Origin of the sequence: Polyangium fumosum (assembly GCF_005144585.1) — a bacterium.
Lineage (GTDB): Bacteria > Myxococcota_A > Polyangia > Polyangiales > Polyangiaceae > Polyangium > Polyangium fumosum.
The window spans coordinates 57,310-114,980 of sequence record NZ_SSMQ01000020.1 but is presented as its reverse complement, the minus strand read 5'-3'; the positions used below and the strand labels follow the sequence as shown (position 1 = coordinate 114,980).

At 70.0% G+C, this 57,671-nt stretch carries 45 protein-coding genes (2 of these 45 only partly in view); 25 read left to right on the top strand and 20 right to left on the bottom strand.

Annotated features, from left to right (window positions below):
• Positions 1–3,463 carry the 3' portion of a serine/threonine-protein kinase gene (locus E8A74_RS20500; RefSeq protein WP_136930724.1) on the top strand. 71 nt of this gene lie to the left of the window's left edge, so only the last 3,463 of its 3,534 coding nucleotides appear in the window; its start codon lies off the left edge, out of view; its stop codon occupies positions 3,461–3,463.
• 379 nt (positions 3,464–3,842) lie between these two features.
• Here E8A74_RS20500 and ftsH read toward each other — a convergent pair whose 3' ends face one another.
• Positions 3,843–5,651 carry an ATP-dependent zinc metalloprotease FtsH gene (gene ftsH, locus E8A74_RS20495; protein ID WP_136930723.1) on the bottom strand — a complete coding sequence of 603 codons (1,809 nt, stop codon included), beginning with the start codon at positions 5,649–5,651 and terminating at the stop codon, positions 3,843–3,845.
• 206 nt (positions 5,652–5,857) lie between these two features.
• Entirely contained in the window at positions 5,858–7,033 is a 1,176-nt protein-coding gene (locus tag E8A74_RS20490) for a hypothetical protein (RefSeq protein ID WP_136930722.1), read from the bottom strand.
• Between the two features lie 87 nt (positions 7,034–7,120).
• On the opposite strand from E8A74_RS20490, the gene E8A74_RS20485 reads away from it, so the two are divergent.
• Positions 7,121–11,545, top strand: coding sequence for a serine/threonine-protein kinase (locus E8A74_RS20485; protein WP_170229248.1), 4,425 nt, complete (start codon positions 7,121–7,123; stop codon positions 11,543–11,545).
• Entirely contained in the window at positions 11,542–12,816 is a 1,275-nt protein-coding gene (locus E8A74_RS20480; protein WP_136930720.1) for a patatin-like phospholipase family protein, read from the top strand. Before E8A74_RS20485 ends, E8A74_RS20480 begins: the two co-directional genes overlap by 4 nt.
• Positions 12,817–13,123: 307 nt before the next feature.
• On the opposite strand, the gene E8A74_RS20475 is transcribed toward E8A74_RS20480, so the two are convergent.
• Positions 13,124–13,915: a hypothetical protein gene (locus E8A74_RS20475; RefSeq protein WP_136930719.1), complete on the bottom strand. Its 792-nt coding sequence runs from the start codon at positions 13,913–13,915 to the stop codon at positions 13,124–13,126.
• Positions 13,916–14,090: 175 nt separating this feature from the next.
• Between E8A74_RS20475 and E8A74_RS20470 the strand changes: the two genes are divergently transcribed.
• Entirely contained in the window at positions 14,091–15,566 is a 1,476-nt protein-coding gene (locus E8A74_RS20470; protein WP_136930718.1) for a metallophosphoesterase family protein, read from the top strand.
• On the opposite strand, the gene E8A74_RS20465 is transcribed toward E8A74_RS20470, so the two are convergent.
• On the bottom strand, positions 15,563–16,918 hold the full coding sequence (locus E8A74_RS20465) for an MFS transporter (protein WP_211365408.1): 1,356 nt from the start codon (positions 16,916–16,918) through the stop codon (positions 15,563–15,565). The two genes, E8A74_RS20470 and E8A74_RS20465, sit on opposite strands and share 4 nt — an antisense overlap.
• Before the next feature lie 186 nt (positions 16,919–17,104).
• Here E8A74_RS20465 and E8A74_RS20460 point away from each other — a divergent pair, with 186 nt between their 5' ends.
• The 3 genes from E8A74_RS20460 (at position 17,105) to E8A74_RS20450 (ending at position 20,712) form a co-directional block, all read left to right on the top strand.
• Positions 17,105–18,409 (top strand): hypothetical protein, encoded by a 1,305-nt coding sequence (locus E8A74_RS20460; RefSeq protein ID WP_211365407.1) that lies wholly within the window; start codon positions 17,105–17,107, stop codon positions 18,407–18,409.
• An 87-nt stretch (positions 18,410–18,496) separates the two neighbouring features.
• Positions 18,497–19,570 carry a hypothetical protein gene (locus E8A74_RS20455; RefSeq protein ID WP_136930716.1) on the top strand — a complete coding sequence of 358 codons (1,074 nt, stop codon included), beginning with the start codon at positions 18,497–18,499 and terminating at the stop codon, positions 19,568–19,570.
• A 128-nt stretch (positions 19,571–19,698) separates the two neighbouring features.
• On the top strand, positions 19,699–20,712 hold the full coding sequence (locus E8A74_RS20450) for a diacylglycerol/lipid kinase family protein (RefSeq protein WP_136930715.1): 1,014 nt from the start codon (positions 19,699–19,701) through the stop codon (positions 20,710–20,712).
• 3 nt (positions 20,713–20,715) lie between these two features.
• On the opposite strand, the gene E8A74_RS20445 is transcribed toward E8A74_RS20450, so the two are convergent.
• Both E8A74_RS20445 and E8A74_RS20440 read right to left on the bottom strand, forming a co-directional pair.
• A complete protein-coding gene (locus E8A74_RS20445) occupies positions 20,716–21,189 on the bottom strand; it encodes a hypothetical protein (RefSeq protein WP_136930714.1) in 474 nt (157 codons plus the stop codon).
• A 166-nt stretch (positions 21,190–21,355) separates the two neighbouring features.
• Positions 21,356–22,462, bottom strand: coding sequence for a hypothetical protein (locus E8A74_RS20440; protein WP_136930713.1), 1,107 nt, complete (start codon positions 22,460–22,462; stop codon positions 21,356–21,358).
• 153 nt (positions 22,463–22,615) lie between these two features.
• On the opposite strand from E8A74_RS20440, the gene E8A74_RS20435 reads away from it, so the two are divergent.
• Positions 22,616–23,080, top strand: a complete 465-nt coding sequence (locus tag E8A74_RS20435; protein WP_136930712.1) for a YbhB/YbcL family Raf kinase inhibitor-like protein — start codon at positions 22,616–22,618, stop codon at positions 23,078–23,080.
• A 17-nt stretch (positions 23,081–23,097) separates the two neighbouring features.
• On the opposite strand, the gene E8A74_RS20430 is transcribed toward E8A74_RS20435, so the two are convergent.
• The gene (locus E8A74_RS20430) at positions 23,098–23,469 is read right to left on the bottom strand and encodes a response regulator (protein ID WP_136930711.1); all 372 of its coding nucleotides are present in this window, start codon (positions 23,467–23,469) and stop codon (positions 23,098–23,100) included.
• Positions 23,470–23,625: 156 nt separating this feature from the next.
• Between E8A74_RS20430 and E8A74_RS20425 the strand changes: the two genes are divergently transcribed.
• The 3 genes from E8A74_RS20425 to rpmB all read left to right on the top strand — a co-directional run bounded on the left by E8A74_RS20425 (position 23,626) and on the right by rpmB (position 26,895).
• A complete protein-coding gene (locus tag E8A74_RS20425; protein ID WP_136930710.1) occupies positions 23,626–23,943 on the top strand; it encodes a PH domain-containing protein in 318 nt (105 codons plus the stop codon).
• Between the two features lie 14 nt (positions 23,944–23,957).
• On the top strand, positions 23,958–26,543 hold the full coding sequence (hrpB, locus tag E8A74_RS20420) for an ATP-dependent helicase HrpB (protein WP_136930709.1): 2,586 nt from the start codon (positions 23,958–23,960) through the stop codon (positions 26,541–26,543).
• A gap of 127 nt (positions 26,544–26,670) precedes the next feature.
• Positions 26,671–26,895 carry a 50S ribosomal protein L28 gene (gene rpmB, locus E8A74_RS20415; RefSeq protein ID WP_136930708.1) on the top strand — a complete coding sequence of 75 codons (225 nt, stop codon included), beginning with the start codon at positions 26,671–26,673 and terminating at the stop codon, positions 26,893–26,895.
• 309 nt (positions 26,896–27,204) lie between these two features.
• Here the strand turns inward: rpmB and E8A74_RS20410 are convergent, their stop codons facing one another.
• Genes E8A74_RS20410 through rpsP form a run of 9 tightly spaced genes read right to left on the bottom strand, consistent with a single transcriptional unit; the run spans position 27,205 to position 33,492 of the window.
• Positions 27,205–28,254, bottom strand: a complete 1,050-nt coding sequence (locus E8A74_RS20410; RefSeq protein ID WP_136930707.1) for a hypothetical protein — start codon at positions 28,252–28,254, stop codon at positions 27,205–27,207.
• Complete coding sequence (locus E8A74_RS20405) at positions 28,251–28,982, bottom strand: DUF72 domain-containing protein (protein ID WP_136930706.1); 732 nt, start codon at positions 28,980–28,982, stop codon at positions 28,251–28,253. Before E8A74_RS20405 ends, E8A74_RS20410 begins: the two co-directional genes overlap by 4 nt.
• Positions 28,983–28,994: 12 nt before the next feature.
• Entirely contained in the window at positions 28,995–29,891 is an 897-nt protein-coding gene (locus tag E8A74_RS20400; RefSeq protein ID WP_232379672.1) for a lysophospholipid acyltransferase family protein, read from the bottom strand.
• Between the two features lie 17 nt (positions 29,892–29,908).
• Complete coding sequence (queG, locus tag E8A74_RS20395) at positions 29,909–31,066, bottom strand: tRNA epoxyqueuosine(34) reductase QueG (RefSeq protein WP_136930705.1); 1,158 nt, start codon at positions 31,064–31,066, stop codon at positions 29,909–29,911.
• A gap of 40 nt (positions 31,067–31,106) precedes the next feature.
• Complete coding sequence (locus tag E8A74_RS20390; protein WP_136930704.1) at positions 31,107–31,673, bottom strand: RNA methyltransferase; 567 nt, start codon at positions 31,671–31,673, stop codon at positions 31,107–31,109.
• Positions 31,670–32,413, bottom strand: a complete 744-nt coding sequence (gene trmD / locus E8A74_RS20385) for a tRNA (guanosine(37)-N1)-methyltransferase TrmD (RefSeq protein ID WP_136930703.1) — start codon at positions 32,411–32,413, stop codon at positions 31,670–31,672. Before trmD ends, E8A74_RS20390 begins: the two co-directional genes overlap by 4 nt.
• Positions 32,414–32,425: 12 nt before the next feature.
• Positions 32,426–32,974 carry a ribosome maturation factor RimM gene (gene rimM, locus E8A74_RS20380; RefSeq protein ID WP_232379671.1) on the bottom strand — a complete coding sequence of 183 codons (549 nt, stop codon included), beginning with the start codon at positions 32,972–32,974 and terminating at the stop codon, positions 32,426–32,428.
• A complete protein-coding gene (locus E8A74_RS20375; protein ID WP_136930783.1) occupies positions 32,971–33,204 on the bottom strand; it encodes a KH domain-containing protein in 234 nt (77 codons plus the stop codon). Before E8A74_RS20375 ends, rimM begins: the two co-directional genes overlap by 4 nt.
• 33 nt (positions 33,205–33,237) lie before the next feature.
• A complete protein-coding gene (gene rpsP / locus E8A74_RS20370; RefSeq protein ID WP_136930702.1) occupies positions 33,238–33,492 on the bottom strand; it encodes a 30S ribosomal protein S16 in 255 nt (84 codons plus the stop codon).
• Positions 33,493–34,270: 778 nt separating this feature from the next.
• Here rpsP and E8A74_RS20360 point away from each other — a divergent pair.
• The 9 genes from E8A74_RS20360 to E8A74_RS20320 all read left to right on the top strand — a co-directional run bounded on the left by E8A74_RS20360 (position 34,271) and on the right by E8A74_RS20320 (position 45,688).
• Complete coding sequence (locus E8A74_RS20360; RefSeq protein ID WP_232379669.1) at positions 34,271–35,680, top strand: DUF4350 domain-containing protein; 1,410 nt, start codon at positions 34,271–34,273, stop codon at positions 35,678–35,680.
• Positions 35,677–36,648 (top strand): AAA family ATPase, encoded by a 972-nt coding sequence (locus E8A74_RS20355; protein ID WP_136930699.1) that lies wholly within the window; start codon positions 35,677–35,679, stop codon positions 36,646–36,648. Before E8A74_RS20360 ends, E8A74_RS20355 begins: the two co-directional genes overlap by 4 nt.
• A gap of 2 nt (positions 36,649–36,650) precedes the next feature.
• Positions 36,651–38,303 (top strand): DUF58 domain-containing protein, encoded by a 1,653-nt coding sequence (locus tag E8A74_RS20350; RefSeq protein ID WP_136930698.1) that lies wholly within the window; start codon positions 36,651–36,653, stop codon positions 38,301–38,303.
• A gap of 67 nt (positions 38,304–38,370) precedes the next feature.
• Positions 38,371–39,195: a 16S rRNA (adenine(1518)-N(6)/adenine(1519)-N(6))-dimethyltransferase RsmA gene (rsmA, locus tag E8A74_RS20345; RefSeq protein WP_136930697.1), complete on the top strand. Its 825-nt coding sequence runs from the start codon at positions 38,371–38,373 to the stop codon at positions 39,193–39,195.
• Between the two features lie 104 nt (positions 39,196–39,299).
• Positions 39,300–40,724 (top strand): F0F1 ATP synthase subunit beta, encoded by a 1,425-nt coding sequence (gene atpD, locus E8A74_RS20340; RefSeq protein WP_136930696.1) that lies wholly within the window; start codon positions 39,300–39,302, stop codon positions 40,722–40,724.
• Between the two features lie 2 nt (positions 40,725–40,726).
• Complete coding sequence (atpC, locus tag E8A74_RS20335) at positions 40,727–41,281, top strand: ATP synthase F1 subunit epsilon (protein ID WP_136930695.1); 555 nt, start codon at positions 40,727–40,729, stop codon at positions 41,279–41,281.
• Between the two features lie 106 nt (positions 41,282–41,387).
• Positions 41,388–43,313, top strand: coding sequence for a DNA primase (gene dnaG / locus E8A74_RS20330; protein WP_136930694.1), 1,926 nt, complete (start codon positions 41,388–41,390; stop codon positions 43,311–43,313).
• 108 nt (positions 43,314–43,421) lie between these two features.
• Positions 43,422–45,308 (top strand): RNA polymerase sigma factor RpoD, encoded by a 1,887-nt coding sequence (gene rpoD / locus E8A74_RS20325; RefSeq protein ID WP_136930693.1) that lies wholly within the window; start codon positions 43,422–43,424, stop codon positions 45,306–45,308.
• A gap of 38 nt (positions 45,309–45,346) precedes the next feature.
• Entirely contained in the window at positions 45,347–45,688 is a 342-nt protein-coding gene (locus E8A74_RS20320) for a hypothetical protein (RefSeq protein ID WP_136930692.1), read from the top strand.
• Positions 45,689–45,736: 48 nt separating this feature from the next.
• On the opposite strand, the gene E8A74_RS20315 is transcribed toward E8A74_RS20320, so the two are convergent.
• On the bottom strand, positions 45,737–46,540 hold the full coding sequence (locus tag E8A74_RS20315; protein WP_136930691.1) for a rhomboid family intramembrane serine protease: 804 nt from the start codon (positions 46,538–46,540) through the stop codon (positions 45,737–45,739).
• Positions 46,541–46,649: 109 nt separating this feature from the next.
• On the bottom strand, positions 46,650–49,334 hold the full coding sequence (gene bamA / locus E8A74_RS20310; protein ID WP_232379668.1) for an outer membrane protein assembly factor BamA: 2,685 nt from the start codon (positions 49,332–49,334) through the stop codon (positions 46,650–46,652).
• A gap of 350 nt (positions 49,335–49,684) precedes the next feature.
• Between bamA and E8A74_RS20305 the strand changes: the two genes are divergently transcribed.
• From E8A74_RS20305 to E8A74_RS20295, 3 genes are all read left to right on the top strand, one after another.
• The gene (locus E8A74_RS20305; protein WP_136930690.1) at positions 49,685–52,111 is read left to right on the top strand and encodes a DNA gyrase/topoisomerase IV subunit A; all 2,427 of its coding nucleotides are present in this window, start codon (positions 49,685–49,687) and stop codon (positions 52,109–52,111) included.
• Positions 52,112–52,114: 3 nt separating this feature from the next.
• Positions 52,115–54,049 carry a DNA gyrase/topoisomerase IV subunit B gene (locus E8A74_RS20300; protein ID WP_136930689.1) on the top strand — a complete coding sequence of 645 codons (1,935 nt, stop codon included), beginning with the start codon at positions 52,115–52,117 and terminating at the stop codon, positions 54,047–54,049.
• 519 nt (positions 54,050–54,568) lie between these two features.
• On the top strand, positions 54,569–55,012 hold the full coding sequence (locus E8A74_RS20295; protein WP_170229247.1) for a helix-turn-helix domain-containing protein: 444 nt from the start codon (positions 54,569–54,571) through the stop codon (positions 55,010–55,012).
• A 457-nt stretch (positions 55,013–55,469) separates the two neighbouring features.
• On the opposite strand, the gene E8A74_RS20290 is transcribed toward E8A74_RS20295, so the two are convergent.
• Positions 55,470–55,916: a hypothetical protein gene (locus E8A74_RS20290; RefSeq protein WP_136930687.1), complete on the bottom strand. Its 447-nt coding sequence runs from the start codon at positions 55,914–55,916 to the stop codon at positions 55,470–55,472.
• A gap of 58 nt (positions 55,917–55,974) precedes the next feature.
• On the bottom strand, positions 55,975–56,820 hold the full coding sequence (locus E8A74_RS20285) for a carbon-nitrogen hydrolase family protein (RefSeq protein WP_136930686.1): 846 nt from the start codon (positions 56,818–56,820) through the stop codon (positions 55,975–55,977).
• Between the two features lie 121 nt (positions 56,821–56,941).
• On the opposite strand from E8A74_RS20285, the gene E8A74_RS20280 reads away from it, so the two are divergent.
• Positions 56,942–57,418 carry an NUDIX hydrolase gene (locus tag E8A74_RS20280; protein ID WP_136930685.1) on the top strand — a complete coding sequence of 159 codons (477 nt, stop codon included), beginning with the start codon at positions 56,942–56,944 and terminating at the stop codon, positions 57,416–57,418.
• 31 nt (positions 57,419–57,449) lie between these two features.
• Positions 57,450–57,671, top strand: the beginning of a protein-coding gene (gene ligA, locus E8A74_RS20275) for an NAD-dependent DNA ligase LigA (protein ID WP_136930684.1). It continues 1,743 nt past the right edge of the window; 222 of the gene's 1,965 nt are visible here — the first part of the coding sequence; the start codon lies at positions 57,450–57,452; its stop codon lies off the right edge, out of view.

Here is a 57,671-nt window from a genome sequence, read left to right as displayed (position 1 = left end):
AGGCGGCATGGGGGTCGTCTACCTCTGCCGTGATCTCGTGGCCGACGACCGCGTGGCCGTGAAGGTCCTAAGCCGACCGGGCGCGCGGCCACGCGCCGAGGAAGCGTGGTGGTTCCACGAGGAGGCCCGCGCGCTCGCGGCGCTCTCGCACCCGTGCATCGTGCGCGCGCGCGACTTCGGCGCGCTCGCCGACGGGACGCCTTTCCTCGTGATGGATGCCGTGCCAGGGCGCTCGTTGCACGAGTGGCTCTACCTCGCGCAAGAGGAAGGCGGCCTGCCGTGGCCGCTCATCTGGAAGATCACCGACGACGTGCTCGCGGCGCTCGCGCACGCGCACGCGCGCGGCGTCATCCACGGAGATCTCAAGCCCTCGAACATCCTCGTCGACATCCCGCACGACGACACCGAGCCGCCGACGGTGCACGTGCTCGATCTCGGGCTCGCGTGGCTCATGCAGGATCGCGTCGATCACAGGCTCGACAACTCGCCCGTCTCGAAGCCGACGATCCGCTGGGGCGCGGGCACGCCGGGGTGGATGGCGCCGGAGCAGATCCGGTACGCCGCGCCGCACGTGGGTCCGTCGACGGACCTCTACTCGCTCGGCTGTGTCCTCTTCACGATGATCGCGAACCGCGAGCCCTACGAGGGCACGGACGAGGAGCTGCTCGCGAAGCACAAGAGCGCGCCGCTGCCGGAGGTGCCGCTCCGCCCCGGGCTCCCGTCGGACATCGTGCCGCTCGTGCGGCGCCTGATGAACAAGCGTCCGTGGCAGCGCTTCGAATTCGCGGCCGACGCGCGCGCGCTCCTCTGGCGGATGCGGCCGCGCAGCGGAGACCCGACGGCGACGCCGAGGCCCTCGGCCGCGCCGCCGATGTCCATGCCGCTGCGCGACTCGCCGCTCGTCGTCGAGAGCACCTACCTCGACTCGCAGGTGACGACGACGGGCCTGCTCGGACTCCGGCCGAGCCCTTTCGTCGCGCGCGCGGCCGAGCGCTCGCGGCTGCTCGACATCGCGACGCAGATCGCCACGTCGGAGACCCCGGAGCACCGCTTCTTGTTGCTCTCGGGCGAAGCCGGCGTGGGCAAGTCGCGCCTCGCGGAGTGGCTCTGCGAGGAGGTGCACGAGCGAGGCCTCGTGGTGCCGCTGCGCGCGCGGTACCGGAAGATCGCCGCGCCGCTCGACGGCGTGGTCGGCGCGATCGTGCAGCACTACCGGCTGGAGCGTGAAGGGCGCGACGTCGTCGAGAAGGTCCTCCTGAACCAGTGGGAGGTCGCGCCCGAGGACGACGAAGGCAAGATGTGGGTCGCCGCGACGGCCGAGTGGATCCGGCCCTCGGCGCAGGGCGACGCGATCGGCCCGACGGGCAAGCGCTTCGCGCTCTCGTCGGAGACGCGCTGGCGCGTGATGCAGTACGCGCTGCAGAAGATCGCGAAGAGCCGTCCGCTCCTCTTGATGCTCGACGATCTGCATCACGGCTCGCCGACGACGTTCGAGGGCATGGCGCGGCTGCACCGCGAGACGCCGGGCCTGCGGCTGCTCATCGTAGGCACGGTGCGCGACGAGGCGATCATGACGGATCCCGTCGCGCGCGAGTGGGTCGAGTGGCTCCTGCGCGAGCTCGGCGGCGATCGCCTGACGCTCGAGCCGCTCGACCCGACGCAGACGCACGCGCTCCTGCGCGAGACGTTGCCGCTCGACGAGGCCGCCGTGGTCGAGGCCGCGCAACGCAGCAAAGGCAACCCGCTCTTCGCGCTGCAGATCGTCCACGCATGGGCGACGGGCGGGCACATCGAGCTGCGCGACGGGCGCTACGTGGTCCCCGAGGCGAAGCTCGCGATGCGCGCGGGCACGACGGCCGAGCTCTGGGAGGATCGTCTGCGCGCGATCCCCGAGGATCTCCGGCGCGGCGCACGCGCAGCGGCGGCGCTTGGTGGAGACATCCGCGAGGACGTGCTGCGGCTCGAGCTCGGGGCGCTCGGCGTGGACGCGGAGCGCGCGGTGGCTGCGATGAAGCGCGCGCAGATCCTGCTCGCGTCCGGTGAAGAGCGCCTGCGGTGGCCCCATGCGCTCCTGCAAGAGCACCTGCTCGGGCAGCTCTTCGTGCAGCCGGATGCAGCCGCGGTCCTGCGCGCCGCCGCGAACGCGCTCGGCCATCACCCCGACGCGAGCAGCCGCCGCATCGTGCGCCACCGCGTGACGAACCTCGTCCGCGCCGGCGACGTGAACGTGGCCGCGGAGCTCCTGCACCACTCGATCGCCGACTCGTGGGGGCGCACGCGCGACGTGCAGGCGACGCTGCGCGATCTATCGCTGCTCGACGGTCGCCTCGAAGGGCTCTTGCTCGCGCGGCATCGCAGGTGGCGCGCCGAAGCGCTGCGGCACGCGGGCAGGCTCGAAGACTGCCGGCGCGAAGCCGAAGAAGCGCGCAGGCTCTTTCACGTGGCGGGCGATCCCGAGAGCGAGGCCGCGTGCCTCCGGCTCCTCGGTCACGCCGCGAGTGATCTCGCCGCGCCCGCCGAAGGTCGCAAGCTCGTGGCGAGCGCGCTCGAGATGTTCCAGTCGCTCGGCGACACGCACGGGCAAGCGCTCTGCGAGGTGATCCTCGGAGAGATCGACTTCCTGCTCGGCGCGCACCTCGACGCGGCCCGCATCCTCGAGAGCGCAGGGCCAAAGTTCCAGGCCGTCGGCGATCGCCTCGGCCACGCGCAATGCCTCGTGCTGCACAGCTTCGTCGAGCAAGCCGGCGGCTCACCCGAGAAGGCTCGCGCGCTCCTCCGCACGGCGCGCGCCGAGTTCGACGCGATCGGCTATCGCCTCGGCATGGCCCAGTGCGACGTGACGCTCGCGCACTCGGATCACCGCGAAGGTCGGCTCGAAGAAGCGCGGCGCGTGGCGCTCCTGTCGCGCCGGAGCTTCCGCGATCTCGGCAACCCGCGCGGCGAGGGCGCGTGCGAGCGTCTGCTCGCGATGACCGCGTTCGACGCAGGCCAGCTCGACATGGCGGACGCGCACGCGCGCGCCGCGACGGCGCTCTTCGACCGGCTCTCCGATCCGTGGGGACGGGTCGAGATCAAGATCATCGTCGCGCAGATCGCGCTCGAGCGTGGGCAGGCGGAGGTCGCGCGCGCGGCGCTCGCCGAGTGCGAAGCCACGGGGCTCGCCGAGGCCGAGCCGAAGCAGCACCTCGCGCTCACCCGCGCGTGGCTCGCGTACCACGAGGGCCGGTTCCAGGACGCCGCGAACGAGCTCGATCTCGCGCGGAAGACGTTCCAGGATCCGAGGCGCACCGGGGATCACACACCCGAGCTCCTGCGCAGGTTCAGCCGCATGGGCTGGCCCGCGCCCGCGAGCGAGACGATCGCGGCATGGACGCGCGCGCTCTCCACGCGAAGCCCGCTCTCGACGCCGCCGCCCGCGGAGCCAAGCGCCGCCGCGCCGGCTTCCGTGAAGCCCAGTCGCTAGCGCGGGGCGTTGCCCCGCACCCCAGCAGGGGGCTGTCCGCCCCCTGCACCCCGGACCAGCGAGGCGCTGGACCCAAGCTCGATGAACTGCGCGATGCGCAGTTCATCGAACAGGCCCGGTCAAGACCAGCCGCGGCGTTGCCAACCAAGACAGCCGCGCTGCGGGTTCTGCTGGCACCCCGGCTTCTTCGTCGGCCCGTTTGAAAAACTGCGCGGAGCGCAGTTTTTCAATCACCGGTCCAGGCCGTGCCTGGTCCGGGGTCGAGGGGGCGGACAGCCCCCCGCGGGGTCCGGGGCAGCGCCCCGGCGGCGTGGCGGCTTTGCGATGAGACCCCCCCATGCTCAAGGCACGGCCTGGACCGAGGCGGCGTGCCCCCCTCTCAGGCGGAAGCCACGAACTCCGCGGGCGCGGACTCCTCGTGATCGGCGCGCTTCTCGAAGCACGCGAGGATCGCGGCGCCGACGAGCGTGTCCTCTTCGAGAAGACGCTCGGAGAGGAGGAGGACGCCGTCGCGCGTCTCGCGCACGATGCGGCAGGCGCGCTCGAGCTGGTGCTCGACGAGCTTGCGCGCCACCTCGTCGACCCGCGCGTGCAGGTGCTCGCTGTGCGTCACGTGGCCTGGATGATCCGTCACGCTGATCGGCCCGAGCTCACTCATGCCGAGCTCGGCGACCATCTTCCGCGCGAGCGACGCTGCGCGCTGGATGTCGTCCGCCGCCCCCGCGGTCATCGTCCCGAGCACGACCATCTCCGCCGCGCGCCCGCCCATGAGCATGCAGATCTGATCCTCGAGGTACTCCTTCGTGTAGAGCAGCCGATCCCGCTCGGGCAGCGCCTGCGTCACGCCGAGCGCTCGGCCGCGCGGGAGGATCGAGACCTTGTGCACCGGATCGGCGTTCTTCGCCGCGAGCGCCACCGTCACGTGGCCGGCCTCGTGCACCGCCGTCGCGCGCCGCTCCTCTGCGTCCATCACGAGGCTCTTGCGCTCCTCGCCCATGAGCACGCGATCACGCGCCTTGTCGATGTGCTCGAGGTCGACCTTGTCCGCGCCGCTCCGCGCCGCGAGGATCGCCGCCTCGTTCAAGAGGTTCGCGAGCTCCGCGCCGGAGAAGCCCGGCGTCACCTTCGCCACGTGCGCGAGGTCGATGTCCTCCTTCAGCGCGATCGGCCGCGCGTGCACCTCGAGGATCTCCCGGCGGCCGCGCAGATCCGGCAGCGGCACCACGACCTGACGGTCGAAGCGGCCGGGGCGCAGGAGCGCGGGATCGAGCACGTCGACGCGGTTCGTCGAGGCCATCACGACGATGCCCGTCGTGTGATCGAAGCCGTCCATCTCGACGAGGAGCTGGTTCAAGGTCTGATCGTGATCGGCGGAGGCCGAGTCGCCCCCGCGACCCCGCGAGCGGCCTACGGCGTCGATCTCGTCGATGAACACGATGCACGGCGAGACGCGGCGCGCCTCGGCGAAGAGGTTGCGCACGCGGGACGCGCCCACGCCGACGAACATCTCCTGAAAGCTTGATCCCGACGCGGTGAGGAAAGGCACGCCGGCTTCGGTCGCGACGGCCCGCGCGAGCAGCGTCTTGCCCGTGCCGGGCTCCCCCGTGAGCAGCACGCCGCGCGGCGCGCGTCCGCCGAGACGCCCGAAGCGCTCGGGGTTCTTGAGGAACTCCACCGTCTCGGCGAGCGCCTCCTTGACCTCGTCCATGCCCGCGACGTCCGTGAAGCGGACCTTGCCGACGCCGGACGCTTGGCCCTCCGAGAAGTGCGCGCGGCTCTTGCGGCGGTGCATCCCGAGGCCGACGGCGCCGAGCGCGAGCATCACTGCGATCGGCGCGAGTGCCGTCGCCGCGCGCGCGCCCGTCGAGCCCTCGCGCGAGCCGTACTCGACGGTGATGCCTGCGGCTGCGAACTTGTCGACGAGCGCGTGCCGCGCCTCCTCGTCGCCGACGATGCCCACGCGAAGCGAGCCGTCTGCGCCCCGGATCGAGAAGCGTTCACCTTCCACCTGCACCTCGGTGATCGCCTGCGATCCCGTGATCTGCGTGAGCTCGGTGTAAGAGATCGTCCCCTCGCGCGGTCCTCGCAGCGAGTAGACGAGGGCACCGATCGTCACCGCGATGATCAGAACGACCACCGGACCGACCACACGCCCCAGCCGCTTTTCGAATCTCGAGAGCCATCCCATCGCGTCGCACCTCGTCCGCCCGGCACATCCGGCGCGCAGTCGACCAAAACGGTCGCAGCGGCCGATGGTTTGCAGCCAGGGCGAAGCACGATAGCTGCGAGGAGGTTGTCCGCCAGCGTGGACGATGCTGTTTTCTTTTCTGATTTCCGTGATTTACAGACTCGGCGAGCGACCCGCTCCGGGAGCTCTCCGGGTTTGCTCGAAAGTCAGAACGCGAGCCCCGCGCGAAGACGGAATCCAGTGATGGTCGCGCTGTTCGAGCCGCCGATGGGGCCGCCGAGCGGGACGATGAAACCGAGCCCCGCGCGCACGGCGAGCGACTTGCCGACGGGGATCGTGCTGTTCACGTCGGGCTCGATCACGAACTGCGCGCCGGAGTAATCGCTCGTGCCCTTGGTGACGGGCTGCTGCGAGACGGCGAGCCACGCGCGCAAGCCTGGCGAGATCATGCCGTCGAGGAAGTCGTAGAAGAACGACGCGCCGGTCACCCAGTTGTACGCGGGCGCGTGCAGCGTGCCGGTGGCCTCGCTCTCGGGCGTGCCGCCGCCCGTCTTGATCAAGAGCTCGAACTTCGTGCTCGCCGCGACGTGCAGGAGGCGCGTGTCGTACGCGAAGCCGACGCTCGGCGACGCGCCGAGGCGGTTCGGCGTGTAGGGCGCTTGCTCCTCCCAGCCACGCGCGCCTGCGACGGCCTGGTTCAAGAGCGCCTGCGGCCTCGCGCCCGCGGCGTCCTGCTCGGGGAACATGTCGCCCTGCGCGGTCGGCACGGTGATCGCGAGGCTCACGGGGAGCGTCATGCGTCGCTTCAACTTGAAGCGCGCGTGCACGCTCGCCTCGATGTTGCCGAGCGCGAACGAGTCCACCGGGTTCTCGATTGGGCCGTCGATGCTGCCCGTCGCGAAGGGCACACGCGCGCCGATCGCCCACGTCTCGTTCAGGCGCCAGAAGAAGTAGGGAACGAACGACGCGACCGTGACGTCGGTGGGATCCGTGTCGCTGAGGACATCACGGATCTCGCCGAAGCCGATCACCAGGTCCACGCCGACCTCGCGCGGCGGGAGCGCGCGGTAGTCCTCGACCTTCGCCTCTTCGGCCTTCTCGTCCTCTTCCCGCTTCTTCGCGCCCGTCTTGCCCGAAGGCGCGAACTTGCCTTCTTCGTCCGCTCCGCCGACGCCCCAGTCGCCCTCCTGCGCGGGCGGGAGCGGCGGAGGCTCGGCCGGCGGCGGGGGCTTCGAATCGGGATCGAGCTCCATGTCGGTCCCGGTCTTCGGCGGCGCCTGCCCGAAGGCGAGCGCGGGCACGGCGACGAGCGCGAGGGTGAAGGCGGAGAGGTGAACAGCGAGCTTCCGCTTGCTGCAGGAGAAAGGCGTGGGGCGTAGCATGCTCGATGTCACGGGAGTGGGCTGCGACGCTACCATGCAGCCGAGGCGCCCGTCTCCCTCCCTCCCGGCGCGCGCGCGACGATGGCCATGCACCCCGACCAGCTCGCCGACTTCGAGATCCTGCGCCGCCTCGGCGCAGGCGGCATGGCCGAGGTGTTCCTCGCCAAAAAACGCGGCGCCGAGGGCACGTACAAGCTGCTCGTCGTCAAACGTGTCCTGCCCGCGCACGGCTCTTCGCGACGGTTCCGCTCGATGTTCGTCGAGGAAGCACACCTCGCGACGCGCCTGAACCACCCGAACATCGTCCAGGTCTACGAGTTCAGCGACCACGGCGACGACGGCCTCTTGCTCTCGATGGAGTACGTCGAGGGCTTCGACCTCGGCAAGATCATGTCGACGGCGCGGCGCACCGGCGCGCGGATCCCGCCGTTCGTCGCGGCGTACATCGTCTCCGAGGCGGCCAAGGGCCTGCACTACGCCCACGAGCGCAAGGACGAGGGCGGCGTACCGCTCGCCATCGTCCATCGCGACATCTCGCCGCAGAACATCCTGGTCTCGTACGAAGGCGCGGTGAAGATCGCCGACTTCGGCATCGCGAGCGCGAACCTCTTCCGCGAAGAGGCCGGCGTGCTGAAGGGCAAGTTCGGGTACATGTCGCCCGAGCAGGCGCGCGGCGAGCGCGTCGATCGAAGGGGCGACATCTACGCGCTCGGCGTCGTGCTCTACGAGATGCTCACGCTGCGATCGCCGTACGGCAAGCTCGACGACGACGCGCTGCTCGAAGCCGTGAAGACGGGCGCGTTCCAGCCTCCGTCGACCCACGTCGGCGAGGTGCCGCCCGAGCTCGAATCCATCGTCCTCAAGGCGATGCGAGGCCCGCGGGAGCACCGCTTCCAGACCGCGCGCGACATGAGCGCGGCGATCATGCGCACCCTGCTCGCGAAGCAGGAGCTCGTCGACTCCGCGTCGATCGAGGCGATGCTCCTCGAGCTCTTCGGCCGCGAGCTCGAGCTGCCCCTCGCGAGCCCGCGCGAGGCGCCCGAGGCCGCGACGCTCGCCGCCGTGCCGCTCGCGCGGACGCCCTCCGAAGGCACGAACGGCGAGAAGCACACGCGCGTCGCCCGCGAGGTCCGGCACGTCGCGGTCGTCACGCTGCGCATCGACGGCACGGTCGATCTCGAGAACGCGCACGGCAAACAGGCGGCGCGGCGGATGGGCGCCTCGATCCGCCAGACGCTCGACGACATCGCGTTCAAGCGCGGCGCGGTGTGGTCGTGGGAGTCGCCCTGGTCGGCGCGCGCCGTCGTCGGCCTCATGGCGAACCCCTCACGCGCCGCGGCCGACGCCGCGACGCTCGCGATCGACGTGCACGAAGCGCTCGACGGCGCGAGCGAAGACCTGCCCGCGCCGCTGCGCGCGTCCATCGGCATCGTGCGGGGCATCGCCTCGGGCGAGCGTGATCCCCAAGGCCACCTCGTGCGGCACACGCTGCAAGAGCCCGCGGACTTGCTCGCGGATCGCGTGGGCGCGGCGACGCCGTTCGGCACGACGTGGGTCGCGGGCGGCGTCTACCGCCTCGTGCGGCGTGAGTTCCGCTGGGGCGAGGCGCCGAGCCTCACGCTCGGCGACACGGGGGGCCTCCGTGTCCCCGCGCAGATGCGCCTCTACGCGCTCGATCGTCTGCTCACGCGGGAAGAGCGCACGGCGGAGCTCGCGCTCGGCCAGAGTGATCTCGTCGGCCGCGACGCCGAAAAGGCGGACCTCTACGCCGCGTATCACCGCGCCGTCTCGCCGCCGCTCGGCGGCGTCCCGGGCTCGCCGCCCTCCTCGGAGGCGTTCGGCGCGCAGGAGTCGCCGAGTGGTCCGAGGACACAAACGTTCGACGCGGCGCCCATGTCGCGCAGGGCGTTCGGCGAGCTCGTGGCGCGTGTGGTCGTCGGCGAGATGGGCATCGGCAAGACCGCGCTCGTCTCGACGTTCCTCTCGGAGCTGCCGGGTGGGGTGCTCGTGGTGCAGGTCGAGTGCTCGCCCGTGAAGATGGAGCTGCCGCTCGCCACCGTCGCCGACGTCGTGCGCGACGTGACGGGCATGGGCCTCGACAACTCGCTCGACGAGGCGCAAGGCGCGCTGCGCGAGGTCTTCGGCCCCTTCGCGCGCACCCCGAGCGCGCCGCGCGAGATCCAGCGCCTCGCCGAGCTCGTGACCGGCAAGCACGGCGATCACCAGGAAGAGGACGCGAGCAACTACCGCCACGACCTCGTCGTGCAGGGCATACGCCACCTGCTCGCCGGGCTCGGGCGCAGGCAGCCGATCGTCGTCGTCGTCGACGGCTTGCAGTGGGCGGACCGCGCGAGCCTCGAGCTTCTGAAGGAGCTGCTCCGCAGGCCCGAGCCGCTCCCGATCCTCGTCGTGCTCGTGACCCGCGCCGACGAGCGCGTGCTTCCGTACGTCGAGGGCCTCGTGCGGATCGAGCTGCGTGGGCTCGAACCGAAAGAGCAGGTGCGCCTCGTCGAGGCGCGGCTCGGCGTCCGCGAAGGCGTCGCGGCCGTGTGCAGCGAGCTCGTCCCGCGCGTCGCGGGCAACCCCTTCTTCCTGCTGGAGATGGTCGACGCGCTGCTCGAACGCGGCACGCTGGAGATCGTCGAGCGCGGCGAGGGCGTCCACGAGCTCGTGCGGCACGAGCGCCCCGGCGAGCGCAACGAGGCCCTCCCCTCCACGCTCGAACAGCTCATCGGGGATCGCCTGCGCGAGCTCCCGCTCGCCGAGCACGACGTCGTCGACTGGCTCGCCGCCGCCGGAGGGCCGCTGACGGAGACCGACATCCTCGCGCTCGCGCGCTTGCCCGACGACGAGGCGATCACGCGCCTCTGCGCGCGCGGGCTCTGCGATCGGCGCGCGGGCTCGGTCGACTTCCGCCACCCGCTCGCGCGCGACGTCGCCTACCTCGCGCTCGACACGGCCAAGCGCTCGCGCATGCACCTCTCGCTCGGCGAGCACCTGTCGCGCACGCCGCTCGCGCGGGGCCTCTCGGCGGCGATCGTCGCCCGCCACCTCGCGCGCGGCGAGGCGGCCGTGCCCGCCGCGGAGATGTACCTCGAAGCCGCGGGCGCCGCGCGCGCGACCCACCAGGAGCAGCTCGCGCTCCGCTACTACCTCCGCGCGCTCTCGCTCCTCCCGCCCGAGGACGCGCGCCGCATGAACGCGCACGCCGCGCTCGAAGCGATCTACCGGCACCTCGGCCGCCGGAGCGAGCGCCGCAAGCACCTCGAAGCGCTGCGCAAGCTCGCGCGGCAGAGCGGCAAGGCCCGCGGCGTCGCGCTCGCCCTCGTCCGCACCGCGCGCCTCGACTGCGACGATGGCCACCTCGCGCGCGGCTTGCCCGTCGCCCAGCGCGCGACCGAGATCGCGCGCCTCGCGCGCCAGCCCGCGCTCGAGGTCGAGGCGTACACGATCCTCGCCGAGATCCTCGGCGACCTCGGCGACGTGCAAGGCGCCATCGACGCCTGCGAGCGCGCGCTCGAGGTCACGCACACCGCCAAGCTCCAGCCGCGCCTGCGCGCCGAGGTCCTCCGCTCGAAGGGCGTCCTGCTCCGCCGCATCGGCCGCGTCGAGGAGGCCGCCGAGGCGCACGCCGAGGCCATCGCGGTCTTCCGCGCCGTCGGCGCGCGCCGCAGCGAGGCGCGCGCGAAGAACGCGCTCGCCTACGCCATGTTCGTCATGGAGCGCTTCGAGGACGCGATCGCGCTCGGCCTCTCCTCCATCGGCATCGACCTCGCCATCGGCGGCCGCTTCCAGATCGCCAAGACGCTCAGCAACGTGGGCCAGGCCTACGCGCGCCTCGGCGACACCGAGCGCGGCCTGAGTTACCTCAAGCGCGCCCGCGAGGCGCACGAGCGGTACGCCGATCAAGACTCGCGCGCCGACACGCTCCTCTGCTCCGCGGAGATCCTCCTCGAGCTCGGCATGAACGCCGAGGCCTCCACCATGTGCGGCGACGCGGGCGCGCTCGTCGCCGTCACCGGCAGCGCGTACGACACCGTGCACGAGCGCATCGTCCGCGCCTTGCTCGCCCGCGCCGAAGGCCGCCCGCACGAGGCCGTCGTCCATGCGCAGGCCGCGCGCAAGCTCGCCGAGCCGCAAGGTCTTTTGAGCTACCACATTCACGCGACGGCCATCGAAGCCGCCGCGCGCGTCGACGCGGGCGAACATCACACCGGCGTCCTGCTCGCTCGCACGGCGCTCGGCGCGATCGAGGCCACGAGCTTCTCCGAGTACGGCATCGAGGTCCGCGCGCTCTGCATCGAAGCGCTGCGCAAAGGCGCCTCCAGCGGCGCTCGTGACGCGCTGCTCCGCGCCGCGACGCACGTACGCAAGGTCGCCGGCTACGTTCGTGAAGGTCGTCTCCGCGCGCTCTTCTTGCGAAGACCCGTCGTCGAGCGCATTCTGTCCGAGGCAGACGGTTCGGACGTCTCTCCTCGTTCGGATCCGCTGCGGCGCGGCGAAATGGCATGAGTTTGAAGACCACGAAGCGAGCGGGCGCGGGCCGTCGAAAGGTCGCGTTGATCTTGTCGGGCGGCGGCGCGCGTGGCGCGTACGAGGTCGGCGTCCTGTCGTACGTGCTCGACAACTTCGCGCGCGTGCGTGGCGCGGTCCCGCGCATCGACATCCTCTGCGGCACCTCGGTCGGCGCCATCAACGCGTGTTTCCTCGCCGCGCACCTCAGCGATGCGACGACCGGCATCCGCCGCCTCGCGAACCTCTGGACCGAGCTCGATCTGCCGGACGTGCTCGGCTTCAGCCTCCGCCAGGCCGTGAGCCTGCCGCGTGTCCTGTTCGGCGGCGGCAAGGCGGCGGCCGGCGTCTTCGACGTCACGCCGATGGCCAAGCTCGTCGAGCGCGAGATCCCGTGGCGGGCCATCGCGCGCACGCTCCGCCGCGGCCACCTCGGCGCGCTCAGCGTCTCGGCCACCGAGGTCGCGTCGGGCCGCACGGTCATCTTCATGCAGACCGGCCCCGACGGCGCGCTGCCCACGACGGCGCCGCCGCGCACGCTCATCCGCGGCGCGCACATCGGCCCGCTGCACGCGCTCGCCTCTGCGTCGATCCCCATCTTGTTCCCGCCCGTCCGCATCGGCCGTGAGCTCTTCATGGATGGCGGCGTCCGGCAGAACACGCCGATCGCGCCCGCGCTCCGGCTCGGCGCGACGCACGTCTTCGCGATCGGCCTCTCGCGCGAGCTCACGGGCCCGAGCACCATGCCCGAAGACGAGAAGCCGCCGGGCGCGGCCTTCCTGCTCGGCAAGATCCTGAACGCGTTCCTCCTCGACCACATCCAGACGGACCTCGAGGTGATGACGCGCCTGAACCACATCATCGAGGACGCGGAGAAGACCTTCGGCGGCGACTTCCTGCAGACGGTCAACACGAGCGCCGAGCGACGCGGAGCCATGCCGTACAACCGCATCAACTCGCTCGTGGTCCGCCCGAGCGAGGACATCGGCAAGCTCGCGGCCGAGTACGTGCGCCGCGGCAACATCCACGGCGGCCCGGCGTTCGCGCGGCGCATGCTCACGCTCGTCGACGTCGGCGAAGCGACCGAAGCGGACCTCGCGAGTTACCTGCTCTTCGACGGCGCCTTCGCGCGCAGGCTCATCGATCTCGGCCGCGCCGACGCCGAGGCGCGCAGGCACGACATCGCCGACTTCTTCGGCAGCGCGGACGAGGACGACGAGCCGCGCCACGCCGAAAACACGAGCTGGACGATCCCGCCGCCGGTGGACTGAGTCCCGAGGGGGTCGCCTCGCGTCGACACACGCCGGTCCTCGTGACGCGTGTGGGTCGCCTCGTCGTCGACACACGCCGGTCCTCGTGACGCGTGCGGGTCACCTCGTCGTCGACACACGCCGGTCCTCGTCGACCGAGGGGGGCGTCGCGCGTCGACACACGCCGGTCCTCGTGACGCGTGCGGGTCGCCTCGTCGTCGACACACGCCGGTCCTCGTCGACCGAGGGGGGCGCCTCGTCGTCGACACACGCCGGTCCTCGTCGACCGAAGGGGTCGCCGCGTGTCGACCCCCGCGCGGCATCGTATCTAGCCCTCGATCGCCGCGACCTTCCTCCCCGCGCGGCTCGCGGCGTACGTGGCGGCGCGCATCATCTGGAACAGCCCGACGGGCATGATCCCGCGACCTGCGTGGAACGGCGTGAACGACAGCGCCTCCTGATCCACGAGCGATCGCTCCTCCAGATCGATCAGCGCCACCGCTTCCCATCGCGACATGCGCAGGATCTGCTCCGGCGAACGCAGCCGCGCGCCGAGCGCCCCCGCTTGCGTGACCTCGAGCCGCAGCACCGCGTTCTTCGCGGCCACGGCTCGCTCGATCCGCTCGCGCCGGCTCCCTCGGGTCTCCCGCTGTCGCCCCGGCACGAGCCTGAATTTTACGCGCCCGAGACCGAGCACGTAGAACGGCAGGATCGCGTGGTACTCGTTCGCCAGGAAATCGTGCACGTTCGTGGTGAGCGGCGCGAACGGCAGCGACCAGACGTGCTGAAACGTCGCGAAGAGCAGGTCCTGATCCCGCGCGGAGGCCTCCACCGACGTCGCCGTCGGCGCGCGCCCGCAGAAGCGCACCGCGATCCCGAGCGCGTCCGGCAGCTCCTTCTCGTGACGCCACCACGCGGAGGACAGCCGCACGAGCGCGGGCCCCGCGAGCCTCTGCGCGAGCTCCCCCACGGCGCCCTCACGCGCGAGCGCACGCACGTCTGCCCGGAACAAGACGCCGTCCGGATGGAAGAGCCGCGCTCGCCGGAGCAAGCTCCCCTCCCCCGCGATCGGGGACAAAAGCCCGCCCATCGCCCGCCCCAACGCCTCGGTTGCCCGCATCGCTCCCCTCCGCCTCGGTAGAACCTGGGCGTCCGCGCCACCCCTCGGCAAGAGCTTGCGGCTCCAAAATCCCGTCGGGACGCCACCGACGCGCCCCATCCGTTCCCAATAATTTCGAGCCGTTAGGAGATCCCCTGGCAGGCGTGCGCCTCGCCGTCGTGCCATCCTTAACGTAATGCATCACACGGTCGTAATTTCCGACATCCACCTCTGCGAAGTGGAGCCGGGGACGGGCCCGTGGATGCGTCATCGGCAGCGCGCCTTCCTGCCGGACGGCGAGCTCGCGGGCATGTTGGGCGCGCTCCTCGACGCTGTCCGCGGGCAGCGGATGACGCTCACGCTGAACGGCGACGTCTTCGACTTCGACGCCCCGCGCGTGATCGACGGACGCAGCGCTTGCCACGATCTCCCGCGCGACGCCGACCATGGCGTGCCGGCGATCGCGGCGATCCTGGATGATCACCCGATCGTCCTCGAAGCGCTCGGACGCGTGCTCGACGAGGGGCACGAGATCGTGATCGTGTCGGGCAACCACGACGTCCTGCTCACGCTGCCCGAGGTCCGCGCGCACCTCACGGCCCGCCTCTGCGACGCCGCGTGCGCCCTCGTGGCGCGGGATCGCAGCCCGAGCGCGCGCGCCGCGATCGCTCGGCGGATCCACTTCCGCGCGTGGATGCACGTCACGCCCGATCGTGTGCTCGTCGAGCACGGCCACCTCTACGATCCCTACTGCAGCTACCGCTACCCGATGGCCCCGTTCGACGACGGCGGGCGCGAGATCGTGGCGACGATGGGCTCGATGGGGACGCGGCTGCTCGTCTCGCGCCTCGGCTACTTCAACCCGCACGACGACAGCTCCGTCATGATGACGAAGCTCGGCTATTTCCTGCACTGGACGCGCTACTACCTCTTCTCGCGCCGCTGGCTCGCGCTGATCTGGGCGCTCGGCGCCGCGCGGATCCTCGGTCGCCTCTGGCGCGCGCGCCGGCCCTTCTGCCGCGCGCGGTACCGCGGCAACGTGATCGCCTGCGCCCGCGAGACGGGCGAACGTGTCGCGGCCGTCATGCGTCACGCCCGCCTCTTCGAGCCTCCCGCCGAGTCGCGCCTCCTCCGCGTGGTGCGCGAGCTCTGGGTGGATCACGTGTTCGTGATCCTCGTCGGCGCGGCGCTCGGCGCCCTGTTCATCGGCGTCGTCGGCCTGCCGCTCGGGCTCCTCGGCGTGATCGTGCCGTTCCTGCTCTTCGTGCTCTACGATCGCCTCGCCCCCAAGCCTCCGCTCGCCGAGACGTGGCTCCGCGTCGGCCGCGTGATGCGGAGCGTCGCGCAGATCCACGACGCGCGCGCGGTCGTCTTCGGCCACACGCACACCCCCGAAGGCTCGTGGGAGGGCGACGTGTTCATCGGCAACAGCGGCTCGTGGTCCGCCGCCACCTCGGGCCCCGACGGCACCCCGTGCATCGGTGAACACCCCTTCGTCTGGCTCACGAGCGACGACCACGGCGCGCTCACGGGCGGGCTCTACGCCTGGAAGCGCGGGGCGATCGTCCCCCGCGTCGTCCGTGCTCCGCAGGCCGAAGCGCCGCCGCGCAGCGAGGTCGTCCTGTACTGCGAGACGCCCGAGATCCGGAGCGACGACGCCCGCGCCGTCTAACCCGCAGGCGCCTCGTCCGCGCGGTTCGTGGGGACGAACATCGACAGGATCACGCCCGGGATCGAGGCCGCGAACGCGAGCAGGAAGAACGTCGTGAACCCGACGCTCTTCGCGAGGTGCCCGCTCATCGAGCCTGCGAGCGTCGTGGCCAGCGACATGAGCGCGCTGCCGATCGCGAAGTGCGACGCGCGGTAGGCGCCCTGGCAGCGCCGCATGATGAAGACCATGAACGCGGCCGATCCCGCGTACGCCACGAACTGCTCGACGAGCACCACGGCCGTGATCGCCGCGATCCCCGGTCGCGCCCAGGCGAGCCACGCGTAGAGCGGGATCGCCGCGCTCTGGAGGATCGAGATCGGCTTGAGCGTCCGCTCGAGCCCGAGCCGCGAGACCACCATCCCTCCGAGGATCGAGCCCGCGATCGAGGAGACCGTGCCCCACGTGCCGCTCACGAACCCGCGCTCCGCGAGGCTCAGGCCGAGATCCTTCAAGAAGGGCGTGTGCATCGCGAACATGAGCGCGTCGCCCGCGCGGAACGTCAGGATGAACGCGAGCACGAGACCGACGTTCGGTTGACGCAGGAACGTGACGAACGCTTGCAGGTACGAAGCGTCGGCCTTCCGGACCCCACGCGCCTCGACCGCGGCCTGCGCGGGCGCCGCGGGACGCGGCAAGAAGAGCGCATGCCCCACGCCGAGGAGGAGCATCATCGCGGCCGCCGCGAAGAACGCGTAGCGCCACCCGCCTGCGATCCCCGCGAGCACCACGAGCCCGCCCTTCGCGACCAGCATCGCGACCCGGAACGCGGCCACGCGCAGCCCCGAGAACCCCGCTTGCCGTTTCTCCGGCAGCGCGTCGAGATAGAAGCCGTCCACCGCGATGTCCTGCGTCGCGGCGAGCACCGACACGGCGATGAGCCCCCACGCCACCACGGGCAGATCCCCGCGATCGGCGGGCATCGCGAGCGCGAGCACCGCGAGCCCGAGCGCGATCTGGGTCGCGACGACCCAGCCCCGCTTCTTGCCGTACATGTCGACGAGCGGGCTCCAGAGGAACTTCGCGTTCCACGCGAAGCCGTAGAGCGCCGTGTACCCGATCGCTTGCAGGCTCGCGCCGAACGCCGTGAAGAGCTCCGCGCTGACCTGATGCACGATCGAGTACGGCAGCCCCTCGCCGAAGTACGTCGTTGCGACCCAGGGCGCCGCCCGCAACGGGCTCTCCGCGGCCTTGTCCTCGGCCTCGCGCCGCGGCTCCGCCGGCGCCGCTTCCTTTGCAGGCGCGTAGACCTCTTCGAGAGAAGGCCCCGGAGAGGCCACCTCCGCGCGGGCGGGCGCTCGTTCGACGACGGACACGTTGCCGAGTCCCCTACACCAGAACGCCCCGGCGGGCCCACCTTCTGGCCGACGCACCGCGGAAATGCCGGGGGGCACGTCCAGACGGTAGCGGTTTTCGGTCATCTCGTTTAGACGTGGAGACGACATGTCGAGGCTCTGCCGGCGCCGCTCTGGGGCCACGGTTTCCGGGATGGGGGAAGCGCGGTGAACGTCTACACCCGACGCGAGGAGATGCGCTGGACGATCATCGCGCTGACCGCGCTCGTGCTCTCGTTCGGAGGCGCGGTCGTGCGGCTCGTCACGGCGGAAGGACGGCTGATCCCCGACCCCGCGGCGATCGCCGCCGCGAAGGCCGCGGAGACGAAGGCGCAGCAGGCGAAGGCCTGCCAGACCGCCGCCGATCGGCTGAACACGGAGATCCCCGTGTTCAAGGCCTCCGCGAAGGCCGCGCGCCTCGCCGCGACGGCCACGCCGAGCGCCACGCCGCCGCCGGTGAAAGGCAAGAAGCCGCCGCCGAAGGAGAAAGAGCCCGACGTCGATCTCGCCTGGCCCTCGGCGCTCCCGTCCTACAAGCAGGTCAAGCTGCTCGCGCCGTGTCGGCCGCTCGTCGAGGGCGTGACCGGCGCCAAGCCCGAGGCGGCGCGGGGCTGGGAGGCCGTCACGAGCGCGGCCGCCGTGGCCCCCGGCGAGGACTACAAGTCGCAGGTCGAGGCGGCGCGCAAGCTGCTCGCGGCGCTCGGCGAAGCGCCGGTCGACAAGGTGCTCGAAACGACGAAGGAGACCGAGGCGACGCTCAAGAAGGCCGCCGACGCCGAGCAGGAGAAGGCGAAGACCGCGCAGGTGCGCGAGGCTCTGCCGAAGGGCCTGCTCTCGCGCGAGCTCGCGGTCGGCCTCGGCGTGCTCATCGGCGTGCTCACCCTCCTCGCGAGTTTCCTCAGCGTGCGCGCGGCGGCCTCGCGGCGCCTCCAGACGCTCCTGCCGCTGCGCGAGGCCGCGAAGACGGGCAACTCCGGCATGCAAGCCGCGGCGCTGCTCACGCTCGCTTCGCAGCACAACGGCGGCGAGCCGGGGCTCGTCATCGGCGCCGGCGTGGGGGGCCTCGTCGCGGCGTTCGTGTTCCCGCTCGACGCCGACATCTTCGTCGCGGGCGTCATGGTCGGCCTCCTGCTCGGCCTCGGCTTCCAGTGGACCGTGCGCATGTTCGAGGGCCTCTCGAACTGGCGCAGGCGCGCCACCGAGCTCGCGGACATCGAGAAGCCCGCGGTCCCGATCGTGCTCGTCCTCTCCACGGTGCACCTCGGCCGCGAGCCCGAGTTCTGGGCCTTCTTCAGCAAGCTCTCCGCGCAGGAGCAGGCCGCCACGGTCGCGCAGCTCGCCTCCCAGGCCGAGGAGCAGATCCTCGCCGCCGCCGACGCCGGCGCGGCCCAGCCCTACCCGCAGCAGGCCATGGGCCAGGGGTATCCCCCCGGCGGCGGTTATCCCCCGGGCGGCGGTTACCCCGGCCGCTGAAAGCGCCCAACTTTCTTCACGAGCTCGGCCGTCCGCGGCAATAAACTCGCCTCTCCGTCGTATTCATGCGAGGAGGCCAAGACCCGGATGCGCTTCTTTTCCCTTTCCTCGAAGAGCCTCTCCCGCATCGGCGCGCTCGTCTCGCTCCTCGGAGCGACCTCTCTCCTCGCGTCCCTGCCCGCATCGGCCGAGGACGCCGCGCCCAAGCCCGAGGCCCAGGAAGCTGCAAAAGAGGCGGACAACAAGCCCGCGGTCCTCGTCGCGCCCAAGGCCGAGGCGACCGCGGCGGCGGCGCCCAAGGGTGAAGGCAAGCAGGCGAGCGCGCCTGCGAAGAAGCGCCGGGGCGGCATCCACCCCTGCATGACCCCCGACCCGGGCTTCGGGATCTACGACCGCTGGTCGAACGAGCCCACGATCGGCCAGATGATCGCCCCGAAGAAGGGCGGCATCACGAAGAGCGGCGGCTTCGACCTCGTCGTCCACTTCCACGGCCACGAGCCGATCCGCAAGGAGTTCGTCAAGACCGCCAAGGGCGCGGTCCTCGTGGGGATCGACCTCGGCATCGGTTCGGGCGCGTACGCGCAAGGGTTCGCGGCGCCGAACACGTTCACGCAGCTCCTCGCGAGCGTCGAGGCGGCGATGGCGAAGAAGACGGGCAACCCCAAGGCGCACGTCCGCAAGCTCGCGCTCTCGTCGTGGAGCGCGGGGTATGGCGCGATCGAGCAGATCCTCCGCCAGCCGTCGGGCAAGCGTATCGACGCGGTCATCCTGCTCGACTCCTTGCACACGGGGTACATCGACGAGCGCTCGAAGGCGCTGAAGACGGGGCAGATCGACGTCTTCGTGGACTACGCCAAGCGCGCCGCGAAGAAGCAGGCGTTCATGTTCCTGAGCCACTCGTCGATCATCCCGCCCGGCTACGCGTCGACGACGGAGGTCGCGAGTTACGTCATCGGTGAACTCAAGGGCAAGCCGAAGAAGGCCAAGCGCGCGGACGTGCTCGGGCTCGACCTCATCCGCCGTTACGACAAGGGTGATTTCCACGTCCGTGGTTACACCGGCGACGACAAGCCCGATCACTGCGCGCACATCGGACTCATGGCCGATATCGTGCGTGTCCATCTCGAAGCCCGCTGGAAAACGCCACGCGGGAAGTCGTGATCGAACGCTTCGAGCGACACGCGTAATCGAATCGCCACCTCCGCGAAGGCCATTTCGCAGGCGTTTTGAAGCATTTCGCTGTCGCGAAGTTCTTGACGTTTCGACGCAATCCCGTAACGGATGAAGACATGGGTGGCATTGGCGTCGTTCTGAATCCGCGCTCCCGACAGAACCGCCGCGACCCGGCCGCGGCCTCGCGGCTGGCGCGGACCCTCGGCGATCGAGGCGTCGTCCGCACCGCGCAGACGAGGGAGGACCTCGCGCGAATCGCCGAGGATTTCCGAAAACTCAAGATCGACGTGCTCGGCATCTCCGGCGGAGACGGCACGAATCACGTCACGCTGACCGGGTTCCTCGAGGTCTACAGCGACGAGCCGCTGCCGCCGATCGCGTTCCTGCGCGGCGGGACGATGAACACGGTCGCGAACGCCGTCGGCGTGCCGCGCGGCAAGCCCGACGGCCTGCTCACGGCGCTGATCGCCCGCTACAACGAGCTTGGAAAGGCCTCGCTCCGGGTGGTCGAGCGGAACACGATGCGAATCGACGACCATTACGGGTTCATTTTCGGCACGGGCGCGATCCACGGATACATGGCCGAGTACTACCGGCACCCCGAGCCGAACCCCGTCCACGCCGCGTCGACGCTTTACGAGGCCAGCAAGAACGTCATGCTCGGGCACCGGACGCCGGTGGCCGAGCGCTGGGAAGGCTCCGTGGAGCTCTCCGGCGGCGTGCGTTTGCCCATGCGGGACTACCTCTGCATCGCGGCGGGCACGGTTGATCAGATTGGCCTCGGATTCCGGCCTTTCTATCGCTCGGGGCACGTCCCGGGCCGCTTCCACATCCTCGGCATCCACACGAGCGCGCTCGGGTTCGTCAAAAAGCTCCCGGACATCTGGCAGGCGCGCCCGATGGGCGAGGAGCACACGTACGACCACCTCGCCGAGCACGCGATCCTGGAGGCTCGCTCGGGCGTGGTGAGGTACGTGCTCGACGGGGATCTCCACGAGCATCGCGGGCCGCTCGAGATGCGCGTGGGGCCTCGCGTGCAGATCGTCGTGGAGCACAAAGCGGGCATCCGGCCGCCGGGCGGGAGCACGTTCATGTTCCCCCCGCCCTGGATTCAGCCGGGCAACTCTTGAGGCTCACGCCTCGGGCATGTCGGCGGCGTCGAGCCGCACCGTGACGAACGTCCCGTAGCTCATCACGGTCAGCGACTCCTGGTCGACGATCATCACGCGCACGCACCGGGCGGGCGCGGCCGTGCGGAGGTCTTCGTACGGGTCGAACGGAGCGTCCTCCGCGGGCGGGAGCGCCGAGCGCAGGAAGGCGTGGACCTTGTCGCGGTGCCCGATGAGCACGCACGTGCCGATGGGCTCTTCGTCCTGGAAGAACAGCTCGTGCGCGGAGACGTCCACGACGAGCACGGCCACGTCCACGACGTCGAGCCCGCTCGTCACGCAGATCTGCTCGATGCGCGAGCAGACGGCGCTCTCCACGCTGCGGAACAGGGCGATCCGGCGCCTCTGGCCGTCCGTCAGCGAGGCATCGGCGAGGAAATTCGACAGGCTCGCCGGGATCTCCGATTGCGCGGTCTCCTTGTTCTTGGCGTCCCCCATGTTGATACCGCGAGGACCCCGCCGTCGGACGGGCTCGCCGCGCCTCCCCACAGGGGTTTTATGCACGAGTGTCGCCAACGCCCTTCCTCGCGAAGAAGGAACGTGCCGCACGGAATCATCGCGGAGCGGACGGGATCGCTCGGTGTTCGTGCGCCCGTCCTGCGCGTCAGGGTGCGGCCCCGAGCGCGGCTTTCGTCTCCGTTTGGATCACGAGCTGCTGCCCCGCCGGCTGATTCGGTGATTTCAACAGCGACTGCATCACGAGCGCGATCTGCCCCCGCTCGGGCATGAAGCGCGTGTCGCCGACCTCGATCTCGCCCTTGCCACGCGACTCGTAGCGCTCGAGCGACACGGGCACGTCCTTCGGCAAGCCCGGCAGGCCGAGCGTCGCGTTCGCGGCGTATTGCCGGACCTCGAGCGAGAGCGTCGCCCGTTTGCCGTCGAGCTTCTCCACCTTCGCCACGCGGTACCGCAGCACATCCACGCCCGACGAGCGCGCCCGATCCGTCACCATCCAGTACGCGCCGACGCCGACCGGCTTGTCGGGCAGAGGCACCGTCGAGGCGAGCACCGCGTCGACCAGCGAGCCCGTCACGAGCTCGATCCCCGGCGTCGAGTCCTTCGGGTACTCGATCGCCAGATCCGTGGCGATCCCGGAGGGCTGAAGCCGATACCGGATCACGCTGTCTTTCAGGTTCTTCAGCTCGGCCGGCACGTCGCCGCGGATCGCCTTCACCGCCGCGATCTTCACGACCACGGGTTGCCCCGCCGGGGCCGGCTCGGCCGCTTTGTCGGTCTTTTTCTTGTCGTCCTTCGCCTTGTCGGCCTTGAAGACGAGCTCGACGATGAGCGGCGGCAGGCCTTGTTGCGCCGCGCGCACCTGCAGGAGGAGCGTCGTCTTGCGCTCGTCTCCGCCCGCGAACGCGTACGAGAGCGGCACCTTTGGATCACTGCCGTCCCCGAAGAGCTCGAGCTTCGGCGTCGCGGTGGGCGAGAAGGCGGCGTCGGCCGCGGCGGGCTCGAAGATGCCAGACTCGGGCGGCCCCCCCGCGGCGTCCTTCGGGCCGGCGGACTGTGCAGGCGGCGGTGCCTGGGCCGCAGCGGCGAGGGCTTCGCCGAGCTTGCCGCCGACGACCGGCCCGGTCTGGGCGTCCGCGCCCGCGTCGGCGATGGGCGCCGCGGGCTTCTTCTCTTCCTGACATCCGATCGTGGAGATCACGAGCCCGAGCGCGATCATGCTCGCGCCTCGGGCCACGTTCGCGCGTAGAGCCATGGCGCACGATGTATCTCGTTTTCGCGAGGGTGTCAGGTCCGACCGGGCCGAACCACGCGCGACGTGCCGCGGGGTATGGGAACAGGGCGCCACGAGCCGCAGAGATCCCGAGCGCCACGCCTGCAACGAACCACGGGCGCCGGAGGAGGGAGCATGCTGACGATCACGTCCACCGCGTTCGCGCCGAACGGCCCGATCCCGAAGGATCACACCTGCGAGGGCGACGATCGATCCCCGCCGCTCGCCTTTGCGTCGGTCCCGCCGGGCACGCAGAGCTTGGCGCTCATCGTGGACGATCCGGACGCGCCGGATCCACGCGCGCCGAAGCGGACGTGGGTGCACTGGGTCGTCTACAACCTCCCGCCCGCGACGACGGCCCTCTCCGCGGGCGCCGAGCTTCCTCCGGGCGCGCTCGCGGGGAAAAACGACTGGGGCCGCGACGTGTACGGCGGCCCGTGTCCGCCGATCGGGCGGCACCGGTATTTCCACAAGCTCTATGCGCTCGACATGATCCTGCCGGATCTCGGGACGCCGACGAAGGCCGAACTCGAGCGCGCCATGGAAGGGCACGTGCTCGAAGAGGCGCACCTCGTGGGCACGTACGAAAAGGCCGCTTGATCAGGGGCTCTACCGTGTCACTTGATGGTGGCCGCGATGGCCTGGATGTCCTTCAGGAGCTCGAGCGGCCGGAAGGGCTTGGCGTAGAACGCGGTCGCGCCGGCTTCCTTCACGCGCGCGCGTGACTCGGGATCGTCCATCGCGCTGATCACGAAGATCGGCAGATCCTTCGTCGACGGGTCACGGCGCAGGCGCGTACAGACCTCGAAGCCGTCGAGCGTGCCCGGGAGCATGAGGTCGAGCAGCAGGATGTCGAACCGCTCGGTCGAGGCGCGCTCCACGGCTTGCGCGCCCGTGGCGACGCCCACCACCTCGTGACCGCTCGAACCGACCAGCGTCTCGATCATCCGGCGGATGGCGTCCTGATCTTCGCAGACGAGCACTCGCATGATTTCACTCGCTCCGGCCCCGAAGGGCCCGTTCGTCCCTTCTACATCGAGACCCGGGTGCGGGCCAGATCGAGCCGCTCCGATCGCCGCTCCATCGCCCCCGAGCGCAGGTCGGGGGTATTGTCTCCAGGGTCACCTGCCCCCAACGTCACGCCCATGACCGTCCTGTACGAAGATGCGCACGTCGTGTGTGACGACGATGCGCTCACCATCAAGCGATATTACTTTCCCGTCGGCAGCAAGCGGATCCCGTACAGCGAGATCCGTCGCGTGGACGACACGCCGATGGGCTGGCTCACGGGCAAGCTGCGGCTCTGGGGCATGGGCCCGGCGCCGTACTGGTTCCACCTCGACATGGAGCGGCCTGGCAAGGATCGATGCCTCGTGCTCGACCGGGGTAGCTTCGTGAAGATCGCGCTCACGCCGGACGATCACGAGGCCGTGCTCGCCCTGCTGCGTGAGCGTACGAGGTAGCCGCGGACCACGTGATGACGTTACCGATCGAGCCGTCGCTCCCCGAGATCTGCACAGCCATCGCCGAGCGGCGCCGGCTCGTCCTGGAGGCGCCGCCGGGCGCGGGCAAGACGACACGCGTGCCGCGCGCGCTCTTCGAGGCCGGGCTCGCGGGTGCGGGGGAGATCTTGGTGCTCGAACCGAGGCGCCTCGCCGCGCGGATGGCGGCGCGGCGCGTGGCCGAGGAGATGGGCCAGAAGCTCGGCGAGACCGTCGGCTGCACGATGCGCTTCGAGGACGTGTCGAGCCCCGCGACGCGCATCCGCTTCGTCACCGAGGGCGTGCTCACGCGCAGGCTCGTGCGGGATCCGACGCTCGAAGGCGTCTCGGTCGTCGTCCTCGACGAGTTCCACGAGCGGCACGTGCACGCGGACGTCTCGCTCGCGCTCCTCGCGCGCCTCACGCGCGAGCGTCGCAAGGATCTCGGGCTCGTGGTCATGTCGGCGACGCTCGAAGCGGATCCGATCGCGGCGTGGCTCGACGCGCCGATCGTGCGTTCGATGGGCCGGATGTACGACGTCGCGATCGAGCACCTCGAGCGCGCGGACGATCGGCCGCTCGAAGCGCAGGTCGCCTCCGCGGTGCGTCGCCTCGTGCGTGAGGGGCTCGACGGCGACGTGCTCGTGTTCTTGCCGGGCTCCGCGGAGATCCGCCGCGCGGGTGAGGCGCTCCGGCCGATCGCGGACGCCGAGCGCCTGCTCGTCTTGCCGCTGCACGGGATGCTCACGCCGGCCGAGCAGGATCGCGCGGTGCGTCCGGCGGATCGACGCAAGGTGATCCTCTCGACGAACGTGGCCGAGTCGAGCGTGACGATCGACGGCGTCGTCGCGGTGATCGACAGCGGCCTCGCGCGGGTCGCGTCGTATGCGCCGTGGTCGGGCCTGCCGACGCTCAAGGTCGCGAAGATCGCGCGGGCTTCGGCGGCGCAACGCGCGGGCCGCGCGGGGAGGACACGACCGGGCCGAACGTTGCGTCTCTTCACGCGTGGAGATCTTCTCGCGCGGCCCGAGCACGACGCGCCCGAGATCCTGCGCGTGGATCTCGCCGAGACCGTGCTCGAGCTCTGCGCCTCGGGCGTGGGTCCGCTCGAAGAGCTGCCCTTTCTGGATCCGCCGCCCCGCGCCGCGGTCACCGCGGCCGAAGAGCTCTTGCGGCGCCTCGGCGCGATCGACGAGGCGCGCCGCGTGACGCCGCTCGGCCGGCGCATGCTGCGGTTCCCGGCGCATCCTCGGCAGGCGCGGCTGATCGTGGAGGCCGAGGCGCGTGGCGTCGCCGAGGAAGGGTGCGTGCTCGCGGCGCTGCTCGGCGAGCGCGAGGTGAGCGTCTCGGGCGCGTCTTCGCGACGTGGAGGCGGGCGCGTCCAGGAGCACCGGTCGGATCTTTTGCACGCGCTCGATCAACTGGAGATGGCCGAGCTCGAAGGGCATGCGCCGGATCGGCTCCGCGCGCTCGGGCTGGATCCGACGCGTGTCTTCGCCGTGGATCGCGCCGCCAAGCAGCTCGCGCGCCTCGTCGATCGTCGCAAGGCTCCGCGGCCCGCGAGCGCGCCCGATCACGAGCGCGCGCTGCTGCTCGCGACGCTCGCGGGGTACCCCGATCGCGTGGGCCGCGTGCGCAGGCCCGAGACGGCGACGGGCAGGAGCGGCCGCGAGATCGTGTTCGCCACCGGCGGCTCGGCCGTGCTCGCCGAGTCGAGCGTGCTCGGTACCGAGGAGTACGTGGTCGCCGTCGACGTCGAGGAGCGAACGGAGGGCATGAAGGGCCGCGTCGTCGTGCGCGCCGCGAGCGCCGTCGAAGCCGACTGGCTGCTCGACCTGTTCACCGACGCGATCACCGACACGACGGACGTCCGCTGGAACGCGGCGCAGGAGCGCGTCGAGGTCACGCGGCGGCTCGCGTACGAGGGCCTCGTGCTGGAGGAGTCACGCGTCGCGGCCACCGATCCCGCTTCGATCCAGCGCATCGGGCAGGCCCTCGCGGAGGCGGCGTGCGCCCGCGGTTATCGCACGTTCGTCCGCGGCGACGGCCTCGACACGTGGCTCGCGCGGGTCGCATTCGTCCGGACGCACTGCCCCGAGGCGGGCCTGCCCGTGCTCGACGAGGCTGCGATCGTGGAGACGCTGCGCGCGCTCTGCGTGGGCCGGCAGAGCTTTGCCGAGCTGCGGGAGGCCGATCTCGGCGCGGCCCTCGGCGAGCGGCTCACCCCGGAGCAGGCGCGGCGCGTGGCCGAGTGGGCGCCCGAGACGATGCAGCTCCCGGGCGGACGACGGCTGCGGCTCGAATATGGCCCTGACGGCACGGTCTCGGCGGCCTCGCGCCTGCAGGACTTTTTCGGCTTGGCGGAAGGCCCCCGCGTGGCGCGGGGCCGGGTGCCGGTCGTGCTCCACCTCTGCGCGCCGAACCAGCGCCCGGTCCAGGTGACGACGGACCTCGCCGGCTTCTGGGAGCGGCACTACCCGGCCATCGCGCGCGAGCTCCGGCGCCGCTACCCGAAACACGCCTGGCCGGACGATCCCCGGCATGCGACGCCGCCTCTCCCTAAAGGAATGCGCCCGTCTTGAGGCTGCGCGCACGTTCGCGATGGAAAGACTCCACTCGTGCTTGACATGCCCGGCCTCTTCCGCCACTTTCCGCAGCCCCGAGCGACGGGTCCCGCGCGCGACGCGCGAAATGCCTGCTGAGGACGTCATGGCGAAGAGCGACATCACTGGGAAACGGAAGCTTCTGGCGCAGAACGTCTCCCACTCGAACATCAAGACCAAGCGCTGGCAGAACGTGAACATCCAGACCCGCAGGCTCTGGGTTCCGGAGCTCAAGCGCTACGTCACGCTGAGCCTCACCACGCGCGACATCCGCACCATCGACAAGCTGGGCGTCGTCGCGTACGCGAAGCGGTACGGCGTCGCGCTCTAGGCTCGGCCTGGGCTCGTCGCCGCGCCGTGCAGAGCGTGTGCGTGTAGACGAAGGCAACGCTGGCACGGAAGAGCGCGCCTCCACTCGGGGGCGCGTCTGCTTTTTGTCTATGTGTTCTCCGAGCAGTGAGCGAGCGAGCGGCTCGTCGGCTCAGAGGGTGTTTCGTAGGCTTTCCGAGCTTTGCATCGACCGCATCGCGGTCGATGCACCAGCGGTCCAGGGCCGTGCCCTGGTTCGGGTCCAGGGGCGAAGAGCCCCTGGTCGGGTCCGGGGTGAAACCCCGGCGAGGCGCTGCGAAACAACACCCCCTCAGGGCTCGTCGCTGGCTCGCGCCGTCGCGTCCCCGGTCGAGACCAAGGACCGCGCGTCCCGCGCATCCCGCAGCAAGGCCATCGCCGTGAGCGCGCCTGACTTCTCCCGCAGCTCCGCGACGGCTGTTTCGGCCGGCCACCCCTCGGCGAGCGGGCGCAGCGCCGCGACGTCGACGCCTGCCTTCCCGAGCAGCGCCACGGCCGCGTAAAATCCGGACTTGCCCACGATCGCGAGCGGCGCCGGCATGTCGAGCGGCGCGCCTGGCGATGTCCGCGGGACTCCGCGCCGCACCGGCTGCGCATGCCGGCCGAGCACGAGCTCGAGCTCCGGCACGAGCACGCCTTGCTCGCGCCGCGTCGGCACGACGACGAGCGCTGCGAGCAGGCCTCGACCGTCGCACGCGAGGATCGCGTCGGCCACCGGGAGCCGACCGAGCGGCGCGTCCCAGGGCACGCTGAGCGCCGACACGTCGGCTCCGAGCGACGTCGTGCGGGCGGGCACGTCCTCGGGCATCGCGCTCTCCAGATCCTCGGCCGTGAGGATACCGCCCGCCACGGGCCCTCCCGCCGCGAGCAGCGCGCTCACCGCCTCCTCGGAGGCGAGCGCGAGCGGCCCTGCTGACCCCACGCGCTTGATCAGCGCCGCGCGTTTCGTCGCGCCCGCGGCCTCCGCCGCCGCGACGCCGGCCCGCGCGAGTCCGCCGAGCCCCGAGCGACCACGCGCCGCGTGCAGGATCGCGATGAGCCCGAGGGATCGCGGCACAGCGACGTATGCGCCCGATGGGATCTCTTTTTCGGTCTTCCACCCGCGCGGGCGGGCCGCACCTTTTCCAGGCTGGAGCGAGCGTCCATCGATCACACGCGCCCCGGCTCCTCCGCCCGCGACGATCGCCACGACGGGCGAAAGCAGGACGGAGGCATCTTGGCCGGCGAGCGCGAAAAACCCGGCGATGACCGCGTCGGCCGCGCTGCCTCCGGCGTCGAGCGCGGCCTGGGCCGGGCCCTGCGTGGTCGACGAGCGCGCGAGTGCGAGGGCGCCGCGGATCACTGCTCCTCGTCCTCTGCGACGAGCGGGCGCACGATCGGCGCGACCGGCGCGATGATCGAGCCCGCCTCCGGCGCGCGGGCCGAGCGCGCGAGCGCGGCGACGAGCGTGCTCTTCGCGCGGATCGCGGCGCCGCGGGTTCCTTCGACCACCAAGAAAATGTCCCGACGCTCGCCGAGCCTACGCGCCACGCGATCGAGCGCCGCGGCCGAGAGCATCGTCTGCGCGCCGAGCGATCGGAGACGCGTGTAGACCACGGATCCGCGCGGCAGATCGTCGCGCGCGGCGTCGAAGACCGGAAGCACGCCCGCGGCGCGCGCCGTGTCGATCACGTCTTCACGCTCCCACATGCCACGCGGCTCCCAGAAGCGAAGCGCGCCTTCGCCCGGGATCCGCGCGAAGAGCGCGGCGATGCGCTTGCGGTTCGCCGCGGTCGGCCGGATCTCGGTCGACGTCGAGAGCACGATGCATCGCGCTTCGAGCGTCGTCGCGACCTCGAGCGAGGTGGCGAGCGCGTCGTCGAGCGCCTTGCCAGGGGCGAGCTCGGCCACGACGCGCGGCAAGACCACGCTGAACACGAAGGCGGGCGGCACCGATTTTCGCCACTTTCGCAGGCCGGGCGCGCCGGGCAGCGACATGTCGACCGGGCGGATCTCCACCAGATCGAGCTGATCCTTGTACTTCTTGATGTCGCCCTGAAGGGCGTGCAGGCCCACGTGGAGTCTTGCCATGGCGGGGTCTCTTTACTCGAAGTGGAACCACTGCGTGGGGTTCTCGCGCAAAAAGCTTTCCATCGCGGACGCGATGCGACGCGCGGCGTGGGAGAGCTCGTCCTCGCTGGGCCGGCGCGGCAGCGAGATCGGCGGACAGCTCCGCACCTCGTAGCGCATGTAACCCAGCCGCCGCGTGAAGACGGGCACGATCGGCGCCCCGCTCAAGGCGGCGAGCGAGAGCGGGCCCTCGGGGACGACGAAGGGCTCATCGAAGAGCGTGACCTCACGTCCACGCATGCCCTTCGGGAGCCTGTCGATCTGGACCGCCACGACGCCGCCGCGCCGGAGATGCGAGAGCAGAGGCAACGCGTCGAGCGGGCTCGTCCCCACGTGTACGATCCGCACACCGGCTTTGTCGCGCGCGTCGTCGGTCAATGCCTCGGCTCGCTCGTCGCGCTCGTGCGCCATCACCACGACGACGTCGGCCGTGTGCACGCTGCGCAAGATCGGGCCTGCGGCTTGCCAGCCGCCCGTGTGCGCCGTCGCGATGATCACGCCGCGCCCCTCGTTCGCCGCGCGCACGTAGTTCTCGTCCGATGCGCAAAGCCCGACGAGGCGCTCGGGCCGATCACGCCCCACGAGGAACGCTTCCGTCAAGCAGCTCGCGAAGCTCGCGAAGACCCGCGCGACGTCGACGTTCTCGACGAGCACGTTCCGCGGACCGAGCGCGCGCCGGAGGTTCTTCCGGACCGCGCGCCGCTGCCGACCAAGCGCGATCCCGAAGGCGAGGCCGATGAGCGGCGGCGCGTACCGCACGAAGGGACGCGGGCCGTGTGTCACGCCTGCGTCGAGCGCGCGTCGCCAGAGCACCGAGTCGTGCCGGCGCAGATCGTCGAGCAGCTTGCCGAGGTCGTCTCCGATCCCCACGGGGCCCCCCTAGCGGCTCAACGGCGCGGCGCAAAGGGCGGCGCGTCGGGATCGACGATGTCCTCGTCGGGGCCGCTGGATCCAGGCTCCCGGAGGACCGGCTTGCCGATCCGCAGAAGCCCCCACACCCCGACCTCGCGCGCCGCCGCGTCGTCGTGCGCCGCGGCCTGTTCCAGCGTCCGCACGTCGTCCTCGGCGCTCGGCCCCGCGGGATCCCGCGCGAGCCGGTTCGCCGCGACGATCGCCGCGTTCCGCGCGAGCCCGCCGCGCCGCGCCCGCCGCAGCGGCGTCCCCTGGGTCGTCTCGGGAAACGCTTCTTCCTCGAGCGACGCGAGATCCGAGAGCCGCATCTCGGACCAGCGCGGTAGCGGATGGAACTGCTGCGTGCGCGCCTCGGACGGCGGCGCGGTCCGGTTGTAGGGACAAACCTCCTGGCAAACGTCGCAGCCGAAGAGGTGCTCGCCGATCGCCGCGCGCAGCTCCTCGGGCGGCGCTTCGTACTGCTCGATCGTGAGGTACGAGATGCACTTCCGCGCATCGAGCACGAACGGCTTCGGGAACGCGCCCGTCGGGCAGGCGTCGAGGCAACGCGTGCACGCGCCGCAGCGCTCGTGCATCGGCACGCCCGGCGTGAGCACGAGCGTCGTGACGACCTCGCCGAGCATGACGAAGCTCCCCTGCCCCGGGACGATCAAGAGCCCATTTTTCCCCACGAACCCGAGACCGGCGCGCGCCGCCCACGCGCGCTCCATCAACGGCTCGATGTCGCAGAGCGGTCGCGCGTCGATGCCGGGCCCGAGGCCGCGGATGAACTCGGCGAGCCGGCGCAGCTTCTTGCGGAGGAAGAGGTGATAGTCCTGCCCGCGCGCGTAGCGGGCGATCCCGCGCGCGACCTCGGGATCATACGCCTCGGCCTCGGCCGAGCGGGCATACCGGCGACCCACGCACACGACGCTCCGCGCGCCCGGGAGGATCGCCTCCGTGTCGAGCCGCCGCCGCTCCTCGACGTGCTCTTCGAGGTACCGCATCGTGCCGTGCATCCCGGCCTCGATGAACGCGCGGTAGCGATCGTGCTCGACGTCGAGCGGCTCGTCGGCGCGCGCCACGCCGACCACGTCGAAGCCGAGCTCGAATGCGCGCTCTCGGACCCGCTGATCGACGTCGCTCGCGGACATCCGTGTTGCCTCCCCGCGCGCCGTCCGCGCTGCGATCGAGCTACCCGAACAGCCGATCGAGGACGATCGCGCACGCCGCGCGCACGCTCAGGTGATTGTAGCCCGTGTTCTCCGCGGCGTGGATCGGCGCGAGGCGAACGTCGGCCGACGCGACGAGCTCACCCGCGAGGCCCCACCCCGTCCCGAACGTGATGAGCACGGGTTTGTCTGTTTGCGAAAGACGCGCGCGCGCGTCGGGATAGTTCGTCACGGGGCTCCGCTTCGCCGAGGCCGCCGTCGTCCAAAGCTCGATCCCTGCGCGCCCCACGCCCGGCGCGAGCGACGCGTAGACGTCCTCCAGGCTCGGCACGATCCGCAGGACGTCGAGCGCGTCCGCGCGATCCGGGATGCGCTTCTTGCCCGAGCCGTGGATCCAGTGATCACGGATGCGCTCGGCGAGCAGCCGCTGCGCCGCGACCGGATGCACGATGTGAAGCTCGAGCACGCCGAACGTGCGCGCGCTCCGCGCCATGTCGTGGAGATCCAAGTTCGTGATCGCGGTCGTCACGATCTCCCCGCCGCGATCGAGCACGGGGTGGTGAACCAGCGCGAGCGCGACCTTCGTCACGACGCACCTCGCTCGGCGCGAAGGCGCTTCGCCCGCTCCAGGAGATCGGGCCTGCGCGCGGCCGTGCGCGCCTCGGCCTGCTCGCGCCGAAAGGCCGAGATCGCCGCGTGGTTACCGCCTTTCAACACCTCGGGCACCTTCATCCCTCGGAACTCCTCGGGCCGCGTGTAGTGAGGGTATTCGAGCAGCCCGTCCATCGCCGGGCTGTGCGACTCGTGCATCGCCGAGTCGGCGCTGCCGAGCACGCCGGGCAAGAGCCGCGAGCACGCGTCGACGATCGCCATCGCCGCCACCTCGCCGCCCGCGAGCACGAAGTCCCCGAGCGAGATCTCCTCGTCGACGAACGCGTGCACCCGATCGTCGAAGCCCTCGTACCGGCCACACACGAGCGAGATCCACGGCAGCGAAGCGAGCGCCTCGACCTTGCGCTGGTCGAGCACGCTTCCTTGGGGAGAGAGCAACACGCGGTGCGAGCGTTCTGCTTCCGCACCCTCGCGCCCCTCGCGTGCTCGCGCCTCGACGGCCTCGATGCAGCCGACCACGACGTCGACGCGGATCACCATCCCGGAGCCGCCGCCGTACGGCGTGTCGTCGACGCTGCGATGGCGCCCGAGCCCATGCTCGCGCAGGTTCGCGCAACGCACGTCGAGCGCGCCTGCGCGCGCCGCGCGGCCGACCATCCCCGTCGACAGGAATGGCTCGAACATCTCGGGAAAGAGGGTGACGATGTCGACACGCATGCGCGCGCCTCGTCAGGTGAGGCCGTCGATCGTGACGAGCCGGACGACCCCGGCGTCGGCTTCCACGGAGGCGACGAAGTCGTCGAGCAGCGGGACCTCGATCTTCGTGCCGTCCGCGCGTTCGACGACGAGCACCTCGCAGGTCGGGTACGAGGCCAGCGCGAGGACACGACCCACGACCTCGCCGGAGCCGAGCTCAGCGCGCGCACCTTCGATGTCGCACGCGTAAAACTCGCCTTCGTCGAGCGGCGGGAACTCGTCCCTCGGGACGAGCAGGATCGCCCCGCGTAGCGCGTCGGCGGCATCCCGATCGGTGACGCCCGCGAGCCGCGCGAGCACGGCCTTGTTTGCGCTCCTGATCGACGTGATGTCGGCCGCGCGCTCCACGCCGTCGGGAAGCCGCAGCTTGAGCGTCGGCCGGTGCCCGAGGAGCTCCGAGCCCTCGTGGTACACCTTGAGACGCACCTCGCCCTGGATCCCGTGCGAGCGCGCGATCTCCGCGACGGCGACAAACCGTCGCGGGGCATCGGCCTCGGTCGTGGCGCGCTTACGCGGGATCAATCCAGGATGTCGAGGTGGGCCCGGAGGCCCGCCTTGCTGGCGGCCGCGTTGAGGAGCGCGCGGATCGACTGCGCGGTGCGGCCATCCTTGCCGATCACTTTGCCGATGTCCTCACGCGCCACGCTGAGCTCGATGCGCGGGAACCTGTCTCCCGTGACCTCGCGAACGGTCACTTTCTCGGGATGATCCACGAGCGACCGCGCGATGAGCGCGACGAGATCCAGCAGCATGGTGGAGGACGCAGGAGACGGCGCCATGCCTCGTTACTTCGCCACCGTCGCCGCGACGACGTCCGGGCGCTTCAGCAGAAGCTCGACCGTGTGCGAGGGCTGGGCCCCGACGTCGCGCCAGTGCTTCACGCGCGCCGTGTCCAGGCGGATCTCGTTGCGGCGCGGGTCGTACGTGCCCAAACGTTCGATGAACCGGCCTCCGCGGGCAGCGCGCTGGTCGGCGACGACGATACGGTAGAACGGGGTCTTCTTCGTGCCCGCCCGGGCGAGGCGGATATGAACGGCCATCGGTGAACCTCGGTCTTCTTGGAGATCCGGCGCTTGCCGGGTGCGGGCATGACCCGCTCGCATTCGCGATCCCCCGACGCACGACGCCAGGGGAACGGGGGGCGAAGGGTAGGCAGAACCCCCCCACCGGTCAAGGCCGAACAAGACGCAAAATTTGTCCCGCCCGATCCTCGCCTGGAACGCTCGCGAGCTTGCGGCCCGGACGCACCCCGCGGCCGCGAAAAACATGGGGATGGGACGAAATGAAGAAAGAAGCGCCGTGCGGGAACCCGCCCGGCGAAGGGGACAGACGGGAAATCAGCCGATCTCGAGGATGATCACGCCACGATTCGGGTCGTCTTCATCCTCGTGAGGCTCCTTCGGCCCGTTTCCAGGACGACGCGGAGCCGGGTACCGCTCGAGCGGAAGCTCCAGGCGCGGTCGGTTCTCCTCACGCTGCTGGCGCTCCCTCTCTTCCCGTTGTCGGATTTGTTCGATGATGAAAGGAGGTAGCATCCGGACTCCTCCGCACCGCGTCTGTGGCGTCGCTCGGATGAACGTGCCTAGCAAGAATGGGCCCGTTCACGAGTCGAATCTAGCAATGAGAGTAACGGGGTCAAGCTTATCGCCCGGGACGACGGTGATATGCTCGCCGCCTCATATGACGCAGGATGGCGTGAGATCGCCGGAGCAAGAGCGCCGTGCAACGCAGCCCTCTCGGGCTTCGTCCTCGTCGCCGAGGCCCCAGGCGCGAACGCGGGGCGCGGCGAAGCAAGCACGCCGTTCCCTTGTGATCTGCGTGGCGCTCGGCATCGGGCTCGCCTCTGTGGACGCACGCGCCACCGCGTTCGACGTCGCGGACACGACGTGGGAGGGCTGCTCGGAGCTCTACGGGCTCGCGGTGAACGAGCTCGGCGACGGACGCGTCAAGGCCGTCGCCGTGCTCGACTGGAACGAGATCACGCCGAACGACGGTGTGCTCGTCCTGCACCCGCTCCAGAGCATGGATCCCGAAGAAACGGCCGCCTTCATGAAGGCCGGCGGGCGCCTGGCGATCGTGGACGACTACGGCCGCGGCGAGGAGACGCTGCGGCGCTTCCACATCGAGCGGACCGTTCTGCCCTCACGCCCCGTGGCAGCGCTGCGCAACAACCCGCAGCTCGCGATCGCCGAGCCCGTGCTCACCGGCGACAAGGGGCAACTCACGGGCCCGCACCCGGTCGTCGCGAACGTGCAGCAGTTCGTCACGAACCACGCGACGGGGCTCCGCCACCCGAACCTCTCGCCCGTGCTCGAGGTGCGCGCCGTCGGCGAGCCTCCGACGATCGTCGCGGTCGCGGGCCAGGTCGGCAAGGGCCGGCTCTTCGCGCTGGGCGATCCCTCGGGCCTCATCAACCAGATGCTGCGCTACCCCGGCAACCGCTCGTTCGCCGTGGGCCTCGCGCACTACCTCGTCGACGAGGACGGCGGCGAACGGCAAGGCGGCCGGCTCTTCATCGTCGCCAACCGCTTCTCCGAGGAGGGCTCGTTCGGCGGCAAGTCGACGCTGCGCAAGGATATCGAGAGCCAGCTCCGATCGATCAGCGACGCCCTCGCGGAGGCACGTCAGAACGGGCTGCCGAGCTGGGCGCATTGGTTGCTCGCGCTGCTCGCGGTGGTCGGCGTGGCAGCGTGGGTCGCGCGGGCCGCGGGGCGGCCGTACAAGAGCCCGCAGCCGCGCTTCGCGCGACCGGTGCCGCTCGTGGCGCAGGGTGGCGTGGCCGGGCGTTTCGCCTTGCTCTCGGCGCCATCGTCGCCGCCGGGGCTGCTCCTGCTCGAGCTGAAGAGCGCGCTCGTCGAGGCGCTCTCGCACAAGCTCGGCGCGCCCCTCGATCCTTCGACGGACGCGGTGATTTCTGCGGCCGAGCGCGCGGGAGGCCTTGACGAGCGTGGCCGCTCGGCCTTGAAAGATGTCCTCGACGTGATGCAAAAAGCCGAAGCCTCCGTCGTCGCGGGCCGGCCGGTGCGCGTGCCCCGCGCGGCGCTCCGGAACGCCGCCGCCGTCGTGAGGGACGTGCTCGCCAAGGCGGGCGCGATCACCCCCGAGCCGCTCGGCCACGGCAACGCGAACCACGAGAAGACACCCGATCGCCCGGCGGGAACGAGCCCGACGAGCAACCCCTCACGAACCCCGAGCCCGCCCGCACCCGCAGAGGAGAGCGCCACTTGACCCAGGCCGTCGCCATCGAGGAGATCGCCGCCGCCAAAGAGCGGCTGGACGCGCTCCGCCGGGAGATCACGCGCGTCTACATCGGTCCCCCGCGCACCGTGGATCTCATGCTCACCGCGCTGCTCGCGCAGGGCCACGTGCTCCTCGAGGGCGTGCCCGGCGTCGCCAAGACGACGCTCGTGAAGGCGTACGCATCGGCGCTCGGCGCCTCGGTGCGGCGCATCCAGTTCACGCCGGATCTCCTGCCCGCCGACATCACCGGCACGTACGTGCTCTCGCCGAAGGAAGGCACGTTCTCGCTGCGGCCGGGTCCGATCTTCGCGAACGTCGTGCTCGCCGACGAGATCAACCGTGCGCCCGCGAAGACGCAGTCCGCGCTGCTCGAAGCGATGCAGGAGCGGCAGGTGACGATCGAGGGCGACCGGTTCGAGCTACCCGCGCCGTTCATGGTGCTCGCGACGCAGAACCCGATCGACCTCGAAGGGACGTACCCGCTGCCCGAGGCGCAGATCGATCGGTTCCTCGTGCGAGTCGCCATCGGCTACCCGAACGCGAAGGACGAGGTGGCGATGCTCCGCGCGCACAACGCCGATCCGCCACGCGCGCGCTCGGTGCTCAGCGTGGAGGAGTTGCTCTCGCTGCAAAGCATCGCGCGACGGATCCACGTGGAGGACGATCTCTACGAGTACGCCGTCGGCCTGACGACTTTCACCCGCTCGCATGCGCGCGTGCTCCTCGGCGCATCGCCGCGCGCGACGCTCGGGCTCGTGCAGGCCGCAAAGAGCGCGGCCGTGATCGCAGGTCGTCCGTTCGTCACGCCGGACGACGTGCGCGGCGTCGCGACGTCGGTCCTCTCGCACAGGCTCGTGCTCGTGCCCGAGGCCGAAGGCGACGCGCGCGCGCGGGATGCGGTCGTGGAGGACGCCGTGCAGCGCGTGGCCTACCGGCGCGCGGTGCGGCCGGTCTAGCGATGCAGCTCTTTCCCACGCGCACGGCGGCGCACCTCAGCATCGCCGCGATCTCGGTCGCGGGCGTCGGCCTCGTCGCGCGCGAGCCGGCCATCGTCGGCTGGGGAGGAGCGATGCTACTCGCGATGGCGCTTGCCCGCGCAGTCACGCTCGTCTCGGTCTCGCGCATCCGCGCCGCCGGCTTCGAGATGCTGTGGAGCGGGCCGCGCCGCGTCGTGCGCACGGGACGCGGCAGCACGATCGAGATCGAAGCCGAGGTGCGCAACCGCGACACGCTCGCCGCGCGGTACGTGCGCCTGCGGCCGATCGCCTCGTCGCAGCTCCAGATCACGATCGAGCCCTCCGCAGGAGAGGTGATGGCCTCCGGGCGGCTCAAGGTGAAGGTCTCGGTGCACGCGCCGCGCGTGGGACAACACGGCGTGCACGGTCTCGCGCTCGAGGTGCACGGCGCGCCCGGCCTCTTCGAGGTACCTCTCACCTTCGCGAACCCCTTCGGCGTCGAGGTCCTGCCGCGTCCCTTCGCGGCGTGGCTCCCCTCCCCGCGCGGCGGTCGCAGCAAGCTGCTCGCATCGAGCGGCCGGCCTGGTCGCGCCCGCGGCGAGGGCAGCGATCTGCGCGAGCTGCGCGAGCATATGCCAGGCGATCCGTTCCGGCGCATCGCGTGGAAGGCGAGCGCGCGGCGCGGGGTCCTGCTCGTGCGTGAGTTCGAGCGCGAAGAGCGCGACGTCGTGTGGGTCGTGCTCGACGCCTCGGTCGAGCTCTGGGCCGGCCCGCTCGGTCGCGCCCCGCTCGATCTCGCGATCGACGAGGCGGCGTCGATCTGCACGCGGTACCTCTCGCGCGGCGATCGCGTAGGCCTCGCGGTCTACGCGTCGACCGTGCGCGCGTTCGTCCCGCCCGACCAGGGACCCGCGCACGGGCAGAAGCTCGCGCACCTGCTCGTCACGGCGACGGGCACGCACGACGCCTCGCGCAGTGATCTCGACGAGGCCGACGTGGCCGTCCGGGTCCTCGAACATCTGAGGCCGCTCGACGTGCGCGGCTTGTCCGATCTGCGCCGCGGCGATCTCGACAGGCTCGCGTCGCGCGCCGACGCGGTTCGCCCCCGTGCGCCCTTCGCGCCGCCTTCGCCCGAGGGCCGGAGCCCGCGCGAGCGCATGCTCCGTCGCTACCTCGCGGCCTACGGCATCGAGTCGCCTCCACGCGGCGAGGCCGAGCGCCACGAGTCCGGCTTCATGCTCGCCGAGGTCCTCGCGCAGATCGTCAAGAGCAAGCCCAAGCCGAGCGTCGTGCACGTCGTCGCGCCCGCGCCCTCCGAGGTCGCCCAGGAAAAACCCGTCATGGACGCGCTGCGTCGCCTCGCGCGTCACTCGGCGTCGATCACCTGGTCGATGCCGCAGTTCGATCCGGGCCTGCTCCCGCCCTGGGATCCGCCGACGCGCGCGGACGGCTCGCCCTCGGAGGAGGTCGCGGACGGGGCGCGCCGAGCCACGTGGGAGGAGGCCGCCGGTGTCGCTGCCGAGGCCGTGCTCGTCCGCACGCGTGTCGCCGTCAGCCGCAGCGAGGCCGTGCTCCGTCGCCTCGGCGTGCGCGTCACGAAGATCCGCGCCACGACGACGAAGCGCCCCGACGCCGCGGACCCGAAGGCGACCTGATCGGTACGTCGCCCTCCGTGCATCGGTTGGAACACCAACGAACGTCTTTCGAGATCACGAGCCTGCCATGTCGATCGCAGAACGTCTCCGCTCGCGCGGCCTCTCGCCCAAGAAGAGGTTTGGCCAGAACTTCCTGGTCGACGTCTCCGCATCCCGCGCGATCGCCGAAGCCGCGACCACCCCGCCGGGCGGCACCGTGCTCGAGATCGGGCCGGGCCTCGGCGCGCTCACGCGCCCCTTGCTCGAACGCGCCGCGAAGATCGTGGCGATCGAGCGCGATCGTGATCTCGTCCCGCTCCTGTCGGCCGAGCTCGAAGCGCCGATCGCCGAAGGGCGCGTCTCGATCCTCGAAGCCGACGCGCTCGCCGTCGACTGGGCGGCCGAGCTCGTCGGCCCGCGCCCGCACGTGCTCGCGGGCAACCTCCCCTATCAGATCACCGGCGCGCTCCTGGAGCGGGCGACCGGACTCGCGGATCGTATCGATCGCGCGGTGTTCATGGTGCAAGCCGAGGTCGCCGATCGGCTCGTCGCGCCTCCTGGATCGAAGACCTACGGCGCGCTCACGGTCTTCGTGCAGGCTGCGTTCGACGTGAAGCGCTTGCTCACCGTGCGCGGCGGCGCGTTTTACCCGCGCCCGGACGTCGACTCTGCGGTGGTCGTCCTCGCGCCGCACAGGCCAGCGCGGGCCGTGGAGACCGATGCGTTTCGCGAGGCCGTTCGCTCCGCGTTCGGCGCGCGGCGAAAGACCCTGCGAAATGCCTGGCGCGGGCTCTACGGTTGGTCCAAGGACGACCTCGAAGCGCGCGCCCGGGAGGCCGGGATCTCGCTCGACGTGCGTGGTGAAACGCTGGCCGTCGAGGATTTCGCCCGGATTGCGGCGATGAAGGGCTAGAGACCGCTGTTCATCCGCTCCGGACCCCTCGACAGTCCACGATGGCCGTGGTAGTGGCCGCGCGCGTTCGTCGTCATAGCGATTCGCTGGAGGAGCCCCGCCCCATGTCGGTTGGAAAGATTACCCAGGTCATCGGCCCCGTCGTCGACGTCGACTTTCCGGCGGGCCAGCTTCCGAAGATTTTGAATGCGCTCAAGTTGTCGAACCCCAGCATCTCCGGGGAGAGCGACAACCTGACGCTCGAGGTGGCGCAGCACCTCGGTGAGTCGACCGTGCGCGCCGTCGCGATGGACACGACGGACGGCCTCGTGCGGGGCATGGAGGTCCGTGACACGGGCAAGCCGATCATGATGCCGGTCGGCAACGCTTGCCTCGGACGCATCTTGAACGTCGTCGGCGCGCCTGTGGACGAGGCCGGCCCCGTGAACGCGGAGAAGTTCGCGCCCATCCACAAGGATCCGCCGAAGTTCGTCGATCAGTCGACGAAGGTCGAGATCTTCGAGACAGGCATCAAGGTCATCGACCTGCTCGCGCCCTATCGCAAGGGCGGCAAGATCGGCCTGTTCGGCGGCGCCGGCGTCGGCAAGACCGTGCTCATCATGGAGCTCATCAACAACGTCGCGAAGGCGCACGGCGGCGTGTCGGTCTTCGCGGGCGTCGGTGAGCGGACGCGTGAGGGCAACGACCTCCTGCTCGAGATGAGCGAGTCGAAGCTCGAGTCCGGCGCGCCCGTCATCTCGAAGGCCGCGCTGATCTACGGCCAGATGAACGAGCCGCCCGGCGCGCGCGCCCGCGTCGCGCTCTCGGCGCTCACGGTCGCCGAGTACTTCCGCGACGAGGAAGGCCAGGACGTGCTCCTCTTCGTCGACAACATCTTCCGGTTCACCCAGGCCGGCTCCGAGGTGTCCGCGCTCCTCGGCCGTATCCCGAGCGCCGTCGGTTACCAGCCCACGCTCGCGACGGAGATGGGCGCGCTCCAGGAGCGCATCACGTCGACGACGAAGGGCTCGGTCACCAGCGTGCAGGCGATCTACGTCCCCGCCGACGATCTCACGGATCCCGCGCCCGCGACGGCCTTCGCCCACCTCGACGCGACGACCGTTCTTTCGCGCGCGATCAGCGAGCTCGGCATCTACCCGGCCGTCGATCCGCTCGACTCGAACTCGACGATGCTCGATCCGCAAATCGTCGGACAGAGGCACTACTCGGTCGCGCGTCGCGTGCAGCAGACGCTGCAGCGCTACAAGGACCTGCAGGACATCATCGCGATTCTCGGCATGGACGAGCTCAGCGAGGACGACAAGCTCGTCGTGCAGCGCGCCCGCAAGATCCAGCAGTTCCTCTCGCAGCCGTTCTTCGTCGCCGCGCAGTTCACCGGCCGTCAGGGCAAGCTCGTGAGCCTGAAGGACACGATCTCGGGCTTCGAGGAGATCATCAACGGCAAGCTCGATCACGTGGCCGAGCAGGACTTCTACATGGCCGGCGGCATCGACGAGGTGAAGGCGCGGGCCGAGGGCAAGCGGGCCTGATCATGGCCGACACGATCCTGCTGGAGATCGTGACGCCCACGGGCGTCGCGCTGCGCAAGGAGGTCACGGACGTGACCGCGCCGAGCGTGGCGGGGGAGTTCGGCGTGATGCCGGGCCACCTGCCGCTGCTCGCGGCGCTCCGCACCGGCCTCGTCACGTACCACGAGGCCGGCAAAGAGCAGCGCCTCGCCGTCGCGCACGGGTTCGTCGAGGTCGTGGGCGACAAGGCGCTTCTCCTCACAGAGAAGTACGTCCACAAGGACGACGTCGACGTCGTCCGGGTTCGCCTGCGCCTGAAGGAGGTCGACGCAGAGCTCGACCACTGGCAGGGCGACCTCACGGATCCGAAGCGCCGCTCGCTCATCGAAGAGGAGCAGTGGCTCGCCACGCAGCTCGAGCTGATCGGCGATCCGCCGCTGCCGCTCGTGCGTGAAGACACGCGCTTCCTCGCGGCGAACGCCGAAGCGCCACCCGTCAACGAGATGGTCGACGGCCAGACGCCCGACGAGAGCCTCACGGATCACAAGAAGCCGGGCTCCGCGTTCCCCGACGCCTGAAAGAGCCTCCTCCCCCGGAGGCGAATCCCACGGACACGCCGATTCGTTTCGAGACACGGGCTCGGGACGATCGGCGTGTTTGTCGTTATCTTGATGCCTCAGGACGATGATTCACGCTGACACGATCGCGCGGGTCAAGGAACGCACGGATCTCGTGTCGCTCATCGGCGAGACCGTTCGTCTCACCCGGCGCGGTCGATCGTTCGTCGGGCTCTGCCCGTTCCACAAGGAGAAGTCGCCGAGCTTCCACGTGAATCCGGAGCGCGGCATCTTCCACTGCTTCGGCTGCAAGGAGAGCGGCACGGCCATCGACTTCATCATGAAGGTCGAGGGCATGAACTTCGCCGAGGCGGTGCGCGCGCTGGCCGAGCGCAGCGGCGTGGAGATCATCGAGACCGCGACCGAGGCCGAGCGGCGCGAGGCGAACGCAGCGCGGCGCGCGCGTGACGACCTGTATGCCGTCAGCCACCTCGCGGCGACGTTTTTCGAGCAGAGCATGCGCGGCCCGAGCGCGCATCCGCTCGCGCACTACGCGCTCGCCGAGCTCGCGCGGCGCGGGCTCGACACGCACGAGGCAACGGGACCCGTGGCCGACGCGCTGCAAGCATTTCGCGTGGGCTACGCGCCGCCGGGCTGGGACGGGCTCGCGAGCTTCCTCAAGCGGCAAGGGGTCTCGCCGATCGTCGCCGAGAAGGTGGGCCTGCTCGTCGCGCGCAGCTCAGGCACGGGGTTTTACGATCGGTTCCGGCATCGCCTCATGTTCGCGGTGACCGACGTGCAGGGCCGCGTGATCGCCTTCAGCGGCCGGAGCCTCCCCGAGCCCACGCCCGACGAGATGCGACGCTTGGGGCTCCAACCATCGACGGCGGGCGAGCCGCCGGCGAAGTACATGAACAGCCCCGAGTCGCCGATCTACACGAAGGGCGAACACCTGTTCGGGCTGCACCAGGCGCGGCACGCGATCCGGCAAGAGGGCCAGGCGACCCTCGTCGAAGGCAACTTCGACGTGCTCAGCCTGCACGCGCGTGGCCTCTGCAACGTCATCGCCCCGCTCGGCACCGCGTTCACGACGACGCAGGCGAAGCTCCTCAAGCGCTTCGCGCCCACCGTGACGATCCTCTTCGACGGCGACGCCGCCGGACGCAAGGCCACGTGGGCCGCGCGCCTCCCGGTCCACGAGGGCGGCCTCGAAGGGCGCGCGGCGACGCTCCCCGCGAAGCTCGATCCCGACGAGCTCGTGCGAACCAAGGGCCCCGAGGCGCTGAAGAGCGTCCTCAAAAGCGCGAAGGAGCTCTACGAGCACCTCATCGAGGACGCGCTCCAGAACGACTCCTTCAACGACGCCACGACCGACGGCAAACTCGCGCGCATGCGTGCGGTGGCAAACCTCCTCGGGGAACAAAAGGACCCCGTGAAGCGCCTCATGCTGAAGACGTACGCCGATCGGCTCTCGTCGAAGCTCATCGTGGGCGGCACGGCGCCGGCCGATCTGCGTCAAGTCGAACAGCTCCTCGAACAGGCAACGAGGTACGACGGGCAACACCCTGTGGAGCTACGTGCGGCCGAGACCACCGTGCCAGGTCACCGAGCGCGTTCGCGTTCCCAGGTCCAAGAGATGGGGGAACACATCATGGGTGCACTTCTCGACCATCCCGTTCTGCTCGACGACCCTGAAGTGATGGAGGCCCTCGACGTGCTGGATGGCGATCTCGCATTGGCCGCTGGCGCGGTGCGTCAGTCTCTTGGGGCGGAAACGCAACTTATTCCCGACGAATTTCTTGCGCACATCCCGGCGTCGATCCAAGCATTCGCGGCTGGACGGCTCGCGTCGCCCGTCTTCGAGACGGCCGATGTGGCGAGGGAAGAGCTCTTAAAGAACGCAGGGAAGTTGAGACGCTTGAGCTTGTCACGCGAGAAAGCCGCGACAGTGGACGAGCTTCAACGAGTCGCGCCGCTGGGGGATGTGGAGCGCGAGGCGGCGCTGCTTCGTGAGGCGGTGCGTCAGGCGAAGGCCAAGTTGGGGCTCGGCTGACGTGCTTTTTTGCGCGCGCATGAGTCCGCGCGAGCGTGACGAACGTTTTTTTCTCGATGTGGTTCCTTGAAGCACGTGGCCCGACGTGGGCCCGGTGGAGCGAATGGGATGGCGAGCAAGGCCAAGCAGTCTGCGGGTCGGGCAAGCGGATCGGGCGCGGGGAAAAGTGGCGGCGGAGCCGCACAAGGCGCTCGGGGGGACCGCGGGACGAAGTCGCAGGCACCGGATGGGGCGGGGAAGTCGGATCCGCGCAAGGCGCTCGAGAAGCTCGTCGATGCGGGCAAGACGAAGGGCTTCCTCACGTATGACGAGGTGAACGACGCGCTGCCCGCGGACGTCTCCCCCGATCAGCTCGACGACGTCGTCGGCGCCCTCGGCGACGAGGACATCGAGATCGTCGACGGCGCGACGCAGGTGAAGATCGCGCCGAAGCGGATCGCGGATGAAGAGGCGAGCGACAAGAAGCTCGTCGTCACGCAGGACCGCGAGGAAGAGGACGTCGACTACTATTCGAAGTCGAACGATCCCGTCCGGATGTACCTGCGCAAGATGGGGAGCGTCTCGCTCCTCACGCGCGAGGGCGAAGTCGAGATCGCCAAGCGCATCGAGCAGGGCGAGCAGACGGTCAACGCCGCGATCCTCGACTCGCCGATCGCGGTGCGCGAGATCATCGACCTCGGCGAGAAGCTCCGGAAGCACAAGATCCGCGTCAAAGAGCTCATCAAGGACGCGGAGAGCGACGATCAGGAGTTTGACGAGGAAGAGGCCGATCGCCGCATCATCCGCCTCATCGACAAGGTCAAGCGCCTCGACAAGAAGAAGGCCGACCTGCTCGAAGAGCGCAAGGAGGTCAAGACCGACGGCCGTCGCAAGCAGCTCGACGCCGAGGTCGTGCTGACCACGGGCGAGCTCGTGACGACGCTCGAGGAGATGCGCCTCAACAAGAAGACGATCGACAAGATCGTGCAGAAGTTGAAGGGCCTCATCTCGAAGGTGGAGAAGGCCGAGGCCGGCGCGACCGAGATCGAGAAGCGCACGGGCATGAGCAAGGCCGAGCTCCGCCGTGAGCTCGCGAAGGTGAAGGGCAACAAGCTCGCCGAGGCGCGGCTCGCGAAGAAGCTGAACGTCTCGCGCGAGGACCTGCTCGACCTCGAATCGACCCTGAAGAACGCGCAGAAGGGGCTCAAGAAGGTCGAGGAAGAGCTCAACATCGACGTCGAGGCCATCCGCGGGACCTACGAGAGCATCCGCGAAGGCGAGCGCATGGCCGAGCGCGCGAAGGCCGAGCTCGTCGAGGCGAACCTCCGGCTCGTCGTCTCCATCGCGAAGAAGTACACGAACCGCGGTCTGCAGTTCCTCGACCTGATCCAGGAGGGGAACATCGGCCTCATGAAGGCCGTCGACAAGTTCGAGTACAAGCGCGGCTACAAGTTCTCGACGTACGCGACGTGGTGGATCCGGCAGGCCATCACACGCGCGATCGCCGATCAGGCACGGACCATCCGCATCCCGGTCCACATGATCGAGACGATCAACAAGCTCATCCGCACCTCGCGTTACCTCGTGCAGGAGTACGGCCGCGAGCCGACCCCCGAGGAGATCGCCGAGAAGATGGAGCTGCCGCTCGACAAGGTCCGCAAGGTCCTGAAGATCGCGAAGGAGCCCATCTCGCTCGAGACCCCGATCGGCGAGGAGGAAGATTCGCATCTCGGCGACTTCATCGAGGACAAGAGCGTGATCTCGCCGGCCGAGGCGGTGATCAACATGAACCTCGCCGAGCAGACCCGGAAGGTGCTGAAGACGCTCACCCCGCGGGAGGAAAAAGTCCTCCGCATGCGCTTCGGCATCGGCGAGAAGAGCGATCACACGCTCGAAGAGGTCGGCCAGGACTTCGAGGTCACGCGCGAGCGCATCCGGCAGATCGAGGCCAAGGCGCTGCGCAAGCTCCGGCACCCGAGCCGCTCGAAGCAGCTCAAGAGCTTCATCGACAGCTAGTCGTCACGGGGGAACGAATGGAACCGAGGGGTGCTCCGATGCGATGGATCGCGGGGGGAGCGCCCCTCGTTTTTTTGGCGCTCGCGCTCGCGCAGGCGGGCTGCGCGCGCAACGTGACCGAGGACGACTGCAAGGTCGTAGGCGAGCACCTGCACGCGCTCTGGACCGCCGAGGCGAAGTTCCCCGAGGCAGCGAGCCCGTCCGCGGAGAAGGCCGTCGCCGTCGTGAAGAGCGAAGGACAACGTCTGGAGGAGTCGTTCGTCACGGACTGCAAGCGCGACCTCGTCGGCAAGCCCCGCGCGTCCGGCGAGTTCTCCTGCCTGAGCCACGCAAAGACGCTCGCCGACGTGCGAACGTGCGCGACGATCCCGGCCCACTAGTCCCGGTGGGGCGCCGGCCCCACGCCCCGGGTTCGCTCCGCGTCCGCCCTAGTTGAGGTAGCGCTTGTCCTTCGGGGGCGCCTTCGAGCCGCCCTCGATCACGCGCAGCGGGGGCCCTGCGGCGCGGCGCGCGCGGGCAGCCGCCGCCGATGCCGCAGCCTCGGCGCGCAGGGCCGCCGTCTGCGACTGGATCTGGCGCAGGCGTAGCTTGAGGTAGAGGCGCCGGAGCGGCGAACGATCGCCGAAGAGCCAGCCGGCCAGCATGCCGCCGAACGGGGTCACGAGGCCCTCGGGCATGTGCCGGTTGAGCGCGATCACGTTCAGCACGGAGAGCACGAAGATGATCGCGACCATCGCGCCGGCCGACACTGGCAGCACGAAGAACATGCGGACCTGCGCGTCGCGGTTCTGCAGCGCCCACGCCACGGCGACGGCCTCGATCATGCCGAGCCCGCCGAACCACACGGCCTGGTTCAGCTTGGGTACGAGCGCGCCCACGGCGACCTGCGTGGCGAACGCGAACGCACCCGCGCCGAACAGGAAGATGAGCATCCGTCGCGCGCCCCAGCGCGACTCGAGCGTGGGGGCGAGGAAGTACAGGCCGAGGATGGTCATCAAGAAGTGACCAGGGCTCGACGTGTCGTGGAAGAGCGGGGCCGTGAAGAGCCGCCAGACCTGGCCGCGGAGCACGCCCGAGGTCGTGCCGGCCATGAACTGGGCGATACCCGCCCCGACCTCCACCCAATTGATGCTCAGCGCGAGGCCGACCCACAGGACGGTGATGCCGATCATCATCCCGCTGATGGCCTTGCCGGGGCGAGGCAGGACGAACTGGACGGGGCTAGGGCGCATCGTCCATGGAGCTACCAACAGGAACGCGGACGGGCAACCGGAGGGCGCAGGAAAGGCACCGTGAGCCGTCCTCCGCGGTTCGGCTCCGCTCGTGGCGGAGCCGTCGTCGTCAGAAGAAGTTGCCGATGGTGAACTGGAAGTCGGACGACTTCTCGTAGGGCAGCGGCTTGAACGGGAAGCCGTACTCGAAGCGCAGCGGGCCGAGCGGCGAGAACCAGCGCAGACCGAAGCCCCAGGACGTGCGGACGTTGAGGAGCTGCGACGCCGTGAAGCAGGGGTTCGTCACGGAGTACGGCGACGCCGGGTTCGCCTCGCAGTAGTTGCGCTCGAGGTTCCAGGCGTTTCCGAGGTCGGTGAAGATCACGCCGCGGATGCCGACCTGCTCCAGGATCGTGAACTCGAGCTCGGCGTTCTGGTAGTACATCAGGTTGCCGCCGATGTTCGTCCCGTTGGGGAAGGGACGCGCGTTCGGATCGAGCGTCTGGTTCAGCGTCAAGCGCGGGCCGACGCTGCGGAGGGGGAAGCCGCGCAGGTCGAGGATGCCGCCGAGGAAGAAGCGCGCGAAGATCGGCACGCCCTCGGGCGAGGGGCTCGTCACCGCGCCGAACTCGCTGTTCACCTTGAAGACGAGCCAGTCGCGGATCGGGTAGTAGAAGCGCGCGGTGTTCCGGAACCGGACGAACTGCTGCTCACTGCCGATGTACTTGGAGGCGAGCTCGACCGAGCCCTGGAGGAAGATACCCGCCGACGGGAAGAGCTGGTTGTTGCGGGTGTCGTAGGTGATCGTCGGCCGGATGCTCGACGTGATGCCGTCGTTGTAGACGTTCGCGAGCGGCACGCTCTGGAAGAAGTTCACCGCGGAGGCGGTGCCGAAGAGCGTCGACGTCGTCTGCGTGGAGATCTCGTTCGACTCGAGGGTGTACGTGAGGTTCACCCGGAGCTCGGGCTGGATGATCGGGTAGCCGATCGTGAGCGAGCCGCCGAGCGAGGTCTGCGAGAAGTCGTTGTAGACGCGGAGCTGATCGTACGCGCTGATCGCCGCCGAGAACTGCGTGTCGAAGAGGTACGGCTCGAAGAACCGGACGTCGATGAGCTGACGGAGGCCGGAGATCTGCGCCTGCAAGGCGAGCGATTGGCCGCGCCCGAAGAGGTTCTGCTGCTGGACCGTCGCCGTCGCGATGAAGTTCTCGATGCTGGAGAAGCCCGCGCCGACCTGGAAGGTGCCCGTCGGCTTCTCGACGACCTCGACGTTCACGTTGATGTGCTCGGCGTCGTCGCCTTGCTCGGTCGAGATGTCGACGCGCTCAAAGTAGCCGAGCATCGTGATGCGGCGCTTGCTGCGCTCGAGCTTCGACTCGCTGAAGAGCTGCTCCTCGAACACCTCCATCTCGCGGCGGATGACCTTGTCGCGGGTCTTCGTGTTGCCGCGGATCTCGATGCGCCCGATCTTGATCGGCTGGTTGCGCCGGATGGCGACGATGATGTCGACCTCTTGCCGCTCGGGATCGAGGTCGGTCGCGGGCGGGGCTTCCACGTTCGCGTAGCCCTGATCCCGGTACATCGTCTGGATCTGACCGAGATCCGCGGCGAGCTCGGCGCGGTTGAACCAGTCGCCGCTCTTCGCGCGGATCATCTCGCGCAGCCGCCTGCGTCCGCCGATGGGCTCGATCTCCTTGCCCTCGGCGTCACGCTCGTAGACGCGGAGCTGTCGGATCTTGTAGCGCGGGCCCTCGTTGATGGTGAGCGTCACCTCGATGCCCGTACGATCCGGCGTGAGCATCACGCGCGGCGTCGCGATCTGCACCGAGAGGAAACCGCGGTCGTAGTAGAGCGCCGAGAGCACGAGCACGTCGCGCTCGAACGCATCCTGTCGGAACGCGCCGCCCGTGCCGAAGTCGAAGAAGCTGCCCTGCCCGGTGATCATCACCTCGCGCAGTTCGGCGTCGGGGATGTTGTGGTTCCCGATGAACGTGACGCGCCGGACCGTGACCCGCTCGTGCTCCTTGATCTTGAAGCGGAGCAGCACCTCGTTGTCGCGCTGCGGGACGGTCTCGTACGAGACCTCGGCGAGGAAGTAGCCCTCCTCCGCGTACTTGTCGCGCAGCTTCTGGATGCCGCGGCGGATCGCGTTGTAGCTGAGGATCGTGCCGGTCTTGACCTCGACGCTGAGCGCCTCCGTGAGGTCTTCCGCGCTGATGTTCTGGTTGCCGTCGAACTCGATCGTCTTGATGTTCGGACGTTCGCGCACGAGGATCCGCAGGTGGACCCCGTCGTCGCGGCGGGTCAGGTCAGCCTCGACGTCCTCGAAGAAGCCCGAGTCCCAGAGCTCGCGCACGTCGCGCGAAAGTCCTTCCGGCGTGAAGGGTTTGCCCACGCGCGCCGTGCCGAGATACGCGCGGATGTCGTCGGCGGAGATGCGACGGTTGCCCGCGATGACCACACGCGCGACGGGCTGGCCACGCGCGAGATCGGCCTCGGTCGGCGCGAGCGTCGGCACTGGCGGAGCGGCTTCTTCCGGACGCGCGCCGGGCGCACCAGTGCCGTTTCCGTTCGGCGCCGTGGGCGGCTCTTCGCCTTCGTCTGCGCCTTCGTCCGCGCCTTGTCCTGCTGCACCTTTCGCCGCTGTTGGCGGCGCTGCGCCTGCGGGCGGCGCTGCGCCTGCAGGCGGGCCCCCTTGCGCGAAGGCCACCCGAGGCGAGAGCCCAACGATCGTGAAGACGACCAGAAGGGCGCTCGTCCACAGGAGCCGGAGCCGGCTCGTCAGGCGGATGGGTGGGGTGGGCTTCGTAAACAAGGGGCGCCTCCCCGTAGCCCAGCGGGCCAGAGGTCTCAAGGTGGGAGCCGCTGGTTTTCCATGTCCATGTGTGGACGGCAGGGCGCCCGGGACGCGGGGCGTCCGTCGGAAGGGGGCCGGATCGATGGGGACGGGCGCGGATTCGCCGGCAGAATCCCTTCGGACGAACGCGTTTCGGAGCTGGCGTGCCCGCCGCGACCGTGCCGCCGTGGCTTGACCGATCGGCGCTCCGTGGGTAATGGCATCCCCCTGCCTGCGGTCCACTGAACGCGGGTACACCGTCGATTCCTGGGGGGCACGCGCTAGCCGAGGCGGCGGCGCGTGGCCTCCCTACCCTGGAGATAACGCCCGTGCCCCCTGCTCAGCAGGTCCCGTTTCCCCTCGATGGCGAGGGTGGTCCGAAGAGGCCTCGGCGCGCCCCCAAGACACCGGGCGGGAGCGAGCCGCCGCCGCCGCCCCCGGTGCCCGACACGTCACTCGCGGAAGAGGCGCAGCGCAAGTACCTGAACTACGCGCTGAGCGTCATCACGTCGCGCGCGCTCCCCGACGTGCGCGACGGCCTGAAGCCGGTGCAGCGCCGCATCCTCTACGCGATGCTGCACGACCTGCACCTCTCCCCCGACGGGCGCTTCCGCAAGAGCGCGGCCGTGGTCGGTGACGTGATGGGTAAGTACCACCCGCACGGCGACACCGCGATCTACGACGCGATGGTCCGGCTCGCGCAGGACTTCGTGATGCGCGCGCCGCTCGTCGCGGGCCACGGCAACTTCGGCTCGATCGACGGCGATGCACCCGCCGCGATGCGCTACACCGAAGCGAAGCTGCGGCCGCTCGCGATCGAGCTGCTCGGCGAGCTCGGCAAGCGCACCGTGGAGTGGCGGCCGAACTACGACGGCACGAAGAGCGAGCCGATCATCCTGCCGGCGCGCTTCCCGAACCTGCTCGTGAACGGCTCGCAGGGCATCGCCGTCGGCATGGCGACGAGCATCCCGCCGCACAACCTGATGGAGGTGCTCGACGCCTGCATCGAGCTGTCGAACCAGCGGGATCTGCCGGTGAGCCGGCTCTTGAAGAAGATCAAGGGCCCGGACTTCCCGACGGGCGGACAGCTCCACGCGACGAAGGAGGAGCTCGAGGCGGTCTACACGACGGGCCAGGGCTCGCTGAAGCTGCGCGGCGAGTGGAAGATCGAAGAGGACGACACGAAGCGGGGTCCCTCGTTCCTCGTGGTCACGTCGATCCCGTACGGCGTCGAGCGCAAGGCGATCGTCGAGAAGATCGCCGAAGTGATCCTCTCGAAGAAGCTGCCGCCGCTGCTCGACGTGCGCGACGAGTCGACAGACCTCGTGCGCATCGTGCTGGAGACGAAGCGCGGGACGGATCCGCAGCTCGTGATGGCGTACCTCTACAAGAACACGCCGCTCGCGGTGCACGTGCCGGTGAACCTCACCTGCCTCGTGCCCACGGACAACCCCGAGGTCGCCGCGCCGAAGCGCCTCGGGCTCGACGAGATCCTGAACCAGTTCCTGACGTTCCGGTACTCGACGGTGACGCGGCGGCTGGAGTTCGACCTCGGCGAGCTCAAGGCGCGCATCCACGTCCTCGAAGGCCTCGAGATCGTCTTCGACGCGCTCGACGAGGTGATCGCGATCATCCGCAAGAGCGACGGCAAGGCGGACGCCGCGGGCAAGCTGATCAAGCGCTTCAACCTCTCGGAGGAGCAGACGGACGCGATCCTGGAGCTCCGCCTCTACCGGCTCGCGCGGCTGGAAATCCAGGTCGTGCGCAAGGAGCTCGCGGACAAACGCGCCGAGGCAAAGCGCCTCGACGCGCTGCTCAAGAGCGACACGCGGCGCTGGGACCTCGTGCGCGACGAGCTCGCGCAGATGAAGGAGAAGTACGGCGATCGCCGCCGCACGAAGATCATGGGCGCGGTCGACGAGCCGGAGTTCCAGGCCGAGGACTTCATCGTCGCGGAAGATGCGAACGTGATCCTCTCCGCGCAGGGCTGGGTCAAACGGCAGCGCGAGCTCAAGGATCCTGCGCAGACGCGGCTCCGCGAGGGAGACTCCGTGCTCGCCGCGGTCGCAGGCTCGACGCGCTCGGCCGTCGCGTTCTTCTCGACCCTCGGCGTCTGCTACGTCTGCCGCATCCACGACATCCCGCCCTCGACGGGCTACGGCGATCCGGTCCAGAAGCTCTTCAAGATGGCGGACGGCGAGCGAATGGTGGCGATGATGTCGCTCGATCCGCGCGCCCTCGGCGAGGAGCTCCGCGCCCCGACGGAAGGGGCCGTCGAACCCGAGCCGCCCTTCGCGCTCGCGCTCACCCGCGGCGGCCTCGGCTTCCGCTTCTCGCTCCGGCAGCACCGTGAGCCGAGCACGCGCGCCGGCCGCAAGTTCGCGAAGCTCGGCGAGAACGACGAGGTGCTCGCGGTCCTGCTGCCCCCCTCCCAAGGCCTCGTCGCGCTCATCGCGGCGAACGGCTTCGCGCTCGGCGTGCCCGTCGAGGAGATCGGCGTCCTCTCCGGCGCGGGCAAGGGCTCGACCGTGATGAAGCTCGACGAGGGCGAACGCTTGGTCGGCGCGTCGCTCGACGATCTCATCGAGGTCGAGAACGAGAAAGGCAAGCTCCTCCGTGAGAACGCGGAGAAGATGCGCGGAGCGCGCGGCGAGTTCGGCCGCCAGTGCTTCCCTGCAAAGAAGGACCGCATCGTCCGGCTCGTCCCGCCCCCCGTCGCGACGCCCGTCCTCGGCAAACCCGAGGAGGAGAGCTGATCCATGGCAACGACCGCTCCCCCGCAGCCCGCCTCCGGATCGCGCTACACCGCGAAGGACATCGAGGTCCTCGAAGGCCTCGAACCGGTGCGCAAGCGCCCCGCGATGTACATCGGCGGGACCGACACGCGCGGCTACCACCACCTGCTCTGGGAGATCGTCGACAACGCGGTCGACGAGGCGATCAACGGCCACGCCAAGCGCATCGAGGTGACGCTCGACGCCGATCGGCGCGGCGCGACGATCGGCGATGACGGCCGCGGCTTCCCGATCGACGTCCACCCGAAGTACAACCGCCCTGCGCTCGAGCTCATCCTCTGCACGCTGCACGCCGGCGGCAAGTTCGCGAGCTCGAACTACAAGGTCTCCGGCGGCCTGCACGGCGTGGGTTCGAGCGTGGTGAACGCGCTCTCCGTCGAGCTCAACGTGAAGGTCCTCCGCGACGGCTTCGAGCACATGCAGGCCTTCAGCCGAGGCATCCCGACGGGCAAGCTCAAGCGCGGCGCCGCGACCCGCAAGCACGGGACCGTCCTGCACTTCCGCCCCGACCCCGAAATCTTTGGGGACAAAGCATCGTTCGACGCGGACACCGTCCGCGAGCGCCTCGAAGCGAAGGCCTACCTGCACGGCGGCTTGCTCATCGTCTTCAAGGATCAGGCGACGGGCGAGACCGTCGAGCTCGTGCACCCGAACGGGATCGTCGACTACCTGCCGAAGCTCGTCACGCAGCGGGGCAAGCCCGCGGTGCACGCGTCGATGTTTCACGTCGCGAAGGACGGCGACATCCGGCTCGAAGCCGCGCTGCTCTGGACCGAGTCGCCCGAAGAGTCGGTGCGCTCCTATGTGAACGGCATCCCGACGCACTCGGGCGGCTCGCACGAGAGCGGCTTCAACACCGCAATCGTGAAGGCCGTACGCGCCTTCATCGAGGCGAAGAAGATCCAGCCGAAGGGCGTTACGCTCACGGCCGAGGACATCCGCGAGGGCATCGTCGGCCTCCTGTCGATCTACATCCAGGAGCCGCAGTTCCAGGGGCAAACGAAGGATCGGCTGAACAACGCCGAGGCCGGCCCCGCCGTCGAAGGCATCGTGCGCCCCGCGCTCGAGCAATGGCTGCTCGAGAACGGCACGGCCGGCGAGGCGATCGTGATGCGCTCGATCCTGGCCGCCCGCGCTCGCGAAGCCCGCCGCGAGGCGACGCAGCAGGTCGTCCGCAAGACGGCCGTCTCGCACCGCCTGAACCTGCCCGGCAAGCTCGCCGACTGCAGCTCCACCGACCCGAACGAGAGCGAGCTCTTCATCGTCGAGGGCGACAGCGCAGGCGGCTCCGCCAAGCAGGGCCGCGACCGGCGCACACAGGCGATCCTGCCCCTGCGCGGCAAGGTGCTGAACGCCGAGCAAGCCTCGACGTCGAAGGTGCTCTCGAACAAGGAGCTTCAGGACATCGTCAGCGCGCTCGGCTGCGGCTTCGGCAAGGACTTCGACGCCTCGAAGCTCCGTTACGGCCGAATCTTCCTGCTGATGGACGCCGACAGCGACGGCCAGCACATCGCCACGCTGCTCCTGACGTTCTTCTACCGCCACCTGCCAGGCCTCATCCGCGGCGGCCACGTCTACCTCGCGCAACCTCCGCTCTTCCGGATCGACGCGGGCAAGGAGACGCACTGGGCCCTCGACGAGAAGGAGCGTGACCGCATCCTCGTCAAGCTGCCCAAGGGCCACAAAGCGGAGATCTCCCGCTTCAAGGGCCTCGGCGAGATGCCCGCCGAGGACCTCAAATCCACGACGCTCGACCCGCGCCGCCGCCGCGCCCTGCGCGTGATCATCGAAGGCGAGCTCGAGACCGATCGCATCCTGAACGAGCTCATGGGCAAAGACGCCTCGGCCCGCTTCCGGTTCATCATGGACCGAGCCCAGAGCGCCGAAATCGACGTCTGATCCCGGGGCTTCCCCGCCCCTGCCCGCCCCCCTCCCCCCACATCTCCGCGGTTCGTCCCCACGCACCCCCCCGTGCGTCCGGGATCACGCGCGCGCGTCACTTGCGCAATCCTCGCCCCACCGTCGAACCGCAGCGACGGTCATCCGGAGCCGAACCTGCGCGAGTTGAGCAGACTCGGCGCAACACGAGATCCCCCCGCTCATACGCAGGGTTAGGCCCGAGCGCCAAGACCCGCAAGGGTCGGAACGATGCTCGGCAGTCCCGGTCACGCCGCCAAAAATCCGCCAGATCTGCGCAAAATCCCGGCACATTTGCGTTTCAGGTCACCACGAAAACACGCGTCCAGTCCCACATGTGTCGTTATGCGCATCCGAGATTGGTATGCCTGTATGGTAAATTCAGATACCAGATACCCCCCCTGACGACCTTCGGCCCGAGGGTTGCAAAGGCAGAACGTCGAGTTGCCGTCACGGCGCCGCATGCAGCGGCGAGAGTCCCCGTGGCAAGGAGAGGTTCCCGTGAGCGATGCGCTTTCTTTGACGATGCTGGACGCACCCTCCGCCGCCCGTATGCCCTCGGCCTCGCATATGCCGCCATTTGCGGTTCGCCAGGCCCCCATCACCCAAACGCTGCCGAAGATCCCCGCTCCGCAGCCTTCACAAATCATCCCGAAGAGCACGCCCGAGCGCATGCGCGTTGCCCGCGAGCGCATTCGGGCCGCCGCAGAAGCCGGTCAACGAATCCGCTCGTACGAGGTCGCCCTCGACCTCGACCTGTCCGAGTTCCACTTCGCCCGGCAGTTCCGCGCCGCCTTCGGTCGCTCCCCTCACGTCTTCTACGATGAGGTGCGCGCCCAAAAAGCCCGCGAGCTGCTCACCGAAGGCATGAGCGAAGGCGACGTCGCCCGCCGCATCGGCTTCCGCAGGCCCGCCGAGCTGCGTGCCCTGCTGTCGAAGCGCTGAGCCAAGTCGGCTCGACCCGGGTTTTCCCCCGGCCCCCCTCCTCCCAGTACAACGTAGCGCCGGGGTTTCACCCCGGACCCGACCAGGGGTTGTTCACCCCTGGACCCGAACCAGCGCAAGCGCTGGACACAGGGTCGATGAACTGCGCTCCGCGCAGCTCATCGAACAGCCAGGGTCAAGACCACAGGCGACCTTGCCCATCGAGACGGCAGCGCTGACGGCTCAACCGGCAACGGCCCCGTCGCCAGATCGAGACGCACCTTCATGGTCTTTCCACGGGCCCGTTGGAAGAACTGCGCGGAGCGCAGTTCTTCCAACCTCGGTCCAGGCCGTGCCTGGTCCGGGGTGAAGGGGGCGGACAGCCCCCTTCCGGGGTGCGGGGCAGAGCCCCGCGCAGGGCGTGCGCGGACGACGAGACGCGGCTCTGGATCCGCTCTGCGGAGCGCGTGTCGCGGCCTCAGCGGGCTGCGCGACGGAGGACGCTGACGCCGGGCCAGGTCTTGCCGCGATCTGTGACTTCCCACTCGTCCGCGCCGAGAAACCGGCATTTCGCGCCGTCGAACATGCCTCCGCTCGCTCGAAGCGTGAAGGCGTCGCCGGACTCGCCATCCACCTGATACGGCGCGCTTTCGTCGGGCGTCTTCGAGGTCCGCACGCTCTGCGCATCCTTGTCGAACCCGATGCGCAGCGACTCGAACAGGTCCGCCATGAGCGGCATCGCCTCGTTCGGGATCGGGTGATCCGACGTGTACCGCACGATCTCCCACGTCCCCTGAAGCTTCTTCTTCACGCCCACGAGCTCGGGCTCGGCGGGTTTGTCCGCCTCGATCGCCGCGCCCGTCGCTGGCCCTTCCACGGCCTGCCCACTGCCCCCTGCGCAGCCCACGAGGAGCGGCACGAACATGATCCCAAGGCGAAAACGTCCCACGATCCAGGAAGGTACGCCGACTTTGGGAGTCACCTCAAGCCCGCCGGGAACAGACCCCGATCCGCTGGTGCTGGAGCGACGGCAAGCTCGCCCGGACGTGCGCGAGGTACGCCGGATCGAGCGTGCCGACGACGATCCCCTCCCCCTCCGAAGCCTGCGCCACGACCTCCCCCCAAGGGTCCACGATGCACGACTTCCCGTACGTCTTGCGCCCCTTCGGATGGCTCCCCCATTGCGCCGCCGCGATCACGTAACACTGCGCCTCGATCGCCCGCGCGCGCAGGAGCACGTGCCAGTGATCCTTCCCCGTCGCGAGCGTGAACGCCGCTGGCACGACGAGCACCTCGGCGCCGCGCGCGACGAGCTCGCGGTACAGCTCGGGGAAGCGCAGGTCGTAACAGATCGAGAGGCCGATCCGCGTGCCCGCGACGTCGACGACGATGGGCTCGTCGCCCGGCATGCACGAGGCCGACTCGCGGTAGCGCTGGCCATCGCCGACCTCGACGTCGAACATGTGGATCTTGCGGTACCGCGCCACGATCTCGCCCGAGGGCGCGACTGCGGCGAAGGTGTTGTGGACGCGCTTCGGATCGGACGAGCGCTCGGGGAGGCCGCCCGCGAGCATCCAGACGCCGTGTTTCGTGGCGTTTTCCGCGAGGAATGCGCGGATCCGGCCGCCGTCCTTGGCGTCGAGATCCTCGGCGACGCGCAGCCGCTCGTCGTCATCCCCGCCCATGAACGCGAAGTTCTCGGGCAAGACCACGACCTTCGCGCCGCGTGAGGCAGCTTCGGCCACGAGGCGCCCGGCCCGGCCGAGGTTCTCGGCGAGGTCCGCCTGGCTGTTCATCTGCACGGCCGCGGCAACAAGAGGCTCACGCATGCGGGGAAGCCTACCTCGCGCAGGGCGTAGCGTGTCGAACATGAGGTTCGTCCACTGAAATCGACCAGGGCCCACGCATGCCCCTTCCCGACCTCGGATGGGCCGCTATTCTGCGCGCCGCATGGGGCCCCTCTCGTACCTGCCGCGGTCAATTCTCGGCGTGGCGCAAGAGATCGTGCGGCACCTCCTCAAAAGGCCCGTGGTCGGCGTCGCCGTGGCTGCCCGGACGGATGACGGGAGGTGGCTGCTCATCCGCCGCGCCGATACGGGGACCTGGGCGCTGCCCGGCGGCACGGTCGAGTGGGGCGAGACCTTGCGGACGACGGTCGTGCGCGAGCTCGACGAAGAGGCCGGGGTCGACGACGTGACGATTGGCCCGATCGTGGGCGTGTTCTCGCGGCCGGATCGCGACATCCGGTTTCACGCGGTGACGATCGTGGTGACCGCGCGCGTGGCCGAGCCGAGCCGGCCGCCGAAGAACCGGCTGGAGATCCGCGAGGCGCGGCTCTTCCGCGACGAGGATCTGCCCGCGCCGCTGGCGATGGGGATGGACGACATGCTCGCCGCCGCGCGACGCGGCGAGGTGGTGTTCGAGTGACGTTCGAGGCGACTTGAGGGAGGACACGAGGATGACGCACCTGCACCACGGCTGGGACAAACAGCCGGATCCGGCCGTGCGAGCGCGGATCGACGAGCTCGCCGAGCGCATCGAGCGCTACCGCGCGAGCTACTACGCCGGCAAACCCGACATCTCGGACGCCGCCTACGACGCGCTCGAAGACGAGCTGCGGGATCTCGATCCGACGCACCCGGTGCTGGCGCGCGTCGGCACGCCGGTGGCCGTGACCGAG

Excerpts from the sequence above, each read along its gene's own strand:
- atpC (WP_136930695.1), top strand. The coding sequence starts at position 40,727 with ATGGCCGACACGATCCTGCTGGAGATCGTGACGCCCACGGGCGTCGCG.
- rpsP (WP_136930702.1), bottom strand. The coding sequence starts at position 33,492 with ATGGCCGTTCATATCCGCCTCGCCCGGGCGGGCACGAAGAAGACCCCG.
- hrpB (WP_136930709.1), top strand. The coding sequence starts at position 23,958 with ATGACGTTACCGATCGAGCCGTCGCTCCCCGAGATCTGCACAGCCATC.
- E8A74_RS20450 (WP_136930715.1), top strand. The coding sequence starts at position 19,699 with ATGGGTGGCATTGGCGTCGTTCTGAATCCGCGCTCCCGACAGAACCGC.
- E8A74_RS20475 (WP_136930719.1), bottom strand. The coding sequence starts at position 13,915 with ATGCGGGCAACCGAGGCGTTGGGGCGGGCGATGGGCGGGCTTTTGTCC.
- E8A74_RS20490 (WP_136930722.1), bottom strand. The coding sequence starts at position 7,033 with ATGCTACGCCCCACGCCTTTCTCCTGCAGCAAGCGGAAGCTCGCTGTT.
- E8A74_RS20290 (WP_136930687.1), bottom strand. The coding sequence starts at position 55,916 with ATGTTCGTGCCGCTCCTCGTGGGCTGCGCAGGGGGCAGTGGGCAGGCC.
- E8A74_RS20375 (WP_136930783.1), bottom strand. The coding sequence starts at position 33,204 with ATGCTGCTGGATCTCGTCGCGCTCATCGCGCGGTCGCTCGTGGATCAT.
- E8A74_RS20350 (WP_136930698.1), top strand. The coding sequence starts at position 36,651 with ATGCAGCTCTTTCCCACGCGCACGGCGGCGCACCTCAGCATCGCCGCG.
- trmD (WP_136930703.1), bottom strand. The coding sequence starts at position 32,413 with ATGCGTGTCGACATCGTCACCCTCTTTCCCGAGATGTTCGAGCCATTC.
- E8A74_RS20430 (WP_136930711.1), bottom strand. The coding sequence starts at position 23,469 with ATGCGAGTGCTCGTCTGCGAAGATCAGGACGCCATCCGCCGGATGATC.
- E8A74_RS20480 (WP_136930720.1), top strand. The coding sequence starts at position 11,542 with ATGAGTTTGAAGACCACGAAGCGAGCGGGCGCGGGCCGTCGAAAGGTC.
- E8A74_RS20445 (WP_136930714.1), bottom strand. The coding sequence starts at position 21,189 with ATGGGGGACGCCAAGAACAAGGAGACCGCGCAATCGGAGATCCCGGCG.
- ftsH (WP_136930723.1), bottom strand. The coding sequence starts at position 5,651 with ATGGGATGGCTCTCGAGATTCGAAAAGCGGCTGGGGCGTGTGGTCGGT.
- rpoD (WP_136930693.1), top strand. The coding sequence starts at position 43,422 with ATGGCGAGCAAGGCCAAGCAGTCTGCGGGTCGGGCAAGCGGATCGGGC.
- E8A74_RS20425 (WP_136930710.1), top strand. The coding sequence starts at position 23,626 with ATGACCGTCCTGTACGAAGATGCGCACGTCGTGTGTGACGACGATGCG.
- rpmB (WP_136930708.1), top strand. The coding sequence starts at position 26,671 with ATGGCGAAGAGCGACATCACTGGGAAACGGAAGCTTCTGGCGCAGAAC.
- E8A74_RS20285 (WP_136930686.1), bottom strand. The coding sequence starts at position 56,820 with ATGCGTGAGCCTCTTGTTGCCGCGGCCGTGCAGATGAACAGCCAGGCG.
- dnaG (WP_136930694.1), top strand. The coding sequence starts at position 41,388 with ATGATTCACGCTGACACGATCGCGCGGGTCAAGGAACGCACGGATCTC.
- E8A74_RS20300 (WP_136930689.1), top strand. The coding sequence starts at position 52,115 with ATGGCAACGACCGCTCCCCCGCAGCCCGCCTCCGGATCGCGCTACACC.
- E8A74_RS20455 (WP_136930716.1), top strand. The coding sequence starts at position 18,497 with ATGCGCTTCTTTTCCCTTTCCTCGAAGAGCCTCTCCCGCATCGGCGCG.
- E8A74_RS20485 (WP_170229248.1), top strand. The coding sequence starts at position 7,121 with ATGCACCCCGACCAGCTCGCCGACTTCGAGATCCTGCGCCGCCTCGGC.
- queG (WP_136930705.1), bottom strand. The coding sequence starts at position 31,066 with ATGTCCGCGAGCGACGTCGATCAGCGGGTCCGAGAGCGCGCATTCGAG.
- E8A74_RS20440 (WP_136930713.1), bottom strand. The coding sequence starts at position 22,462 with ATGGCTCTACGCGCGAACGTGGCCCGAGGCGCGAGCATGATCGCGCTC.
- atpD (WP_136930696.1), top strand. The coding sequence starts at position 39,300 with ATGTCGGTTGGAAAGATTACCCAGGTCATCGGCCCCGTCGTCGACGTC.
- E8A74_RS20315 (WP_136930691.1), bottom strand. The coding sequence starts at position 46,540 with ATGCGCCCTAGCCCCGTCCAGTTCGTCCTGCCTCGCCCCGGCAAGGCC.
- E8A74_RS20435 (WP_136930712.1), top strand. The coding sequence starts at position 22,616 with ATGCTGACGATCACGTCCACCGCGTTCGCGCCGAACGGCCCGATCCCG.
- E8A74_RS20320 (WP_136930692.1), top strand. The coding sequence starts at position 45,347 with ATGCGATGGATCGCGGGGGGAGCGCCCCTCGTTTTTTTGGCGCTCGCG.
- E8A74_RS20280 (WP_136930685.1), top strand. The coding sequence starts at position 56,942 with ATGGGGCCCCTCTCGTACCTGCCGCGGTCAATTCTCGGCGTGGCGCAA.
- E8A74_RS20405 (WP_136930706.1), bottom strand. The coding sequence starts at position 28,982 with ATGGCAAGACTCCACGTGGGCCTGCACGCCCTTCAGGGCGACATCAAG.
- E8A74_RS20470 (WP_136930718.1), top strand. The coding sequence starts at position 14,091 with ATGCATCACACGGTCGTAATTTCCGACATCCACCTCTGCGAAGTGGAG.
- rsmA (WP_136930697.1), top strand. The coding sequence starts at position 38,371 with ATGTCGATCGCAGAACGTCTCCGCTCGCGCGGCCTCTCGCCCAAGAAG.